Genomic DNA, 57671 nt, shown 5'->3' with positions numbered 1-57671 from the left:
CCCCTTGCCCCCCAGATCGCGCCGGAACTCATTCCCGCAGCTCAGCGTGATCCAGCCTCACGTCACGATGCCCGATCGGCCTGCCCGTGTTCCGGCGCGGGCACAACGTGTGGTCCCGCACTGGTCCCGCGAGTCCGCGCCACCATCCGCTGGGATCCACAGTCCTACAGCTGAACCAGCAATCCCTGAGTCCAGCCGTGCATCGTGCGACCCTTGACGCGCCCTTGATCTGAAAGGAACGACCCCGGACCGTCGAAGTTCGGGATCGGCAGACTTTGATCGGGGGACGTATGGGGTCAGCAGCCTTCGCCAGTCCGTGGGCCAGGGGGGTCTTCGGAAGTCTCGCTGCGCAGGTGACGACGACCGTGCCGGAGTGCATCCTCCGGGCACACGAGCGTGCCCGCGGCGGGCATGAGGGCGTCCACACTCAAACTCACGAGGCTTATGGTCATGGCCTCTACGCGGCGCAGTACGAGGAGCTAGTGACGGGGCTGGCCGGCCTTCCGGGGGCGGAGCCAGTGCGGCTCCAAGCGCGAACGGTCGTGGTCGTAGCCGGTCATGTCGTCTTCCCGATCCGATATGCGAAGAAGGATGTACCGGTGACGGCTGCCAGACTCCGCCGAGCTTCCGGGCTCCGCGCCGACCTCATCCGCCGGCACGGGCCCGAGCCCCGTCAGTTCACACTGGACCTCGGCATCGAACTCCCCGAGGATGACGAGCCGCACATGGATCTCTTGCGGCTGTCACCAGACACCAAGCTCGTCATAGTCGCCTATGCGTGCGCCCTGGCCAGCGGTGTAGTCAGGCTGGAGTGGGGATCAGCCGAACTCCGCCGCGAAGACCGCGCACTTCTCTGGCACTATCACGAGCCCCTGCCGCTTCCCCGTGTGTGACACGGCGACCGCGCGACCAAGTGACCGCTGCTTTGTAAGCTCATTCGACCTTTCGAACGAGCTCAGCGAAGCCGCACACCCCTCCCGACAGCCGGACACGGGCAGCCTCCCTTGCCGTCTCATGTCCGTCGGTGTTGCCGTCAGGATCTGCCGTCAGCGGAGTCCGGAAGCCGCCGAAGCCGCTCAGCCCACAAGGCGATCCGAGAAGCGGCTATGGTACCGATCTTGGTGGACGTGGGTTCCACTTGGCCGCGTCTCCTCAGAGACGGTTGTCCCACCAGGCGGGACGGCTCATCGCTGAATCAACCAAATGAGCCAGCCGATGATCGCCGCCCCCGCTGCCGACGCGGCCCCACCGACGACGTTTCGAAAGGCGAGCCGGAGCAGGGGCCTCAACCGTCGAGACGGCCTCTTCGGCGGCTGGGGGATGGTGCAGTGCTCGACGACAGGCTTAGGGTCGTTGTGGTCGACGCTCATCGTTCTCTCCTTGGATGTGGTGTCGCATGATCAGGGACCTGCCCGTGGCGGTGCCGGCAAGCTCAGGCCACTGGTGGGTCCCTGATTTCCCTTCTGAGCCTACGAGTTGAAGCCGCCAAAAAGTGCAGGTGTTCCGCTCGGATCCGATGTAATTTCCAGAGGTGATCTCCGAACCAGGCACGATCGACGATCTGGTCGCCGATGCTGCGGCGGCCGGTCACCAAGTGACTAAGCGCCTCATCCATGACTGGGTGGCCAGGGGGCTGCTGGCTCAGCCCCAGCGTCGGCGGACGGGGCAACGCGGCTCAGAGAAGGCGCTGCACACCGGTGCTCAACGGGCGCTGTTTCTTGACTTGTTGCACATGAGACAGCCGTCATCGGTTCGGCCGCTGGCCGAGGTCGTGCTTGTATGTTGGCTGTTCATCGGTGACGACAATGTAGTGAGCACGCGACAGGCCCTCCGCGCTCTCCGCACGTACGTCGGTGACCCCCGCGGTAGCCGAGCGTGGGCGAAGACCAGGGCCGCTCAGTTCGTGCAGCCGCTTTGCGACCCGAGGCTCGGAACCCCTCGAAGCCGACGTGAGCTCCTGAAGGCTTTCACCGAGGCCTTCTACATGGGCACCTACAACCGAGAAGATCTCATTGCGAAGTGCGCCCCTCAGTTCGAGGACAAGATCGCATTCCGGGACGTAGTCCAGTCACTCAGGCGCGGACCGGTCCCCGGGCGGCCCGAATCGCTCCTGATGCACCTTGATGTTGTTCTCCAGGCAGGGAAGGCAGTTCAGGACGGGGTCGTCGACCAAGACGCCCTGGAGGAAGTCAGGGTCCAGTACCTGCGGATCCGTGGGGCCGATGCCGAGTGGCCGGACCGGAGCGACCTGGAGGGTGCCATGGCCGAGTTGCTCGTGGGCCTTGGTGTTGTCATCCTCGCCCGATCAAGGGGGCTGTCGCCTGTCTGACCCGCATCGGGATGTCCGCTGCGGCTTGTCCTGTCTCACCGAAGGTTGAGCGATCTCACCCAAGGTGAAGTGGGGTCCAGTACTGGCAGGAGTCCGTGATCGAGTGGTCCGAGCCAACGACTGGCGCCTTGACTATACATTTCAGCACACGTGGCGCCGTATACATATGGCGAACAATGGATCCTTCATGATGATACTGGTCATGCATATGAAAACATGGGGTCGCAGTGGGCAAGGGAGGCTAATGGGACACTTCTTGATACGCGACTTTTGAAGGATTTGGGGATTCTTCCGGGAATGCGCCTTACGGCAGCCCTGAAGGCCCCCTAGTGTGCACGGCTCGGCAGCCGCAGCCGCAGCCGCGAGCCATACGAAGTAGTCCGGGGCATGGCGCCGCTTGCGCCGGCCGTCGTGCCAGTGCAGCCAGAACGGCTGCGACGCGATGCCGCCCACCTCTGGGTCCGCATCGAGGAGGATCAGCCGATCACGTTCGAGCCACGACTCGTAGCCGACGTGGCCCCGGGTCGTCGCGGCCCGGTAATGATCCACCCGAATGCTGGTGGGGTTGCGCGTGTCCGCTGTCGTTGATGTCAGACCTTGATGTCGGAGGCAGAAGGGATCACCCCAGCTCACGCAGGTTTGTGCCGGACACCGCTACGAGGCCGTGCTCAACACCGACCCCGTGCCGCTGCCCGGCTGGCTCCACACCCTGCTCTCCCCGCCGCCCCGAACCGCCGCCCCGGTCGTCCCGCTGAGCAGCCGGGCGGGCCGTCGGCCCGGCTACGCCGACGCCGCCCTGCGCAACGAGGCGGCGAACGTCGCCAACGCCGCCGAGGGCACCCGGAACTGGACGCTCACCCGGGCCGCCCGCGCCCTGGGCCGCTTCGTCGCCGACGGCCGGCTCGGCCGCGCTGAGGTCGAAGACGCTCTTAAGGGGGCGGCGGAGCAGGCCGGCCTGCCCGCGCGCGACGCCGCCGCGACCATCACCAGCGCCCTCGACTGGTCCATCGCCCACAACCCCGCCGGAGACGCCGCATGAGCACGCCCGCCCGCTCCCCCCTTAAGAGCCCTAAGGACCCCGGCGGGAGCGGGCCCGAGGACGGTGCGGCCCTGCTCGACGCCGTCGAGGCCCATCACCGGCGCTTCAACGTCTTCCCCAGCGAGGCCGCCTACGTCGCCGTGGTCCTGTGGGACGCCCACACCCACCTGCTCGACTGCTTCGAGTCCACCCCGCGCATCGCGTTCCTCTCCCCGGAGCCCGGCTCCGGCAAGACCCGGGCGCTGGAGATCATCGAAACCGTCGCCCCGCGGCCGATCCTGACCACCGACGTGAGCCCGGCCGCGCTGTTCCGCTCCGTGTCCGACACCGACGCCCGCCCGACCGTCCTGTTCGATGAGGTCGACGCCACCTTCGGCCCCAAGGCCGCCGGGAACGAGGACCTGCGCGGCCTCATCAACTCCGGCCACCGCCGCAGCGGCGTCGTCCTGCGCTGCGTCGGCGACGGTTCCACCCAGACCGTCCAGCCCTTCCCCGTCTACTCCGCCCTCGCCATGGGCGGGCTCGGCGACCTGCCCGACACCATCATGAGCCGCTCGATCATCATCCGGATGCGCCGCCGCGCCCCCAACGAGAAGGTCGAGCCCTTTCGCGAGCGCATCCACAAGGCCGAAGGGCACGCGCTGCGCGACCGCCTCGCCGCCTGGGCCGACAGCGTCCGCGACCAGCTCCACGAGGCGTGGCCGGAGCTTCCCGACGGCATCAGCGACCGCCCCGCAGACGTGTGGGAACCCCTGCTCGCCGTCGCCGACGCCGCCGGCGGCCACTGGCCCGCGCGCGCCCGCGCCGCCTGCGTCCAGCTCGTCACCGCCGCCAAGGCCAACGACAAGGGCTCCGTCGGCATCCGCCTGCTCGCCGACCTGCGCGACATCTTCAACGGCGCCGAACGGATGCTCAGCGCCGAACTGGTCGACCAGCTCACCGCCATGGACGACGCCCCGTGGGCCGACCTCGACGGCAAGCCGCTCACCACCCGCGCCCTCGCCCGGATGCTCGGCGACTACGTCACCGCCGACAACGACCCCATCAAGCCCCGCAACATCAAGACCGGCCCCCGCACGGTCGCCAAGGGCTACTACGCCACGGACCTTGCCGACGCCTGGCTGCGGTACTGCCCGCTCCGCTCCCAGGAATCCGCTACCAGCGCTACCGCCGCTACCGCGCAGGTCAGGCCCCTGTTCCCGGTAGCCGAACCGGTAGCGGTAGCGGATACCAACCCGCTACCCGCCCCGGAGCACGCCACCGCCGAAGCCGCGCTCCCGTAGCCCGCACCGCCGCTCCCGCTACCCGGCGGGAGCGGCACCAATCCGCTACCGCTACCCAATCCGCTACCAAAAACATGCCCCTGACCAGGGAGGTAGCGGCAGTAGCGCTGGTAGCGGATCCCAGAGAAGGCGGCCGGGCGTACCGGCCCATCCCAAATACCCATGCCTGCCTCCCTGTAAGGAGTGAGGACCCTTGTCCGAGCCGAAGTTGACGATCGAGCAGGTAGCCGAGTTGATCAGCTCGGTGAGCCAGGCCAGCCGGAGCCAGGAAGCCCGCCAGGCAGGTCTCATCAACGGAGGCTGGTACTCCACCGAGGACGTCGCCGCCCTCATCGGCGTCGACCCCTCAACCCTCAGGCGCTGGCGTACCTCGAAGCCCATGCAGGGCCCGCCGTTCGTCCGTCTTACCTCCCGCATCACCGTCTACAGCGTCCCCGACGTCCAGGCCTGGATGGAGTCGCGCCGCATCGTCCCTGGAGAAGCTGCCTGATGCCCCAGCAGAACCCGCCGATCGGCGTGAAGTTGTCGACCGACATCGAGCACCGCCCGGAGTACCCGAAGCCCTACCGGGGCCGGGTGCGCTGGTTCGACCCCGTGTCGGGCAGTCGCCTGTCGCGCTCGGAGATGTCCGAGACGATCGAGGAGGCCGAGGCCTGGATCGCCGGAATGGAGCGGCTGGCCAGCCGCGGCGTGACTCCGGCGACCGCGACCATGCCGCTCGCCGAGTACGGGGAGTCGGTGATGGAACTGGCGCTGCGCGGGCTGGAGTCCAAGACCCTCGACCCGTATCGCGCCGGCTGGCGGCTGCGGATCGTCCCGACGATCGGCCACCTGCCTCTGCGCACCGTCACGAACGGCGTGATCGACCGCGCCGTGTACGGCTGGATCGCCGACGAGGCCGGCCGCTCCACCGTGAAGAACACCCTCGCCGTGCTGGTGCGGGTGATGGAGCAGGCCGTCCGGGACGGTGTCATCGACGCCAACCCGGCCAAGGTGAGCGGCTGGCAGCGGGAGTACCAGCGCGCCGAGGACGAACTCGACGACCCCCGCGCCCTCGCGCTGCCGGACTGGGAGACCCTCGACAAGCTCGCGACCGCCCTGGTCCTGCGCTCGCACGGGGAGTTCCGCGGCTGGGGCGACGTGGTGCGCTTCGCGGCGTGCACGGCGGCCCGGATCGGCGAGGTCTCAGGTGTGCGCCGCAAGGACATCGACCGCAAGCGGTGGACGTGGGACCTGTGCCGGCAGACCACGACCGCACCCGGCGGCCTGACGGACAAGGGGACGAAGGGCAAGCGACGGCGGACGGTGCCGCTGATCCCGGAGATCCGCGAGCTGGTGGCCTGGCGCCTGGACGTGATCGACCAGGACCCGATGGCGCGGCTGTTCACCGGGCCGCGGGGCGGGCGGATCACCACCGCCGTCCTGCGGGACGCGACGCACTGGGACGAGGTGGTGGTGGCGCTCGGCTTCGAGCACCTGCGCCGCCACGACCTCCGGCACACCGGGCTGACGTGGATGGCCGACGCCGGGGTCCCGCTGCACGTCCTGCGGAAGATCGCCGGGCACGGGTCGCTCACGACCACGCAGCGGTACCTGCACCCGGACCGGCGCTCGATCGAGCTGGCCGGCGAGGCGCTGAGCGCGCACCTGAGCGGGCCCCGCGAGGCCCCTGGTCCCGAAGTGGTCCCGCCGGAGACCCCCGGCCGCCACCTTCGGCTCGTGCGCTGACCCGCCCTCGGAAACGGCAAAAGCCCCGCTGGCCTGGACCTTCGTCCAGTCAGCGGGGCTCCGACATCACTGTCGGGACGACAGGATTTGAACCTGCGACCCCTTGACCCCCAGTCAAGTGCGCTACCAAGCTGCGCCACGTCCCGTGGTCTCGGCGCCTTCGGCGGAGCCTGGGGGGCTCTGCTGTGGGGCTTCTCGACCTTGTCCCCGGTGTCCCGGCGACGTGGAAAACAATACAGCACGTCGGGGGGTGCTCGCTGCCAGGTTTTGTCGGGGCGGGGTCAGGGGGTGGGGTGGCGGGCGTCGTAGCGGAGGAAGGCGGGGCGGCGGGCGGCGAGGAGGAGGATGGCGGCGAGGCAGGCGAGGCCGCCGCTGACGACGGAGGTGGCGGGGTTGGTGAGGGAGGCGACGGCGCCGGACTCGAAGTCGCCGAGGCGGGGGCCGCCGGCGACGATCACGATGAAGATGCCCTGGAGGCGGCCGCGCATCTCGTCCGGGGCGGCGACCTGCATCATCGTGTTGCGGAAGATCATGCTGACGGTGTCGGCGCAGCCGGCGACGGCGAGCAGGAGGAGGCCGAGCCAGAGGTTGCGGACCAGGCCGAAGGCGGCGATGGCGAGGCCCCAGGCGGCGACGGAGGCGAGGACGGCCGCGCCGTGGCGGTTGACCCGGGAGACCCAGCCGGAGAAGAGGGCGCCGATCAGGGCGCCGACGGCGGGGGCGGAGACCAGGAGGCCGACGGTGCGGGCGTCACCGGCGTAGAAGGTGGCGGCGATGGCCGGGAAGAGGGCGCGGGGCATGCCGAAGATCATCGCGGCGAGGTCGGCGAGGAAGCTGGTGCGCAGGTTGGGCTGCTCGCGCAGGAAGCGCAGGCCGTCGAGGACGGAGGCGCGGCCCTTGCGTTCGCCGAGCGGGAGCATCGCGGGCAGGCGCCACATCGCGTAGAGGGTGGCGGTGAAGGCGACGGTGTCGAGCAGATAGGCGGCCTGGGCCCCGTAGGCGCCGATCAGGACGCCGCCGAGCATGGGGCCGACGGTGAGGCCGAGGTTCATGCTGACGGTGTTCAGGGCGTTGGCGGCGGGGAGCTGGTGGCTCGGGACGAGGCGCGGGATCATCGCCGAGCGGGCGGGCGAGCTGAGGGCGAAGAAGCCGGCCTGGACGGCCACGGCGGCGTAGAGGACGGCGACCAGGCCGAGCCCGGCGAGCGCTTGGGCGGCCAGGACGGCGGAGACGGCGGCGAGGCCGGCCGAGCCGATCAGTCCGAGGCGGCGGCGGTCCACGGTGTCGGCGATGGCGCCGCCGTAGAGGCCGAAGGCGATCAGCGGGAAGAGGGAGAAGAGCCCGACCAGGCCGGTGGCGAAGCTGGAGCCGGTGAGGTCGTAGACCTGGACGGATACGGCGACGGCCGTCATCTGCTGGCCGATGGACGAGACGGCCTGGCCGAACCAGACCCGCCGGTAGTCGGGGTTGTCGCGCAGCGGGCTGAGGTCGGCGAACGCCCCGCGCGCGGCACGGCGGTACCGCGGGGACGCGGCGGACGGGGGCGACGGGGACGACGAGGGTGAGGTGACGGACGCGGTGGGATCGGCGGAATCGGCGGGCTCACCCGTGGAGGGAGCGGCCCCGGTCGCCGAATTGGCAGGATGATTGGTCGACACAGTCCTCCATCCTCGCCCCGCCCGGCGGCCGGGTCGTCACCGGGTAAGGCTCTCGGCACCCGTCGCCAGCGCCGCCACGCCACGCCAAGCCGCGCCGCCACGGCCGCGCCGCCATCCGCCGCCCCGCCACTGTTACCGGGTCAGCACCTGCTTCTCCCCCGCCTCGACCGCGAAGTCCAAGCGGTTGCCCGGGGGTGGGAAGGGGCAGATGAAGTGGTCCGCGAAGGCGCACGGCGGCAGGTAGGCCCGGTTGAAGTCGAGCACCGTGTGGCCGTCCGCGTCGGGGGCGGGCAGGGTGATGAAGCGGAAGCGGTAGGTGTCCGTCCCGCTGGTCGCGTCGGCGATCACGCCACTCAGGCGGCCGTTGCCCGCGCGGCTGACGGTCAGGGTGCGGTGCTCCCCGGCGACGGTGAAGGAGACCTTGCCGGAGACCGCCAGTGGACGTTCCTTGCCGTCCGCGTTGGGGACGACGACCGCTTCGCCGTCCTCGCTCCCGAACGGGGTGAAGACCGCCGGGACGGCCCACTCCGGCGAGTAGGGGTAGGCGGAGATGCCGGCGAACGCGGCCCGGCGCGGCGCGGCCGGGTCGAAGACCCGCAGGGCCAGCTCGCCCTCGCGCTCGATCGGGACGAGGCGCAGCTCGCCCAGCGAGGCGGTGTCGGCGGCCGGGTCGCTGTCCGGGCGGAGCAGCACCTCGCCGTCGACGGGGGACGGCGCGCCGGTGACGGTGATCCCGTCGGCGGCCGTCGCCCGGACCCGGACGCCCTCCGCGTCGGCCCACCAGCGGCCGGGCAGGCCGGGAACCTCGGTGGGCTCGGGCTCGAGCCAGTGCGTGCCGGTGAGCGCCAGCTGGCCGTGCGCCGTGCTCACCGCCGCCGCCCGGCCGTCGCTCCAGTGCTTCCATTCCTCCGCGGCTGTCGCCGTCATCGGCATGCCCTCCCAATCCGGTCCGAGCCCCGAAGGCTCTCCGTCCGAGGCCCGTAGGCCGTCCGTCGCGGCCCGCGAGGCCGTCTGCGTGCCCGAAGGCCGTGCCCGGATAGCCCGTAGGCCGTCCGTCGCGGCCCGTGGGCCGTCCTGGTCCGTCACCACCTCAACACCGGCGACCGGGGTGGATCATCCCCGCCGGCCGGACCTCCCGTCGGGCCCGGCCGGACGGCGCGGGCCCGATCACCCCTTCAGCGGCCGGAACAGCCCCTCCTGCACCACCGAGACCACCAGCTGGCCGCTGCGGTCGTAGATCTGCCCGCGCGCGAGGCCACGGGCGCCGTGCGCGATCGGGGACTCCTGCTGGTAGAGCAGCCAGTCGTCGGTCCGGAACGGCCGGTGGAACCACATCGCGTGGTCGAGCGAGGCCATGTCGAAGTGCCGGGTCCCCCAGAGCGGCTCGACCGGGGCGCGGACGGCGTCCAGCAGGGTCATGTCGCTCGCGTAGGTCAGGGCGCACACGTGGATCAGGGGGTCGTCGGGAAGCGCGCCGTTGGTGCGCAGCCAGACGCCGCTCCGGGCCTCGACGCCCGCCAGCTCCTCCTTGCTCCAGCGCAGCCGGTCGACGTACCGGATGTCGAAGGGCTGCCGGCGGCTGATGAACGGGGGCAGCTCGCCGAGCCGGGAGCCGACCTCCTCCAGGGCGCTGGGCAGTTCCTCGGGCGAGGCGACCTCGGGCATCGGGTACTGGTGCTCGATGCCGCCCTCCTCGGGGAGGTGGAAATCGGCGGTGAGCGCGAAGATCGACCGGCCGCCCTGGATGGCGAGCACCCGTCTGGTGGTGAAGGACCGGCCGTCGCGGATGCGGTCGACCTGGTAGACGATCGGCACGCCGGGCACCCCCGGGCGCAGGAAGTAGGCGTGAAGCGAGTGGACGGGGCGCTCGCCGTCCACCGTGCGCCCCGCCGCGACCAGCGCCTGGCCGGCGACCTGGCCGCCGAACGTCCGCTGCAGCGCCTCCTCGGGGCTGCGCCCGCGGAAGATGTTCAGTTCGATCTGCTCAAGGTCCAGCAGTGCGACGAGTTCGTCGACGGGGGTACCCATACGTGCGCTTCCTCTCCGGACGGCCGGCCCGGGCGGAGGTCTCCCGCCCAGCAGTCGGCGTCCGTTCTGTCGAATTCTCCCGCCCCATCGAATTCTCCAGCGACCCCTGGCATTCCCCCCACCCGGGGTGACCCTGCCGATTCACTCGAACGAGGTCCCAAGAGATCCCACCGAACCGGCCCCACCCTCGAACCGGCGCGGCACGGCGGCACGGCACCCGAACGGACACGGATGTAGGACAGCGCGTCACGAACCCGGTGGATCCGGCGGAGCGGGCAGACCCGATCGGCGGACCGTGATGTTCAACCGCCCGGTCAGCCCGAGCGCCGGGTCCGCCGTCCCGGGCAACGTGCGCACCACTCCGTGGTAGGCGAACCGGGCCGGACCTCCGAACACCAGCAGGTCGCCGCTGCGCAGCTCCAGGTCCGTCCACGGCCGGGTCCGGGTCTCGGTGTTGCCGAGCCGGAAGACACAGGTGTCGCCGAGCGACAGCGAGACGACCGGCGCGTCGGTCCGCTCGTCGCGGTCCTGATGCAGGCCCATCTTGGCGCCGTGCGGGTAGTGGTTGACGATCGCGATGTCCGGCTCGTACCCGGCCGCGCCCGCGATGGCACCGACCGCCTCGCCGTACGCGTCGGCGACGGCCCGGCGGGCCAGTCGGCCGAGCTCCGGCGGGAACGGCTTGACCGGCGTGCCGTCCTCGGCGGTCCGCCTGTATCCGTACGGGTACCAATGCCACCCGAGGCTCACCATCCGCACGGACATCACACCGCCGGTCGGCATGCGGACGGTGTGCATCCCGGCCGGGGGACGGGCCCACTCCCGGCAGGCGGCGACCAGGCGCAGCTGGGCGGCGGAGTCGAGCCAGCCGGGGACGAGGACCGCGCCGGGTGCGGGCTCCGACCGGCCGCGGAACCCGCCCTCGTCCGTGCCGTCACCGAACAGCTCGCCCTGGATCACGCCACCATCCTCGCGCAGCAGACCGACAGGCGGCACCGGATCAGTCAGACGGCACCGAATCCGACGGACGCCACCGGATCAGGCAGGCGGCACCCACCCGACGGACGCCACCGGATCGGGCCGGCGGCAGCCGACGAACCGCTCGCCCGACGGACCGCTCAGTCGATCATCCCGATCTCCCGCGCACAGGCCGGCCAGGCCTCCCAGCCCTGCATCCGGAGGATCTCCTCGGCAACCACGGTCTGCTGCCGCCGACTCGCGCGGTCGGGCCGGGTGGCGAACCGCAGGCCGCCGGCCTCCTCCCAGGTCGGCGGCCAGATCTGCAGCCCGCCGAAGTAGCCGTTCCCGGTGTCGGCCCGCCAGTCGCCGCCGCTCTCGCACTCGGCGAGGTCGTCCCAGACCCCGTCCGCGACGGTCGTGGCGGCCGCGGCCCGAGCGCCCGGCACCGGCCCGGCGGTCGGCAGCAGCACGCCGAGGACGGCGCCGACGGCAACGAGCACGTCGGTGAGGGCGGCGGCGAATCCCGCCCGACCACCAGTCGGTACGAAGGATTCACGGCTGATCCTATGAGCGGTGAGAAGGCACAGCAGCCGACCCTAGGCGCGCACCTCCGGCACCCGCCCCGACACGCCGGACACGCCGAAGGCCGCTCCCCCACACAGCGGAGAACCCGCGCGGTGGGGAAGCGGCCGGCCGGACGATGCGTCCGGATCGGGCAAGCCCCGGTCGGCCCGAGGGCCGACCGGGAAGCTGACCCGGACCGGAATCAGGCCCGGGACGTGGACCGGAATCAGACGGTCAGGGTCTGGCCCGGGAAGATCAGGTCGGGGTTGCCGCCGATGACCTTGGTGTTGTTGTTGTACAGGGTGTGCCAGTCGAGGCCCTTGGCAGCGGCGATCTTGCTCAGGGTGTCGCCGGCCTTGACGGTGTAGGTGCCACCGGCCACCGACTTGGCGTCGTTCGAGGTCGCGGCGTTGCCGGACTTCCACGACTTGGCGGCGTCGGAGGACTTCGGCGCGACCGCGGCCTTCGGGGCCTCGGTGGCCTTCGGAACGGCGGGCTTCGGGGCCTCGGCGGCCTTCGGGGCCGGCGCGGCCTTCGGCGCGGCGGTGGCGGCCGGGGCGGCCGGCTTGGCGGCGGTGGTCGACGCGGCGGAGGTGTCGACCGCGGCCGGGGCGCCGCCCTTGGTCAGGCCGGCCTTGACGGAGCAGACGGGCCAGGCGCCCGGGCCCTGCGAGGCGAGGACCTTCTCGCCGATGGCGATCTGCTGCGCCTTGGTGGCCAGGTTGGCCTGCGGGGCGTAGGCGGTGCCACCGAAGGCGGCCCAGGTGCTGGAGGTGAACTGCAGACCGCCGTAGAAACCGTTGCCGGTGTTGATGGCCCAGTTGCCGCCGCTCTCGCACTGGGCGACGGCGTCCCAGGTGGAGACGGAGGCGGCGGAGGCCGAGGTGGCCGTGACGAGGCCGGCCACCGGCAGGGCCGCGACAGCGGCGCCCGCCACGACGGCCATCCGAACGCGGTTGCGCTTGGTGGCGGCGGTGGTGGTGGCAGCGGCGGACTCGTTACGGAAGGTCATGGGGTTCCTCTCGACAGCCCCGGGCGGGCATGCGGAACCAAGCCCTGGAAGGGGGTCGATTCGCTCGCCGCGTCCGTCGGGCGGCCGTGCACGTGTCGGACGTGCCGCGCCGCCCCGGCCACCCGCCACGCACCGGGGACCAGTTCGAGCGGTCGCATCGGCGGGCACGGCCGACGCCGGGATGAACCGGCGGGCTGTGCGTCGGGGGTGAACCCGGGTGGTGCTCGTTGCACCGCCAATGAAGCTACGAGTCGGCCGCCGGGGATCCAAACATCGGACGGTCTGCCCAGCTCAGCCCGGCGTTACCTGCGGTAACGACCTTGCAATCATGCCCTAAATGTCCGATTTAACCGTCATTTCCTAGATCAAACATCTGCGGGCCGTGACCCACCTCACGGCTCCATTCCGGCAGCTCCGCCCTCGACATCGACAGATTGCGATCCCGTCACCACGTACAGCGATCGGATCAGGAGCAATTCCCGTCAGCCCAGGTGCTCACCCGTGACCCCTGCCACAGGGGTCCGTTGGAAAAAGCGGCCGGAACCGGCCCGCTCGCCACCGCCAGCACGAAGTCCCGCCCACCCTGCCCGCGACAAACCCCCGAGACCCCGAGGAGTCCCATTGCCGCGCATGCTCGATGTCAGCGACGAGGTCCGATCCGAGATCGGCGACGACGAGGCCGACCGCCTGCTCGGCGGCGCCCACGCACCGGACAACTACGAGTGCACCTCCTGCCGCACCCCCGGCGACTCCCTCCAGGAGCCCACCAGCACCGTGCTGTTCGTCGGCGAGGAGACGGCGGTGCTCGCCTTCGCCCACGCCCGCTGCATCCCCTCCCAGGTGGTGCCGGTTTCGGAGGAGCAGCTGGTCGGCGCGGTGCGCAGCATCAGCCAGGCCCAGACCGACGCGCCCACGCCCACCGTCGCCCGGACCCCGGTCGTGCCGGCCCCGGCCGCCACCCCCGCCGCCTCCTCGTCGGCCACCTCCCCGGTCGCCGACGCCGCCAACACCCCCGCCCTCCCCCAGCCGACCGCGCCCGGCCAGGCCGCGATCCTCGGCATCACCTGCGGCCTGGTGCTGCACGGGGACACCGGCCACGCCTCGCTCGTGGTCGAGCCCACCGGGCCGGTCGGCCGCCCCGGGAACACCTCGGGCACCGACGAGTTCCTGGACCTGCTCCAGGACGCGGGCTTCCAGCCCGTCACCGACCTCAACAAGACGCCGGACCAGCTGCCCGGCTGGTCGGTCCTGGTGGCGATGGGCAAGCTGCACGCGATCCTCCAGCCCGCGGCGGCCGGCGGCAGCACGGGCTGGTGGCAGGCGCACCAGCCGCTCCAGGTCACCGACGCCTGGCGGTTCGCCGCCAACCAGCTGGGGGAGGTGACCATGTACGCCGTCCCGGCGGGCATGGTCGGCCGGCAGCCGCGCGAGGACCTGCTCCGCCAGGCGCTGGAGCGCGCCGTCGCCCTCGGCCAGGTCGTGGCCGCGTCCCTCCCGCTCGCCGGCACCTGAGTCGGCCTGAGCCGGCCTGAGCCGCGCCTGAGCCGCGCCGGGCAGCGCTGAACCGCCCTGAACCGCCCTGAACCGCCCGGCGGCCTCCCTGAGGCCCCGGTCGCGCCCCAACCGCACCCGGCCCCGCCGATCGGCAGCCCGATCAGCGGGGCCGGGCGCGCGCCGGGGCCGCACACCCCGCATCCCCGGCCGGGTTCGCTCGTTGGCCCCTATGTGTACAGCTACGACGTCTCCGCCTCCCACCGCCGGTCCACCACCGCCGCCCGTGCCATCCCGGGCATGCGCCCCTCGTACGACGCGGAGCACCCGCACTCGGCGACGCCGATCTACGACGAGCTGTACTCCGAGTACCGGCGGTTGTTCCGTGCGCTGCCGGGCGACCGCTCGGGCGAGGAGAACCTGAAGTTCGCCGGATTCGCCGTCCGGGACGGCGGCTACCCGATGCTCACCGACCCGCGCCCGTACCCGCCGCAGCACCAGGCGTTCCAGACGTACGGGGGGCAGGGCATCGGCATCCCCCAGTTCATGCCGAGCCAGCAGACCGGCCCGGGCCTCACCCACGGCACCCACGGCACGCACGGGACTCCAACCGCGCACGGCACGCACAGCACGCACGGGACACAGAGCACGCACAGCACGCACAGCGCACACACCACGCCCAGCGCGCACAGCACCCACGGAACGCCCGGCGGCAGCAGCCCGCACCCGCCCGCACACCTGGCCGACCCCAACGCCCCCGCCAACACCACCAGCGACGGCACCGGCCACGCCACCCCGGCCGAGGGCGGTCAACCCGCCCAGCCCGCAGCCCAGTTCACCAACGGTCAGGGCTGGGTGGCGGCCGGCTACCTCGGCCCGGTCCCGCACCCGATGCCCGCCTCCGCCCCCGCACCGGTGATGAGCACCGGTCCGGCCACCGGCGGCCGCCACCGCAACCTGCTCTCGCTCCCCCCGGGCCGCAGCGCCGACCAGCACTGACCGACCACCACTGACCGACCACCACTGACCGGCAGGCACTGACCGGCAGGCACGGGCGGGCAGGCGCCGACCGTCCGCCCCGGCCCTCACCGCGCGCCCCCGCCCGCGCCCCCGGAGACGCCGAGAGGGCCCGGCCACCGAAGTGGACACTGTTGGTAAATAGCTGGGCCTGACTGTGTCCCGCCCTGTCAAGGGGCGGGACACAGTCGTTCGAAGCGGGAGAGACGTGTTCCAGCGCGTGGTGTGCCGGTGATCCAGGCGTCGAGCCGGGTGAGGTTCATCGCGGTGGCGGTGAAGAAGTGCTGGAGGCTTGTCCTTGGCAGGCCGCGGTAGCGGGATCGGCGGAGGCCGAAGGCCCGGACGCCTTGCGAGATGGTTCCCTCGATGCCCTGGCGGTGCTGGTAGACACTCTGCCATTCGGGATCCTGCTGGTCGGCGCGGTTCTTTCGGATGGCGTCGTGCGCGGCCTTCTCCCGCAGCATGATCTCCCGGCCCAGTCCGGTCTTCGAGGGAGCGCAGGTCTGGACGTCGGGGCACGGCCGACAGGCCGAGACGGGAAACCGGACCTGGATCACCGGGATGCCGTGCGAGGAGAGGCGGGAGCGCCAGTTGCCGGCGAACTGGCCGTTGGGGCAGGTCACGCGCTTGGCTTCCCAGTCCACCGCGAACGCCTCCGTGGTGAACCTGCCGGAGGACTGCACCGCCTTGTTCTTCTGGATCGGCCCGACCAGTTTGAAGCCGGCCTGTTCGGCGGCGGCCAGGCACCGGGCGTCCACGTAGTTGGCGTCGACCAGGTGAACGGCGGGCAGCCTGTCGCGCGCTCGCAGGTCGGCGTGGATGACCTCCGTCATCTTCATGTCGCTGACGGAGGCGTCCGTGGTGGCGACATGGGTGATCAGATCAGCCGTTACCCCTCTTGCTGCCGGCACGGGCGTCGGGGTCGTACGGGGAGAAGGGACGCAGCCGTCCCGGGGGAACGTTCTTCGAATCCCTCAACGACACTTGGCCGTCGACGAGTTGGAAGTTGTGAACCCAGGTCTGCCGCAGGAGTTCGACCGCTTCCAGCGAACGCGCCCCGATCGGAGCCTGCGGTGAGAGCGCCGCTTCCAGCAGGCGTATGCCGTCCTGTCCGGTCTGCCGGATCCATTCGCGGCGCCTGACCGCGCCGCGAGGCAGCCTCGACTCCTCCACGCGGTGGCCGTAGCGGTCGAACCACTCCGGGGCGGCCTGGGCGGCCAGCCAGCCGGGGAACGCCGCCGCAAGGGCGTTCAAGGCCGCCCGCAGCGTCTCCCCGAGCATCTCGATGTGGTTGACCGCCCTGATCGCCGCCAGCACCTTGGTGGAGTCGGTCCGAGCCCGCCCCGTCGTCTTCAGCAGGCCGCGCTCCTTGGCGGCCTGGAGTACCCGCTCGAAGATCTCATCGGCCATCCGCCCTTCCACCAGGCGGGCACGGAACTCGCTGAGGACGGAGAAGTCGAAGCCGGCCGCGGTCAGTTCCAGGCCCAGTGCGTACTTCCAGTCGATCCTCACCCGGACCGCCTCGGCGGCCTGCCGGTCCGACATTCCTTCGGCGAACTGCGGCACCGTGACCAGCGCCAACACTCCCGGCGATACCGCGGGCCGGCCCCGGTGGGGAAACAGAGCAGCGAACGTGTCACCGTCGAAGACGTCCGCGAACTCGTCGCGCAACCGCATCGCCAGCGTGCCGCTCGGACAGACCGCCCGAGCCACCCGAACCGTCTCCGCCGGGATCCCGCCCAGCCCGCTTTCGTGCAGCGACACCGATACCCTCCCCAAACGCAACATCGGTCTTCACCACCCACAACCAGGTGGCGAAGACCGACGTCACGGCCAGGGCCCATCTATTTACCAACAGTGTCCACCGAAGTGGCCGGGCCCTCTCCCCATCGCCGGGCGCGTGGGCGCCCGTCCGCACTACTTCTTCTTGCGCTTCTCCCGCACCCGCACCGAGATCGAGATCGGCGTCCCGACGAAGCCGAACTCCTCACGCAGCCGGCGCTCGATGAAGCGGCGGTACCCCGCCTCCAGGAAGCCCGAGGCGAACAGCACGAAGCGCGGCGGCCGGGTGCCCGCCTGAGTGCCGAACAGGATGCGCGGCTGCTTGCCACCGCGGATCGGGTGGGGGTGGGCGGCGACCAGCTCGCCGAGGAAGGCGTTCAGCCGCGCGGTCGGGATGCGGGTCTCCCAGCCCTCCAGCGCGGTCTCGATCGCCGGGACGAGCTTCTCCATGTGCCGGCCGGTCTTGGCCGAGACGTTGACCCGGGGGGCCCACTGCACCTGGACGAGGTCGCGCTCGATCTCCCGCTCCAGGTAGTAGCGGCGCTCCTCGTCCAGCTGGTCCCACTTGTTGTAGGCGACTACGACGGCGCGGCCGGCCTCGACGGCCATCGAGATGATCCGGGTGTCCTGCTCGGCCAGGGTCTCGCTGGCGTCGATCAGGACGACCGCGACCTCGGCCTTCTCCAGCGCGGAGGCGGTGCGCAGCGAGGCGTAGAAGTCGGCGCCGGCGGTCAGGTGGACCCGGCGGCGGATACCGGCGGTGTCCACGAACTTCCAGGTCTTGCCGCCGAGTTCGATCATCTCGTCGACCGGGTCACGGGTGGTGCCGGCCAGCTCGTTGACGACCACCCGCTCCTCGCCGGCGACCTTGTTGAGCAGGCTGGACTTGCCGACGTTCGGCCGGCCGATCAGCGCGACGCGGCGCGGGCCGCCGGGGGCGGCGTCGCCGAAGGTCTGCGGCGGGGCCTCGGGCAGGGCGTCCATGACGGCGTCGAGCAGGTCACCGGAGCCGCGGCCGTGCAGGGCCGAGACGGGGTAGGGCTCGCCGAGGCCGAGCGACCAGAGGTAGGCGGCCTCGGCCTCGGTGGACGGGCCGTCGACCTTGTTGGCACAGAGCACGGTCGGCTTGCCGGCCCGGCGGATGATCTTGATCAGGGCCTCGTCGGTGTCCGTCGCGCCGACCGTGGCGTCGACCACGAACAGCACCGCGTCGGCGGTCTCGATGCCCAGCTCGGCCTGCGCGGCGACCATGGCGTCGATGCCGAGGACGTCGATCTCCCAGCCGCCGGTGTCGACGACCTTGAAGCGGCGGCCGTTCCAGGAGGCCTCGTAGCTGACCCGGTCGCGGGTGACGCCCGGCTTGTCCTCGACGACGGCCTCGCGGCGGCCGATGATGCGGTTCACCAGGGTCGACTTGCCGACGTTCGGGCGGCCGACGACGGCCAGCACCGGCAGCGGCGTGTGGCTGCCGTCGCCGAGGCCGTCGATGTCGTCGGGGTCGAACCCCTCCTCGGCGGCGAGCGCCATGAACTCGGCGTACTCGGCGGCGTCCAGCTCACCGTGTCCGGTGGTGGAGTGCTCTGCGGTCATGTTCGTGTTTTCCGTTTCCCGGCCCGGCCCTTCCCAGGGGCGCGCCGTGCGTACCTGCCCCACCGGGGCAGCGCGAGTGGTTCCGGGACGCCGTCACGGCACCCCGGTCATTCAATGGTCCTGCAGTGATCGGCCCGAGCGACCGAGCCGACCGAGCCGGCCGAGCGGGCCTGATCGGGCCGGCCCGATCGGGTCCGAGCGGGCCGATCGAGCCCGAGCGGGCCGGGGCCCAGGACGGCAGTCCGAGCGGACGGTGGTCGGTCAGACCGCCGAGAGCCCGGCCCGCTCCTCCACCAGCGCGGTGATCGTGTCGATCACCTGCTCCAGGGTGAGGTCGCTGGTGTCCACCAGGACCGCGTCGGCGGCCTGGGTGAGCGGCGCGGTCTTGCGCGAGGAGTCGGCGGCGTCCCGGCGGGCCAGGTCGGCGGCCATCGCGGTGATGGTGGCCTCGTCGACCCCCTTGGCGCGCAGCTCGGCCGCCCGGCGTTCGGCGCGGGCCGCCTCCGAGGCGGTCAGGAAGATCTTGACGGTGGCGTCCGGGAACACCACGCTGCCCATGTCCCGGCCCTCGGTGACGATGCCGCGCTCGGCGACCTCGGCGCAGCCGCGCTGCAGTTCCACCAGCCGGGCGCGCACCGCCGGCACCGCGGAGACGGCGCTGACCTGCGCGGTCACCTCGGGGCCGCGGATCGGGCCGGACACGTCCTGCCCGTCGACGGTGATGGTCGGGCCGTCCGCATCGGTGCCGGAGACGATCACCGGCTTGCCGCAGGCGACCGCCACGGCCTCGGCGTCGTCGACGTCGATGTCGTTGGCCAGCATCCACCACGTCATCGCCCGGTACATCGCGCCGGTGTCCAGGAAGCTGAGCCCCAGCCGGGCGGCGACCGCACGGGAGACGGTCGACTTGCCGGAGCCGGAGGGTCCGTCGATGGCGACGACGACCGGGGCGTGCGCTCGGTCGGCAGTGTCCACGGGGCGAACCTCTCTCTGAGCCTGGGCCCGGGCGCGGCACAGCGCCTGTGCCGCGTGAAACCGGGGAGTGTCTCCCTCAAGGTTAATGGACCGCCACCCAACCCCCACCCGCCCGGTCACGGCCCGCGGTCACCGGCGCCCGCCCGGCCACTGCCCGCGGTCACCGACGCCCGCCCGGCCACGATCCGCAGCCACCGGCGCCCGCCCGGTCCGCCGTCACCGCGGGAGCAGCCGCCAGACCGCTTCACCGAGGTCGGTTCCGAGGCGTCCCTCGAGCATCACGTCACCGCTCCTCGGGTCGAGCATCCCCACGTACCACTCCCCGCCGTCGACCAGCCGGATCAGGCAGAAGAAGTCCCAGACCTTGAGAACGCTGAACGGCGGCCCGAGCGGTTGCTCGCCCCTCTCCCGCACGTCGACGACCTGGCGGTCCGTACCGAGCAGCCGTGGGGTGTCGATCCCGGCCACCTCGCGCACCCGCTCGATCGTCCACCCCGCCGGGAGCTGGACCGCGGCCAGCGCCGCCTGCTCCTCCGCCGGGTCGGGGGCGGCCCGCAGGACCTCCAGCACCGCGTGCCCGAGCCGCGGCCGCACGAAGCCCTCGGCGTCCCGCTCGATGCCGAGCACTCCGGCGACGAAGGCCATGTCCAGCTCTTCGCCCAGTCGCTTCCAGCGGAACGGCACCCGCGACACGTGCGACGGGAAGTCGTTCAGCCCGAGGTGCTCGGCCTCCTCGTCCCGCCAGTCGAAGGAGGTCCGGGGGCGCGGGCCGGACGGACCCTGGCGGTGCGCGAAGAACGCGGTGATCCAGCCGGACACCCGGTCACCGCCGGACCGCGACTCCAGCGTGGACAGCGAACGCCAGAACGCCTCGTCCACCGCCCCGCCGGCAGCGGTGTCGGCAACGGTCCGCAGCACCGGCAGCAGGCCGGCGAACCACGGCCGCAGCCCCTCGCCGAAGGTCTCCGCCAGCTCGCCGACACGCCGCGCCAGCAGCCGCCAGTCCTCGGCCGTCCCCTCCAGCCGGATCCGCGGGATGCCGCACATCGTGATCCAGGTGAACTCGTAGTACGGGCTGACCACGTCCATGAGCGCCACCAGGACCGAGCAGACGTCGTCCGGCGTCGTGGTGCTGAAGACGGGCTGGAACAGCTCCACCAGGTCGGCGCCCAGCGCCTTCTCCAGCGGCTCGCGGACGAGCCGGATCGAGCGGGACCAGTCCGCGTCGGGGCCGACCGTCCGGTCGTCCCGCACCTCGATGGACCGCTTGCCCGCGACGCCTCCGTCCGCGCCGCCCGAACCGCCCCCGCCGCCCCGGCCGCCCGAGCCGCCCCCGCCGCCCCGGCCGCCCGAACCGCCCCCGCCGAACAGGCCGGCGTACCGGTCCGGGTCGAGCCGCACGTGGACGGCCACCTCGTGGACGACGGCGTACCAGAGCACGTCCGGGGAGAGGCTGAGCGGCAGGTGCCCGGCGAACGCCAGGTGCGCCGCCCGCAACAGCAGGCTCCAGGTCGGCTCGGACTCCTCCGGCCGCAGGTGCGGCTCACCTTCCAGCAGCGTCGCCGCACTGCGGTGGTGGATGCGGAACTCGCCGCCCACCACCGCCGCCAGGAAGCCCTCGTTCCCGGCCTCCGCCGGCTCGCCGACGGAACGGTCCCGGGTGGTCTCCGCCAACGGCAACTCGATGATCATGCTGTGCGCTCCCCCCTGGCAGCCGCGCTCGCGGGCCGGGCCGTCAGTCCCGGACGCTCCAGCCGCTCGCCCGCAGCGCCGTCGTCAGCGGCTTCACCGCTGCCGGGGCCACCGAGAGCTGGACGAAGCCGACCTGCTGGCCGGTCGAGTGCTCGATGGCGACGTCCTCGATGTTGACGCCCGCCGCTCCGACCTCGCCGAACAGGCGCCCCAACTCGCCGGGCTGGTCGCCGAGGACGACGGCCACCGTCTCGTAGCGGGTCGGCGGCGCGCCATGCTTGCCGGGGATCCGGGCCTGGCCGGTGTTGCCGCGGCGCATCACGGCCGCGATCCCGGCCGCGCCGGCGGCCCGCTCGCCCTCCTCGGCGGCCTGCAGGGCCCGCAGGGCGGTGACGGTGTCGCCGAGGTCGGCGGCGACCTCCTCCAGGATGTCGGCGACCGCACCGGCGTTGGCGGAGAGGATGTCCACCCACATGCCGGGGTTGGAGGCCGCGATCCGGGTGACGTCCCGGACGCCCTGGCCGGAGAGCCTGATGGCCGTCTCGTCGGCGTTCTCCAGTCGGGCGGCGACCAGCGAGGAGACCAGCTGCGGGGCGTGCGAGACCAGGGCGACGGCCCGGTCGTGCGCGGCGGCGTCCATCACGATCGGCATCGCGCCGCAGAGGGCGACCAGCTCCAGGGCGGCGTTGAGCGTCTCGGTGTCGGTGTCGGGGGTGGGGGTGAGCACCCAGGGCCGGCCCTCGAACAGGTCGGCGCGAGCGGCCAGCGGGCCGGAGCGCTCGCGCCCGGCCATCGGGTGGCTGCCGATGTAGTGGACGGTGTCGCAGCCCAGCGCCGTCACCTCGGCGCGCGGCCCGGCCTTCACGCTGGCGACGTCCGTGTACCACCGGGCCAGGCCCCGCCGCTGGCAGTCGGCGAGCACCTTGCCGACCAGCGCGGGCGGGACGGCGATGATCGCCAGGTCCACCGGGCCATCGGCGGGTTCGGTGGTGCCGGCGCCGAGCGCGGCGGCGGTGCGCGCCGCGTCCGGATCGGCGTCCTCCAGGTGGACGGTCAGCCCGCGTCCGGTCAGGGCGAGCGCGGCGGACGTGCCGATGAGTCCGGTACCGACGACGACGGCAGTGCGCATGGCGGGTTGGCTCTCCTCACGGGGCTGGCCTGGGCGTGCTCGCCCCATCCTCTCGCATCCCCACCACCCCCGCGGCCACGGCCGGAACCACCCGGCCGCCCGTCCCCGTCCCCTCTCACGCGGAGCCACACGCACGGCGGGCCCGCGGACAAGCGGACGCCCGGACACGTGCGCACAACACAAGCACACGGGACCGCAGACCCGCAGGCCCGCAGGCCCGCAGGCATGCGGACACCGCGGACACCGCGGACACCGCGGACACAGGCGCGGGCGCACCGGCGAAATCCGGGGACGCCCACGCCCGGGCGAGGCAGACTGGCCGCGCAGGGGGCGGCAACGCGCACACCGGCGCGAGCGGAGCGAACGAAGGGGCAGGCCGGGTGAACGATCAGCACACAGCGGACGGCAGGGAACGACCCGACGGGCCGGCGGTACCGGCCCACCCCTCGGTGCTCGACTCCGTGGTGGTCTACGCCGCCGGCGCGGTCTGCCGGCGCCGGGCCCGGGTGGCGCTGCCCCCGGGCGGACGGCTCCGGCTGACCGGGCTGCCCCGGGTGCTCGACGGGCGGTCGCTGCGGGCCCGGGTGCTCGCCGGCCCGCCCGGCACCGCCGTCACCGAGGCCCGGCTCGAACCCGTCGCCGAAGTCCGCACGCCCGCCGAACTCCCCGAGTTGCGGCACCGGTTGGACGAGGCCCGGGAGCACGAGGCCGCCGTCCGCGAACGGCACCGGCTGGTCCTCGCCGCGATCACCGAGACGGCCCAGCTGCGGGCCGTACCGCCGCCGCGCCGACGCGACGAGCCACTGCGCCGCACACCCGCCGACGCCTGGCTGGAGCTGGCCGAGTTCGTCGACGAGCGGCTCGCCCGGCTCCACGCCCGGGCCGAGGAGCTGACCCGGGAGATCGAACTCGCCGCGCACGAGACCGAGGTGCTCATCGACCGGCTGGCGCGCTCCTCCACCGCCGAACCGGCGCAGCCCGTGGAGACCTCCGCGACCGTCCTGCTCACCCTCACCACGCCCGGCCCCGGCCCCGATCCCGACGCCGCCCGCGCAGACCTTGCCCCCGACCCCGTCCCCGCCCCCGCCCCCGAACTCGAACTCGAACTCGAACTCGAGTACGGCGTCCCGGCCGCCCGCTGGGTGCCCGCCTACCGCCTGTCGTACCGCCAAGGCTCGGACACCGGGCAGCTGGTCCTGCGCGCGTCCGTCGCCCAGCAGACCGGCGAGGACTGGACCGGCGTCCACCTCGCCCTCTCCACCGCCGACCTGGAGCGCCGCACCGACCTGCCCCGGCTGCGCTCGCTGCGGATCGGCCGCAGCCAGCCCGCCCCGCCTCCGTCCGGCTGGCGCGAGCCCCCGGTCGGCCTCGCGGACCTCTTCACGGGCTACGACGCGGTGGGCCCGCGCCCCGTCCCCCGCCCGGCCGCGGTCCCGTTCGCGGTGGCCTCCGCCGCGCCCCGCCCGGCCCCGCCGGTCGCCCCGGCCCCGCCCGGCCGGCTGCTCGGCGGTGCCGCCCGCCCCGCCGACGACACCCTGACCCCGGACTTCCTCGGCTACGGCGCGCCGCCCCCGCAGCCCGGCGGGCCCCTGCCGCCGCCCGCGGCCGCTCCGGCCCCCCAAGCCCCAGCCCCCCAAGCCGCGGCCGCCCCGGCCCCCGCCCGGCGGGCCCGCCGCCAGGGTGCCCCCGGCGGGTTCGGCGGAGGACGCCCCGGCGGCGCCCGTGCCTTCGCCGACACCGGAGCAGGGCCCGAGGGCGGGCCCGAGGCCCTCGCGGAGGCCTCGTTCGCTCCCCCGGCCCCCGACGCCGCGCTCCTCGACTACCCGGCCCTCGTCCTGGCCGGCCCCGACGCGCCCGCCGACCGCCGCGGCACCCTCCGTCCCACGTCCGACGGCGGGCCCTGGCGGGGCGACCGGAGCGGCCAGATCGCCGCCCGAACCCTGGCCGCCCTGCCGCTCCCCCGCCACGCCGTGCCGCCGCGCGACTCGGCCGGCTCCTTCGACCACCGCTTCGACGCCGCCGCCCCCGCCGACATCCCGTCCGACGGCACCTGGCACACCGTCACCGTCGGCGAGATCCCGCTCTCCGTCCGCTCCGAGTACGTCACCGTCCCGGCCGTCGAGGAGAAGGTGTACGGCACCCTGGTGCTCGCCAACCGGACCGCGCAGGCCGTCCTGGCCGGCCCGGTCGAGGTCACCGTCGACGGCGAGTTCCTGCTCACCGCCGCCCTGCCCACCCTCGCCCCCGGCGGGATGCGCCGGCTCGGCATCGGCGTCACCGAGAGCATCGAGGTCGCGCGCCGCACCGAGCTGCACGAGTCCACGGCGGGCATGCTGAACAACAGCACCGTGCTCGACCACCGGGTGCACGTGGAGCTGGCCAACCGGCTCGGCCACGCCGTCACCGTCGAGGTCCGCGAACGCGTACCGGTCACCACGGACGCCGACATCCGGATCGAGGAGCGGGCCGACTGGCACGCGCCCACCGTGCCGTCCCCGGAGTGCCCGCCGAGCAGCCGGCTCTGGCGGGTCGAACTGCCACCGGGCGGCCGGGCCGGACTCACCGGCGGCTACCAGATCAGAATCCCGGCCGGAAAGGCCATCGTCGGCGGAAACCGGAGGAACTGAACGATGAGCAGCGACACCATCCCCCTCCCGGTCACCGCCGTCACCTGCCTGGAGGACCGCAGCCAGGTCGAACGCACCGTCACCGTCGACCTCGTCGCCGGCGTCCAACGGCTGCGCCTCGGCCCGATCACCGCCCTCGCGGTCGACCGCACCCTGCGCGCCGAGACCTCCGACCCCGGCACCCGCGTCCTGGACGCCCGGATCGTGCGCGCCTGGACCCCGCGCGCCCCGCTGCCGCCCGGCCCGGACGACTCCGCGCTGCGCCACCGCGTCCACGAGCTGGACGAGCGCGCCCGGCGCGAGGACCAGCTGCACGACCGCCTGCAGGCGCGACTGGCGCTGCTCGCCCAGCTCTCCGCCGACCTGCTGCGCGAGGTCGGCGAGGGCGCCGGCGCCGGCGAGGTCGAACGGGTCCGCTGGGCCCGCGAACTGGACCGGGTGGACGCCGAGCGCGAGCGCTACGGCGAGGAGCTGCGGGCCGTCCGCTCCCGGCTGCGCGAACTGGACGAACAGCGCTCGCAGGCCCGGAACGCGCTCGACCAGGCCGAGGAGGAGCCGGCCGAGCTGGTCGCCCACCTCGACCTCACCGTCGAGGCGGCCGCTGCGGGCCCGGTCCGGCTGACCGTCGGCCACCTGGTGCCCTGCGCGCTCTGGCGGCCGTCCTACCGGGCCACCCTGGCCGGCGGCACGCTGCACCTGGAGTCCGAGGCGGTGGTCTGGCAGCGCACCGGCGAGGACTGGACCGGTGCCCGGCTCACCCTCTCCACCGCCCGCTCTGCCCTGGCCACCGCCCCGCCGGCGCTCACCGAGGACGTGCTGGTGCTGCGCGAGCGAAGCGCGGAGGAACGGCGCACGGTCGAGGTCGAACTGCGCGAGGAGGCGATCAGCGCGCTCGGCCCGTCCGAGGCCGTGCCGGGGGTGGACGACGGCGGCGAGGTCCGGGTGCTGCGCGCCCCCGCCCCGGCCACCGTGCCCTCGGACGGCCGGGCGCACCGGGTGCCGCTGGGCGCCTTCACGACACCGGCGAGCAGCGAGTACGCGTGCGCGCCGGAGCTGTCACCGCTGGTCACCCAGGTGGTCCGGTTCCGCAACGCGGCCGGGCACGCGCTGCTCGCCGGTCCGGTCGAGCTGATCCGCGGCAGCGGCTTCACCGGCCGCGGCGAGCTGTCCTTCACCGCGGCGGGCGCCGACGCCGAGCTCGCGTTCGGCAGCTCGGACGGGTACCGGGTGGTCCGCGAGACCGAGGAACGCCAGTCGACCGCCGGCCTCACCCAGCGCTCGGTCACCACTCGGACGGTCCGGCTGCACCTCTCCCGGTTCTCCGGCCCGGAGGAGCGGGACGAGCAGCTGGTCACCGTCCGCGAACGGGTGCCGGTCTCCGAGGTGTCGGCGGTGGAGGTGCGGCTGCGCAAGGAGGACTGCTCCCCGGCTCCGGACGCCTTCGACGCCGAGGGCATCGTCCGCTGGGACCTGCCGCTCGGCCCGGGCGCCCACCGGACGGTCACCCTCGTCTACGAGGTCTCCGCCTCCGCCAAGGTGGCCGGCCTGTGATCGCGGCCCCGTGACCCCGGGCCGGGGCGCCCGCCGAACCCCGCCGCCCCGCCGCCCTGCCGCCCGCCGTCGTGACGTCCGCTCAAGTCCAAGCCCGAGTTCGACCGGAAGCTCAGGTACAAAAAGAACATGATCCTGCACCTCGCCCCCCTCGACGACTGGCTGGCCGACCCCGGCCGGCCCTACGCCACCGCCTCGCTGCTCACCGACGGGTTCATCCACTGCTCGGCGGACGAACAGACGGCGCTCGCGGTGGCCAACGCCTTCTTCGCCGACGCCCCCGAGCCGCTGATGGTGCTGCTGATCGAGGAGTCGCTGGTGGAACCGATGGTCAAGTGGGAGGCCCCGCACGGCGCACCGCCGCCCGGAGCCACGCCCGGCGTGCTGTTCCCGCACATCTACGGCCGGCTGAACCGGTCCGCCGTGGTCGGCCTGGAGAAGGTCGAGCGCGGACCGGACGGCCGCTGGGCGAGCCTCACCCCCTGGAGCTGAGGCCGGCCCCTCCGGCCCGGAGTGCGCGCGGGCCCGAAGCGCACCGGCCCGGACCACAGGCCCGGAGCGCGCAGGCCCGGGCGCACGGGCCCGGACCACAGGCCCGGACCACAGGCCCGGAACTCAGGCCAGGAACTCAGGCCGGACGCCCGGGCTCACCGCACACGGGCCCGGAGCGCACCGGCTCAGAGCCAGCCCCGCTCCCGCGCCGCCATGCCCGCCTGGAACCGCGTGGTGGCGCCCAGCTCGCGCATCAGGCTCTGCAGCCGGCGCTGGGTCGTCCGGGCGCTCCAGCCGAGCGAGCGGGCGATCGACTCGTCGGTGAGGCCGGCCGCCAGCAGGCCCAGCAGCTTGCGGTGGTCGGCCTCCGGCTCCAGCACCCCCTCGGTCGCACCGATCGCCGCCTGGAGCTGGACGGCACGCTCCCACTCGGCCTCGAACAGCGTGTCCAGCGCCTGGAGCAGCGCGGACGGGTGGATCACGTAGGCGGCGTCGAGCACGCTGTCGCCGACGCTGATCGGGATGATCGCCATCCGGTCGTCCGACATGATCATCTTCATCGGCAGGACCGGCCGGACCCGCGCCTCCTCGCCGTCCGCGACGCCGACCAGGATGTTCTTCTCCAACCGGCCCGGCCAGGCCACCGCCTCCCGGTCGTAGATGGTCCGGAACCGCAGGCCCTCCTTCATCCGCCGGCTCTGCAACGGGATGTTGGCGACCGGGTCCTGGATGTAGGGCGGGCAGTCGAAGCCGCGGACCTGGTACTGGCTGGTCTCGGTGATGTGCTCCAGCCGCTGGGCGATCGCCTCGCCACCGGTCAGCACCTCGACCGAGTGCGCCGGGTCGGTGTAGCGCGAGGCCTCCCGGAACGCGTCCATCAGGCGGTGCATCTCGGCACGGGCGTGCCGCAGTTCGGACTCGCGGTGCCCGATCAGGGTGCCTATCGCGACATCGGGCGCGACCGGCAGGAACCGGTGCCGGTCCACCGGCGCCCGCGTCGCCATGCCGTGCTGCGCCAGCCGGTCCAGCGCGCGCATGCTCTGCTGGAGGGTCAGCCCGCAACAGGCCGCCAAGTCCTCCGCCGTGGACTGCGGATTGGCCACCAGCGCCGCGTAGACCTGTCCGTCCGGTACGGCCAGCCCCAGTGCGCTGAGTGGTGCATCGGACACGACGCCGCTCCCCGTCTCGCCTCTCGCCCACGCCGCGATGGCGCAGTCCCGCCACTCGGCGGGCCGTGGTCAGGTGGCAATCTTCGGCCACGGATCATGACGCTGACAAGGCGGTGACCAGGCGATGCGTCCCGGCTCACAGCAGAACCCGCCGAAAGGCGTGAGGGCCTCCCCGCCACTCGGCGGGGAGGCCCTCAGGGCACAACGGCGAACGCTCGAATATGCAGACCGGTCTACAGACGGCCGGCCAGCCGCTCGACAGAAACTATGCCGACCGGTCTACAGAGCGAGCCGAGCGAAATATGTCGACCGGTCTACAGACCCGACGAATATCCCAACCGGTCTACCGACCGACCGCGGCCATCTCGCGCCCGGAATATGCCGACCGGTCTACAGACCGACCTCGCGCATCAGCTGGCCGACCTCGGGGTTGGTGAGGCGGCGCAGCCAACCGGACTTCTGGTCACCCAGCGCGATCGGACCGAAGTGGGTGCGCACCAGCTTCTCGACCGGGAAGCCGGCCTCGGCCAGCATCCGGCGGACGATGTGCTTGCGGCCCTCGTGCAGGGTCACCTCGACCAGGTAGTTCTTGCCGACGTTGGAGACCACCTTGAAGCTGTCGGCGCGGGCGAAGCCGTCCTCCAGCTCGATGCCCTGCGCCAGCTGCTTGCCCAGGTCACGCGGGATCGGGCCCTGGATGGCGGCCAGGTAGGTCTTGGTCACGCCGTACCGCGGGTGGGTGAGGCGGTGGGCCAGCTCGCCGTGGTTGGTGAGCAGGATGATGCCCTCGGTCTCGGTGTCCAGGCGGCCGACGTGGAACAGCCGGGTCTCCCGGTTGGTCACGTAGTCGCCGAGGCACTGGCGCCCGTCCGGGTCCTCCATGGTGGAGACCACACCGGCCGGCTTGTTCAGCGCGAAGAACAGGTAGGACTGGGTGGCGACGGTCAGGCCGTCCACCTTGATCTCGTCCTTCTGCGGGTCGACCCGCTTGCCCTGCTCGGTCACCCGCTTGCCGTTGACCTCGACCCGGCCCTGGTCGATCAGCTCCTCGCAGGCCCGACGGCTGCCGATGCCGGCCCGCGCCAGCACCTTCTGCAGCCGCTCGCCCTCGGGCTCGCCGAAGGTCTTGGGCAGCTTGACGGCCGGCTTGTCGTGCCGGGCCAGCACCGCGTCCTCGATCCGGGCCTGCAGCTCGCGCGAGCGCTGCGGCTGGCGGCGCGGGTCGCCCGGGGCGCCCTGGCCCTCCCGGCGCGGGCGCGGGGCCGGGCCGGGCCGGCGCCCGGCGTAGCCGCCGCGCGCGGGGGTGGCGTTGGGGCCGCCGCCGTACTCGGGGCGGTCGTAGCGCCGCTCCTCGGGCCGCAGCGGGCGGTCCGGGTACCGGCGGTCGTCGCGCCGGTCGTCCCGGCGGTCGTACGAGCCCGAGCCGCCGCGCGAGCCCTGGCCGCCCCGCGAGGAGCCCGAGCCGCCGCCGTAGGACCCGCCGCGCGAGCCCTGGCCACCGCGCGACGAGCCGGAGCCGCCGCCGTACGAGCCACCACCGCGCGAGCCGCCGCGGCCCGAGCCGCCCCCGTAGGAGCCGCCGCCCCGGCCCCCGCCCTGTCCGCCGCGACCGCTGCCGCCGCCGCTGCTGTTCCTGCCGTTGCCACTGCTACGCATCAAAGTGTCCGTACGTCGTTTTCCGTCTGGGCTGTGCGGTCGTTTCGGCCGACCTCACCGCCCCCTACCGATCAGGCGCAGCCCGATCGGCCTCGCCACTGCCGTCCGCGGCCTGCGCGGCAGCGGCGGCGACCGCCTCCGCGATCATCGTGCCCTCCAGGGACTCCGCTTCCACGTCGTCGACCTCGGGCAGGAAGGGAGCGAGCTCCGGCAGCTCATCCAGGCCGCGGAGCCCCATCCGTTCCAGGAAGTAGTTCGTCGTCCGATACAGGATCGCACCTGTTTCGGGCTCGGATCCGGCCTCTTCCACCAGTCCTCGCTGTACCAGGGTACGCATCACGCCGTCACAGTTCACACCACGGACGGCCGAGACCCGGGATCTGGACACCGGCTGCCGGTAGGCGACGACCGCCAGGGTCTCCAACGCGGCCTGGGTCAGCCGGGCCTGCTGGCCGTCCAGGACGAACCGTTCGACGGCCGGCGCGCACTCCGCCCGGCTGTAGAACCGCCACCCGCCGGCCACCAGCCGCAGGTCGAAACCCCGGCCCTCGGCGGTGTAGGCCGCGGAGAGCTCGCGCAGCGCGGCGGCCACCTCGGCCCGGGGCCGCTCCAGCACGGCCGCCAGGTGGGCCTCGCCGGCCGGTTCGTCGACGACCATCAGGATCGCCTCCAGCTCGGCCTTCAGCCCGGGCGCGGCCTCAACCCCGGCCCCGGTCCCGGCGTCGGCCTCAGCCCCGCCCCCGGCGTCGGCCCCGGCGTCGGCCCCGGCGTCGGCCTCAACCCCGCGTCCAGCCTCAGCGTCGCCCCCGCGCGCGTCCTCCCGGGCCGGCGGCTCGACCGCGTCCGCGCCGGAGAGGGCCACCGCACCGGAAGTCGACGGAGCCGACTTCTGGTGCACGACCCCCACCGGCTCGCCCCCCACCGCCTCGGCCACCGCCGGCCCACCCACCACCGGCTCCACCGGCAACGACACGGGCGACGCCACCGACGCCCCCGACGGCACCGACACCACCGACGGCGCCTCGGGCAGCGACACGGGCGACGCCACCGACGGCCCACCCACCACCGCTTCCACCGGCTCCACCGGCAACGACACGGGCGACGCCACCGCCGGCACCCCGGGCAACGACACAGGCGACGCCACCGACGGAGCCCCCGCCTCCACCACCACCCCGGGCGCCGGCTCCAGCCACTCCTCGGCCCGCGGTTGCCCCGGCACGCCGAGCGGGCGCCGCACCGGCCGTCCTCCGGCCTCCGCACCAGACGTCATGCCCCTGCCTCCCTCTGCGCCCCGTCGCGCCGCTCGCCCGCCGCCCGGTCGAACTCGTCCGTCACCTCGACCGCGCCCCGGTCCGCCTCGGCGACCCACCGCACCAGCAGCTCGCCCAGTGCCTCCGGCTGCTCGAAGGCGAGCACCCGCTCCCGGTACAGCTCCAGCAGTGCCAGGAACCGCGCGACCACCACCAGCGTGTCCGGCGCGTCCGCGACCAGCCGCTGGAACGACGCCTCGCCCAGCTCGGTGAGCAGCCCGACCACCAGCCCGGCCTGCTCGCGGACGCTGACCGGCGGGGTGTGGATGTGGTCGACGTAGACCACCGGCTTCGGCTTGGGCGTCATCGCCTTCGCCGCCAGCTGCGCGAACCGTTCCGCGCCGACGCTGATCACGACCTCGGGCAGCAGCTGCGCGTGCTGCGGCTCCAGTCCGACCGTTCGCGGCCGCTGCAGCAGCTCGGCCGCCCAGCGCTCGCCGAACAGGGCGGCCGCCCGCTTGTACGCCCGGTACTGCAGCAGCCGGGCGAAGAGCAGGTCGCGGGCCTCCAGCAGGGCGAGGTCCTCCTCGTCCTCGACCTCGGCGGTGGGCAGCAGCCGGGCGGCCTTGAGGTCGAGGAGGGTCGCGGCGACGACCAGGAACTCGGTGGCGGCGTCGAGGTCCCAGTCCGGGCCCATCGCCCTGATGTAGGCCATGAACTCGTCGGTGACGGTGGCCAGCGCCACCTCCGTGACGTCCAGCCGGTGCTTGGCGATCAGGCTCAGCAGCAGGTCGAAGGGGCCTTCGAAGTTCTCCAGCCGCACCCGGAAGCCGCCCCGCGACCCGTCGGCGAGCTCAGGGGTCTCGGTGGTCCCGACGGTCCCGGCGGCGGCGACGGAGGGGTCGGGGCTGCTCGGCATGACGGTCCATCTTCACCCGGCCCCGTCGCGCGCCCCACCCCGGGGCCACCGACACGCCGCACGCGCACCACGCCCGGGCCGCAGGGGGCCACCCCGGGCCACCAGGGCCGACCGGCTGGCCCCGGCCCGGGGAATCCCTCGCCCGCCAACGCCCACCAACGCCCGCCAGCCCCCACCAATGCCGCCAGCCCCGCCAGCCCCCGCCAACGCGTGTCAACGCCCCTCAACGCCCGCCACGCCCCGGACGCCGCCCTGCGGCCGTCAACAGGGCCGGGAAGGCCGCACAAGACGGGACGCTGCTGCCACGAAAGAGCGGGAAAGCCCGCGGCGGACGGCCGCGAAAGCCCGCTGACGGCCGCGAAAGACCACTGACGGCCCCGAAAGCCCGCGGAAAGCCCTCAGCGGCCGCGCAGCCGCCGGACCAGGATGCTCGCCTCACCGCGCTGCTCCAGGTCGGCCAGCACCACCGCGATGGCCTCGCGGACGATCCGGCCGCGGTCCACGGCGAGCCCGTGCTCGCCGCGCAGCACCAGCCGGGTGTGTTCGAGGTCCATCAGTTCCTCGGCCGACACGTACACGGTGATCTTCTCGTCGTGCCGCTCCCGCCCGCTCGGGCGGCGCGGGGCCCGGCCGCGCGGACGGGGGCGTCCCGCGACGCCCGCCTGCTCCTCGGCGGCACCCGCGTGCTGGCGCGGCCCCGGTGCGGCGGCCCGGCCGCCCTGCACCGTCTTCCCGGCCTGCGCGGCACCCGCCGCGGCGGCCTGCCCGACGCCGACGCCAGGCCCCTGCCCGGCACCCGCTCCGGCACCCTGGCCACCGCCCGGCTGCGCCGGTCCCGGCACGGACGCGCCGCCCGGAGCTCCGCCCGGCAGACCGCCCGGCGTCCCGGCAGCCGCACCGCCGGAGGCAGTCGGCCCGGCGCCCAGCGACAACCGGCGCTCCCCGGCCGCACCCGTCCCGCCGGCCGCACCGGTCGCGCCGTCACCACCCTCGGCGCCCTCGGCACCCTCGGCGCCGGCTCCGTTGACGGTCCGCGCGGTCTCCGGTCTGGATGCCTCGGCGGCCGGACGCGGCGCGAGGGACGGCGACAGCGCCATCCCCCCGGTGGTCCGGAACAGCTCGTCGGCACCCGGGAGACTCACTCGGCGGGGCGGCACCGGTCGAGCACCTCCCTGGCGAGCTGGCGGTAGGCGGCCGCACCGACCGAGTTGGTCGCGTACGTGGTGATCGGCTCGCCGGCGACGGTGGTCTCCGGGAAGCGCACGGTCCGGCCGATGACGGTGTGGAAGACGTGGTCGCCGAACGCCTCGACGACACGGGCCAGCACCTCGCGGCTGTGCACGGTGCGCGAGTCGTACATGGTGGCCAGGATGCCGTCCAGGCGCAGCTCGGGGTTGAGCCGCTCGCAGACCTTCTCGATGGTCTCGGTGAGCAGCGCGACGCCGCGCAGCGCGAAGAACTCGCACTCCAGCGGGACGATGACGCTGTGAGCGGCCGTCAGGGCATTGACCGTCAGGAGGCCCAGCGAGGGCTGGCAGTCGATGATGACGTAGTCGTAGTCCGGCAGCAGCGGCTTCAGGGCGCGCGCCAGCGCGGACTCCCGGGCCACCTCGCTGACGAGCTGCACCTCGGCGGCGGAGAGGTCGATGTTGGACGGCAGCAGGTCCATGCCCGGCACGGCCGTCTTCAGCAGCACCTCATCGGCCGTCAGGCCCCGCTCCATGAGCAGGTTGTAGACGGTGACGTCGAGTTCCATCGGGTTGACGCCGAGGCCCACCGAGAGCGCGCCCTGCGGGTCGAAGTCGACGAGCAGCACGCGGCGGCCGTACTCGGCCAGCGCCGCGCCCAGGTTGATGGTCGACGTGGTCTTGCCGACGCCGCCCTTCTGGTTGCACATCGCGATGATCTGCGCGGGGCCGTGCTCGGCCACCGGCGCGGGGATCGGGAAGTACGGCAGCGGACGGCCGGTCGGGCCGACCCGCTCGCGGCGCTGACGCGCGGCGTCGGGGGCCAGCGTGGCGGCGTACTCCGGGTCCGGCTCGTACTCGGCGTCCGGGTCGTCATAGGCGCCGTAGGCGAACTCGCCGTAGGCCAGGCCGTGGGCCGGCAGATCGGCGTCGTAGTCGGTCACCGTGGTCACCTGTGCTGTGTTCTGGCGTGCTTCGAAAGTACGGAGTGCGACCGAGCCGACCTCGGCCGAGCCCACGGTGGCCTGCCGGGCCCCGGACTCCTCACTCGGCTGGCCGGCGGTGTGCTCCGCCAGTCCTGGCTGACCACCCCCGGGAGCAAATGTCGACTCATTCACAAGTCGTCTTACCTCCTTGGGCATCCAGGACTCTATGTCGATTCGTCAGCGTGGCAGCATGCCGACGGTTTGCGACTCTAGGCCGTTCAAGGCGTTCGCAGCAACACAATCCACGGTAGTGGGCCGGATGTGTCGACTATCGGGCAACCCTCTGTCAAGGGATGCGCGGGCCCTTGACCCTAACGTTTCTGCGGTCGGGTGACGCTACCCACAGAAATTGACGACAGAGCGACCCACCCACGCAACCGTCCGTTCACGGGCACGGCGAAGCCCCCGACCGAGGATCGGCCCCTCCCGCCCGCGGGCGGGTGAGGAGGGGGGGTCGGGGGCTTCGGGCCGTCCCACGACGGGGACGGCCCGGGACGCGGCGGGCCCGCGCCTGCGGAGGCGCGGGACCGCTGCGGCCGGTGAGTACCGGTGAGGACCGGGGTCAGGCGAGGACGCTCTCCAGGGAGACGGACTCCAGGCCGAAGGCCTCGGCGACGGCGCCGTAGGTGATCTGGCCCTCGTGCACGTTCAGGCCCTTGGCCAGCGCGGCGTCGCGGCGCAGCGCCTCCTTCCAACCACGGTTGGCCAGCTCGACGACGTACGGCAGCGTCGCGTTGGTCAGCGCGTAGGTGGAGGTGTTCGGGACGGCGCCCGGCATGTTGGCCACGCAGTAGAAGACCGAGTTGTGGACCTGGAAGGTCGGCTCGGCGTGCGTGGTCGGGTGCGAGTCCTCGAAGCAGCCGCCCTGGTCGATGGCGATGTCGACGAGCACGGAGCCCGGCTTCATGCGGGAGACCAGCTCGTTGGTGACGAGCTTCGGGGCCTTGGCGCCCGGGATCAGCACGGCGCCGATCACCAGGTCGGCCTCCAGGACGGCCTTCTCCAGCTCCAGGGAGTTGGAGGCGATGGCCTTGATCTTGGTGCCGAAGATCTTGTCGGCCTCGCGCAGCTTGTTGATGTCGCGGTCCAGCAGGGTCACGTCGTAGCCCATGCCGATGGCGATGGTGGCCGCGTGCCAGCCGGAGACGCCACCGCCGATGACGACGGCCTTGGCCGGGTGGGTGCCGGGCACGCCACCGGGCAGCACGCCGCGGCCGCCGGCCGGGCGCATCAGGTGGTACGAGCCGACCTGCGGGGCCAGCCGGCCCGCGACCTCGGACATCGGGGCGAGCAGCGGCAGGGCGCCGTTGGCGAGCTGCACGGTCTCGTACGCGATGGCGGTGGTGCCGGACGCGACCAGCGCGTCGGTGCCGGCGCGGTCGGCCGCCAGGTGCAGGTACGTGAAGAGGGTCTGGCCCTTGCGCAGACGGTGGTACTCCTCGGCGATGGGCTCCTTGACCTTCAGCAGCAGGTCGGCGGTGGCCCACACCTCGTCGGCGGTGGGGAGGATGGTGGCGCCGGCGGCCACGTACTCCTCGTTGGGGATCGAGGAGCCGAGACCGGCGTTGTCCTCGATGTAGACCTCGTGTCCGTTGCGGACCAGCTCATGCACGCCGGCGGGCGTGATGGCCACGCGGTACTCGTGGTTCTTGACCTCGCGGGGGATGCCGACCTTCACGGCTAAACACGTCCTCTTGCCATGGGGGTCCCTACCGGAGAAGACCGGCGGGCGACGCGCACGTGGGGAGACCTCCGGAGACACCGGGGCACGGATCGCTGCGCGACTGAGTTCGAGTGTAATGAAGCCCAGGCGGCGTGTCAGCCTTCCAAAGTGAATAAATCTGCCGGACACATTGGCAGGTTCGTAGGCTTCCCCACTGATCTTCCCGCCAAAGTCGTCTCAACCGGGCATCTCCGACAATACCTCTGAAGTGCCCGCTACCACCCGCCGTCGAGGCGTTCCCGCAGCTCCGCCAGGGCGGCCCCGACGGCCTGCTGCCCGCGCTCGTCCCCCAGCCGGCGCAGCACCGACAGGGAGGCCCGGTACTCCCGCTCGGCCTCCTCGAAGCGGCGCTGCGCGGTGTGCGCCTCCGCCACCCGGGCGAGCAGCCTGGCCTCGGCGGCCTGGTCGCCCATCGACTGCCGGACGCCGAGTGCCCGCCCGTACCAGTCGGCGGCGCGCACGGCGTCGCCGAGCGCCCGGTGACAGCCGGCCGCGCCCTCCAGCGCGCGGGCACAGAGCGCCTCGTCGTCGGCGGAGCGGGCGTGTTCGAGGGCCGCCCGGTAATGCCCGCCGGCCTGCTCCCAACGGCCGGCCGCGGCCTGCAGGTCACCCAGGTTGAGCAGCGCGGCGGCGGCCCGGCGGGGCTTGCCGTGCCGCTCGGCCACGGTCAGCACCAGTTCGTGCAGCTGGTAGAGGTCGGCCGGGGCGGCCGCGCCGGTCAGCGGCAGCGCGCGCAGCAGCGCGGTGACCAGGCGGCCCGCCGAACCGTCCAGGTCGCCCTGGCCGATCGCGTCGGCGACGGCGCCGAGCAGCACGTCCCGCTCGCCGAGCAGCCACTGCCGGGCCTGGGTCGCGGAGCGCAACCGCAGCGGGCCGGGCAGCGGGTCGGGACCGGGCCCGTCGGCCGGGTCCAGCAGGGCCCGGGCCGACTCGGTGAGCCGGACCAGCCGCTCCAGCAGCCGGGCCCGGGCCAGTTCGATCTCGGCGGGCCGGTCCTCGCGCTCGCGCAGCCGGACCAGCCTGGGGTAGAGCCGCCCGGGCACCCGGTAGCGCGGGGTGCCGTCGGCGGCGGGCGGCTCCTCGCCGAGCAGCTCCCGCTCGGCGAGCGCGGCCAGCGTCGCGGCGGCCTCCGGTGCCGGGCAGCCGACCAGCGCGGAGGCGGTGCGCAGGTCCGCCGTCTGGGCGGGGGCGAGGGTGAGCGCCCGCAGCATCCGGGCCTGAGCGGCCGGCAGCGTGTCGTAGAGAAGGGTGAAGGCGCCGATCAGCGGGTCGTTGTCCGGGACGGGGACGGGTTCGGCGGGCTCCGGCCCGGGCTTCACCCAGGCGGCCGGGTCGGTCGGCGGCACGTCCGGGGCCGACACGGGCGCGGGGGCCTGCTCGGCGGGCTTACCACCGTCGACCGCCGGCCGCCGGCCGTCCTTCCCGGCCTTCCCGGCCTTCCCGGCCACGCCGGCCACGCCGCGCTGCCCGTTCCGCCCGCCCGTCCCGTTCGTCCCGCTGTGCCCGCTCGTCCCGCTCGCTCCCCTCGTTCCGTTCTTCCCGTCCTTCCCGGCGGCCGCTGCCGGCTGCCCGGCGCCGGCCCCGCCCGGTGCCCCCGCCCCCTCCGGCCGCCCGTCCCCGCGCCCGTCCCCTCTATCCGGCTGCTTCCCGCCCGGCTGCTTCCCGCCCGGCTTCTTCGCCGCGGAGTCCCCGGCGGACCGGCCGTCCGCCTCGCGCACCGCCCTGGCCAGCTCCCGGGCCGCGTCCGTGACGGCCAGCTCCGGGTTGCTCCGCAGCCACCCGGCCATCAGCCGCAGCGCGGCCGGCCGGGAGGCGCAGGCCTCCGCGAGGTCGGCCCCGCCGACCGGGTCGCAGCCGATCCTGGTGCCGCCGACCAGGTCGCCGAGCAGTTCGCCCGCGGCCTGCCGGTCGAGCCCGCCGAGGATCACCGGGTCGATGTCCTCGATCCCGGTCAGCGGCCCGGCGGTGGTGGCCAGCACCAGGCAGCCGGGCTCGTCCGCGAGCAGCGGCCAGACCTGCCCGGCGTCGCGGACGTCGTCCAGCACCAGCAGGACGCGCCGCCCGGCGAGCGCCTCGCGCAACGCTACGCAGGCCGGCTCGTCCCGGCCGTCCTCGACGGCGCCGGGCAGCGGGACGCCGGCGCCGTCCGCACCGAGCTGCTCCAGCAGCCGGCGGGCGGCCCGGGCGGGCGGCACCCGGCCGCCGTCGGGGGCGGAGAGCCGGGCGAAGAGCACGCCGTCGGGGTAGTCGGCGGCGACGGTGACGGCGAACCGGGCCGCCAGCGTGGTCCGGCCGGAGCCCGGCCGGCCGGCCAGGACCAGCACCGGGCAGCGGCCCTCGGCCGGGCGTGCGGCGGCGGCGCGCAGCGCGGCCAGCTCGGCACGGCGGCCGACGAGCAGCGCGGGCCCGGCGGGCAGCCGGTCCAGTCCGGGAACGCCCTCGGCGGGTGCGCCGGAGCCCGCTTCCATCGTCGCCGTCTTCCTCGCCACCCGTGCCACTCCCGACGTCACCCAGCGCTCAGCGGAGGCGGCCCGCGGACGGGCGCCCTGTCTGCGAAGCGTAGTTCGACCGTCCGGCCCGCCCGACGTGACATCCGGTCGTACGAACCGGTAAATCACCCCCGCGGATCAACCCGCGCGGCACGACGCGGACGGTCAGGCCCCGAACGGCCTCGCGGGCCAGGGGGACTCGGCCGGGCGCAGCGCGTCCAGGCCGCCGGGGCAGGTGAGCGCCGCGTGCAGGGCGAGGGTGCCGGTGATCAGGGTGGGGTTGTGCAGCTCGCCGGCGTGGATCAGCCGGACCAGCTCGGCGACGGGCACCCGGGCGGTCTCGAGTTCCAGCTCCTCGCCGTGCGCCTCGTAGCGCTCGCCCTCGGCCTCGGCCAGGTCGGTGGCGAGGAAGAGCCGCAGCGCCTCGTCGGTGCCGCCGGGCGAGGTGTAGAAGTCGACCAGCACCCGCCAGGTCCCGGCCTTGCAGTGGGCTTCCTCGTACAGTTCCCGCTGCGCGGCGTGCAGCGGGTTCTCGCCGGGGACGTCGAGCAGCCCGGCCGGCAGCTCCCAGAGCCGCTGGCGCACGGGGTGGCGGTACTGGCGCAGGATCAACACCCGCTGCTGGTCGTCCAGGGCGAGGACGGAGACCGAGCCGGGGTGGGTCTGGTAGTCGCGGCGGGCCCAGCTGCCGTCGGGCATCCGGACCTCCTCGGAGCGCACCCCGGTGACCTTGCCCCGGAACGGCGTCTCGCTCCCGCGGACCTCCCACTCCTCGGCCACGTCGAAGATCCTGCGGTCGTCCATCGCTCTCCCCTTTTCGTCAGTACGACACAATCTAACGCCGAACGGCGGCCCCGCGGGAATCGCGGGGCCGCCGTCCGGTGACGGGTCGTCGACCACTTGCGCCGAGGCGGTCGCCTCGCTCCGAGTGCTCGGAGGCGGTCACCGTGCCGCTAGGCGGTCGCCCTACTGCTAGGCGGTCGCCGTCTTGATCTCGATGGCAGCCTTCACCAGGCCCGCGAACAGCGGGTGCGGGCGGGTCGGGCGGGACTTCAGCTCCGGGTGGGCCTGGGTGGCCACCAGGTAGGGGTGCACCTCGCGCGGGTACTCGACGTACTCGACCAGGTCGCCCTTCGGGGAGAGGCCGGAGAACTGCAGGCCGGTCTTCTCCAGGTCCGCGCGGTACGCGTTGTTGACCTCGTAGCGGTGGCGGTGGCGCTCCTCGACGTACTGCTCGCCGCCGTACACCTCGCGGACGATCGAGCCCTCGGCGAGCTTGGCGGGGTAGAGGCCCAGGCGCATGGTGCCGCCCAGGTCGCCCTTGCCGTCGACGATCGCCAGCTGCTCGGCCATGGTGGAGACGACCGGGTGCTTGGCGGCGGCGTCGAACTCGGTGGAGTTGGCCTCGGGCAGGCCGGCCAGGTTGCGGGCCGCCTCGATGACCACGCACTGCAGGCCCAGGCACAGGCCGAGCAGCGGGACCTTGTTCTCGCGGGCGTAGGTGATCGCGCCGACCTTGCCGTTGACGCCGCGGTCGCCGAAGCCGCCGGGGACGCAGATCGCGTCGACGTCGCCGAGCTGCTCCTGCGCGCCCTCGGGGGTCTCGCAGTCGTCCGAGGTGACCCACTTGATCTCGACCCGGGCGTTGTTGGCGAAGCCGCCGGCGCGCAGCGCCTCGGTCACCGACAGGTAGGCGTCCGGCAGGTCGATGTACTTGCCGACCAGCGCGACCTTGACGATGTGCTGCGGCTCGTGGACGCGGCGCAGCAGGTCGTCCCAGGTGGTCCAGTCGACGTCGCGGAACGGCAGGTCCAGCCGGCGCACGACGTACGCGTCCAGGCCCTCGCCGTGCAGCACCTTGGGGATGTCGTAGATCGACTTGGCGTCGATGGCCGCGACCACGGCCTCCTCGTCCACGTCGCACATCAGCGAGATCTTGCGCTTGATGGCCTGCGGGACCTCGCGGTCGGCGCGCAGCACGACGGCGTCCGGCTGGATGCCGATGTTGCGCAGCGCGGCCACGGAGTGCTGGGTGGGCTTGGTCTTCAGCTCGCCCGAGGGGCCGATGTACGGGAGCAGGGAGACGTGCACGAAGAAGACGTTGTCCCGGCCGACCTCGTGGCGGACCTGGCGGACGGCCTCCAGGAAGGGCAGCGACTCGATGTCGCCGACGGTGCCGCCGACCTCGGTGATCACCACGTCGACGTCCTCGGTCGCCATCCGGCGGATCCGGGACTTGATCTCGTTGGTGATGTGCGGGATGACCTGGACGGTGTCGCCCAGGTACTCGCCGCGGCGCTCCTTGGCGATGACGGTCGAGTACACCTGGCCGGTGGTGACGTTCGCCGAGCCGTGCAGGTTGGTGTCGAGGAACCGCTCGTAGTGGCCGATGTCCAGGTCGGTCTCGGCGCCGTCGTCCGTGACGAAGACCTCACCGTGCTGGAACGGGTTCATCGTGCCCGGGTCCACGTTGAGGTACGGGTCGAGCTTCTGCATCGTCACGCGCAGGCCGCGGGCCTTGAGCAGCGCACCGAGGCTGGAGGCGGTGAGGCCCTTGCCGAGCGAAGAGGCGACACCCCCGGTGACGAAGAGGTGCTTGGTCGTCACGGCGCGGCCGTTCGATGCCTTGCCGGAATGGGGCTGTGCCAAGAGGGGGCTCCCGTGGGTCGCGTGTCGAAGGTGACGTGGGCGGGAGGCTCGCGGCTCGCCTGCCGACGGGAGCGCCGTGCGGGGCACGCGCTCGGAGGGTCGTCGGTTCGGCTGGTCCGGGGCGTTTGATCCCACCGGTCCACGGGATACCAGGGTATCAGTGACCCGGCCGGGGCGCTTTCCGGGCCGCTCGCGGGGGCGCGGCACCACACACCCGGCGCACTCCCCGGCGCGACACAGGCGCACCATCCGGCGCACGCGTCACACCGGTCGTACCACCGGCCCGGTCGGGCCACTCGGCGGCCACTCGTCCGGGCCATGACCAGCCCTCCGCTCGGACCACCCGGAACTGATCCTTCCGGGCCATCCTGCCCGGTACTCCCGCGATGCACGGCATTTCCCCCGAATTGTGGCGCCACGCAGGGCGGCGCCCGCGTGCTTCGCCCCTTTCGTCCGTCGTAAGCTGCACGGACGCATCGCCGACAGCACGAGCACGCGGAGGGCGTGGGAGGGTCAGGACACTCCCTGTCCCCGATGCGCGACCGGACCTCCCCGTAATCCCGCTCCTCCCCACCCCTCCAGGGGCTCCACCGAGCCTCGCGCGGACACTCCGGCAAGGCCCGCCACCACCCCCGGCAGGCCGGACGTCCCGGGGGTGGCCCCGGCCCCGCAGACCCCGCTGGCTCTCCCCGGATCGCCGATGCGTCGTGACCACATTGCGAACTGGAGATCCACGTGGCCGGCCGTATCGAGGACTACGCACTCATCGGGGACATGCAGACCGCCGCCCTGGTCAGCAGGGACGGGGCGGTCGATTGGCTGTGCCTGCCCCGCTTCGACTCGCCGGCCGTCTTCGCCGGGCTGCTCGGCACCGATGAACACGGCTTCTGGCGGATCGGCCCGGCCGAAGTGGTCGCCACCGACCTTCCGGCCCCCGCCACCGCCCCGGCCCCGGCCGCCGTCCGCGCGCGCATCGCCGACACCGGCGACCTCCGCATCCCGCCGCCCACCGCCGCCGCGCCGGCCGTTCCCGCCGACCGGCGCCGCTACCGGGGCGACTCGCTGATCCTGGAGCAGGAGTGGGACGCCCGGGGCGGCAGCGTCCGGGTGATCGACTTCATGCCCCCGCGCCCGCTGGCCGGCCGGGACGCCGTCCCCCAGATGATCCGGATCGTCGAGGGCCTCACGGGCACCGTCCGGATGCGCTCCGCGGTGCGGATGCGGTTCAGCTACGGCCGGGTGGTGCCCTGGGTGCACCGGGTCGAGCAGGCCGACGGCGGCCACCGCACCGTCGCCGTGGCCGGCCCCGACTCCGTCTGGCTGGACGGCGAGGCCGAGACCTACGGACGCAACCTCACCACCTACGCCGACTTCACCGTCGCCGCCGGCGAGCGGATCGCCTTCGCCCTCACCTGGCAGGCCTCCCACCTGGAGGCACCGGCCGTCCCCGACGCCGAGGAGATGCTCGCCGCCACCGCCGACTTCTGGCACGAGTGGGCCGGTCAGTGCACCTACCAGGGCCCGTACCGGGAGGCGGTGATCCGCTCCCTGATCACGCTCAAGGGCCTCACCTACGCCCCCACCGGCGGCATCGTCGCCGCCCCGACCACCTCCCTGCCCGAGGACATCGGCGGCGAACGCAACTGGGACTACCGCTACACGTGGCTGCGCGACGCCGCGATCACCCTCTCCTCGCTACTGCGCACCGGCTACCGCGACGAGGCCCGCGCCTGGCGCGAGTGGCTGCTGCGCGCGGTCGCCGGCGACCCGGAGAACCTGCAGATCATGTACGGCATCGCCGGCGAGCGCGAACTCACCGAGTCCTCGCTGGACTGGCTGCCCGGCTACGAGGGCTCCCTGCCCGTCCGGGTCGGCAACGGCGCCGCCGGCCAGCTCCAGCTGGACGTCTACGGCGAGGTCGTCGAGGCGCTGCACCTGGCCCACATGACCGGCCTGGTCCGCAACGACCACGCCCACCACCTCCAGCTGCGCCTGATCGAGTACCTGGAGGACCACTGGCAGGAGCCGGACGAGGGCATCTGGGAGGTCCGCGGCCCGCGCCGGCACTTCGTCCACTCCAAGGTGATGGCCTGGGTCGCCGTCGACCGCACCATCAAGCTGCTGGAGCAGACCCCCGAGGACGCCCCCTCCGACGGCCACCTGGACCGCTGGCGCGAGCTGCGCGAGACGATCCACCGGGACGTCTGCGAGAAGGGCTACGACCCGGAGCGCAACACGTTCACCCAGTACTACGGCGGCCGGGAGCTGGACGCCTCGCTGCTGCTGATCCCCCAGGTCGGCTTCCTGCCGCCGGACGACAAGCGCGTCATCGGCACCATCGAGGCGATCCAGCGCGAACTGTCCACCGAGGACGGCTTCGTGCTGCGCTACCCGACCCACGACGAGAGCGGCAACAACGTCGACGGGCTCTCCGGCCACGAGGGCGCCTTCCTGGCCTGCTCGTTCTGGCTGGCCGACGACCTGGCCATGATCGGCCGGGTCCAGGAGGCCCGCGAGCTGTTCGACAGGCTGCTGTCGCTGCGCAACGACCTGGGGCTGCTCGCCGAGGAGTGGGACCCGCGGGCCAAGCGCCAGGTCGGCAACTTCCCGCAGGCCTTCAGCCACGTCCCGCTGATCGACACCGCGCTGCGGTTGACCGCCTGCGGCGGCGCCTACCTCTCCGCCCAGCCGGACGGCCCGGCCGCCGACCGGGCCGAGCAGGCCACCGTCTGAGGCCTCACGGCGTGCGCTGCACCAGCTCGTCGTAGGTGCTGAGCACCTGGGCGACGGTGGCGGCCTCGTCCGGCCAGGTCTCGGCCTGCTGCCGGCCGGCCGCCACCAGGCGCTCCCGGCGGTCCGGGTCGGCCAGCAGCTCGCGGACCGCCCGGCCGATCGCCGCCGCGTCGCCGGGCGGGACCAGTACGGCCGCGTCGCCGACCAGCTCGGGGATCCCGCCGACGGCGGTGGCGACCACCGGCACGCCGGCCCGCATCGCCTCCTGGACCACCAGCGAACGGGCCTCCCAGCGGCTGGACAGCACCACCACGTCGGCGGCGGCCAGCAGGTCCGGGACGTCGGTGCGGTAGCCGAGCAGGCGCACCGGCAGCTTCTCGGCGGCCACCCGCTCGCGCAGCGCGGCCGCCTCGGGGCCGTCGCCGGCCAGCAGCAGCAGCGGCTCCGGGTCCAGCGCGGCCAGCTCGCGGGAGGCGTCCAGCAGCAGCCCGAAGGCCTTCTGCGGGACGAGCCGGCCGACCGCCAGCACCAGCGGGCGGTCCGGGCCGTCGCCGAGCAGCGCGGCCCGGGCCTCGGCCCGGTCCAGCCGGCCCTCCGGCATCGGCGGGGCGGCGACCGGCCCGAGCCGGGCATCGGTGGCGCCCAGCTCGCGGGCCCGGGCCACCAGGTCGGAGGAGGCCCCGAGCACCAGGTCGGCGGCCCGCGCCACCCGGCGCTCCATCAGCCGCTGGAGGCGGCGTTCCATGCCGGTGGCCAGCAGCGCGTGGTGCGAGGTGACCACCAGCGGGGTCTCCGGGCGCAGGCCCGGGAAGCGGCCGGCGGTGCGCAGCGCCAGGTCGGAGAGCAGGCCGGCGCGCAGGCCGTGGGCGTGCACCACGTCCGCGCCGGTGAAGGCGCGGCGCAGCTCGCCGATCGCGGTGGCATCGCTGCGGGCGCCCGCGGTGGGGGTGATGTCGACCAGGTGGAACCTGGCGCCGCTACGGGAGAAGCCGAACAGGGCGTCCGTACCGGCGGGCGCACAGACCGTCACGGTGACCCCGTGCGCGACCAGGCCCTGCGCCAGGGAGCGCACGTGCGCACCGATGCCGCCGGTACTGGCGGCCAGGACGAGCACCACGTGCAGCTGACCCGGTTCAGGGGCGGCCGCGGTGGCCCGGGCGGCGGAATGGTCCACGTCGTCTCGCATCCGACTCGATCAGGTTCGCGCGCCGCGGTGCGAGGGTTGCCCGCCAGCGACGCTCGGGACTGGAAAGCCAGTGTCCAGCCGCCACCATGCCAGGTCGGCGGCCCTCTTGGACAGTCGGCGCCACCCGGGGCGCGTCGCCGTCCGGCGCGGCGGCCCGCCGCGCCGGACGTGCGGCGGCCCGCCGGCGGCTACCGGTGGCGCGGGGCGCGGGCGGCGGCGAGCAGCTCCTCGGCGTGCGCGCGGCCCAGCTCGGAGTCCTCCAGGCCGGCCAGCATCCGGGAGAGTTCGCGCACCCGTTCCTCGTCGCTCAGCACCTTGACGCCGCTGCGGGTCACGGTGCCGTCGTTGGTCTTCTCCACCACCAGGTGCCGGTCGGCGAAGGCGGCCACCTGCGGGAGGTGGGTGACGACCACGACCTGGGCGGTCTCGGCCAGTTTGGCGAGGCGGCGGCCGATCTCGACCGCGGCCTTGCCGCCGACGCCGGCGTCCACCTCGTCGAACAGGTAGGTGGGGACGGGATCGGCGCCGGCGAAGACCACCTCGACGGCGAGCATGACCCGGGACAGCTCACCGCCGGAGGCGCCCTTGGCGATCGGCCGGGGCTGGGCGCCCGGGTGCGGGGCGAGCAGCACCTCGACCTCGTCCACGCCGTGCGGGCCGTAGGCGACGGTGCGGCCCTCGATCTCGATGCCGGACAGGTCGTCGACCTGGCTGATCGAGAAGGTGACCCGGGCGTGCGGCATGGCGAGTTCGGCCAGCTCGGCGGAGACGGCCTCGGCGAAGCGGCCGGCGGCGGCCTGCCGGGCGGCCGAGACCTCGGCCGCGAGCTCGGCCAGCTCGGCGCGCAGCGCGGTCTCCTGGGCGCCCAGTTCGTCGATCCGGTCGTCGTCGCCGTCGAGTTCGGCGAGCCGGGCGGAGCCGCTCTCGGCCCAGGCCAGCACCTCGGCCAGCGAGTTCTCCGGGCCGCCGTACTTGCGCAGCAGCTGGGCCAGGACGGCCCGGCGGTCCTCGACGGCGGCCAGCCGTACGGGGTCGGCGTCCAGGTCGTCGGCGTAGCCGGCCAGGTCGCCGGCCACGTCGGCGAGCAGGTAGCCGACCTCGTTCAGCCGGTCGGCGAGGGCGGCGAGCCGCTCGTCGTGGTGGCGGACGGCGTCCAGCGCGCGGCGGGCCTGGGCGAGCAGGGTGCCCGCGTCCAGGGCCTCCGGGTCGGCCGGGTCGCCGGCCAGCGCGGCGTGGGCGAGGGTGGCGGCGGAGGAGAGCGCGTCGGCGTGGCCGAGCCGCTCGGCCTCGGCGCCCAGCTCGACGTCCTCACCGGCCACCGGCTCGGCGGCGGCGACCTCGTCCAGCCCGAAGCGGAGCAGGTCGGCCTCCTGGGCGCGCTCGCGGGCCCGGGTGGTGAGCTCCTCCAGGGTGGCGGAGACCTCGCGCAGCCGGCGGTAGACCTCGCGGTAGCGGGCCAGCGGCTCGGCCACCGCCTCGCCCGCGTAGCGGTCCAGGGCGCCGCGCTGGCGGGCCGGGCGGAGCAACCGCTGCTGGTCGGTCTGGCCGTGCACGGCGATCAGGTCCTCGCCGAGCTCGGCGAGCAGCCCGACCGGCACGGCCCGGCCGCCGACGTGGGCCCGGGAGCGGCCTTCGGCGGAGACCGTCCGGCTGATCAGCAACGCGCCGTCGTCCAGTTCGGCGCCGGCCTCGACGGCGCGGGCGGCCACCGGGGAGCCGGCGGGCAGTTCGAGGCGGCCCTCGACGACCGCGCGCCCGGTGCCGTTGCGCACCAGGCCCGGGTCGGCGCGGCCGCCGAGCAGCAGCCCGAGGCTGGTCACCACCATGGTCTTGCCTGCGCCGGTCTCACCGGTCACGGCGGTGAAGCCGGGGGCCAGTTCGACCACCGCGTCGTCGATGACCCCAAGATCCCGTATCCGCATCTCGTCCAACACGGAGACGACCTTACGAGGTTCCACCCCCGGCGCGCGACGAGTGACAACCTCACGCCCGCAAGTTCATCCCTTCCGGGAGGTTCGCGCCGCGGCGGGCACGGTGCACCAGCGCAGGAAGAACTGCGCGAGCGGGCCGATGGCCAGCGCGTACGCGACGGTGCCGACGCCGACGGTGCCGCCGAGCAGGAATCCGACGGCCAGCACCGTCAATTCGATGCCGGTGCGGATCAGCCGCAGCGAGCGGCCGGTACGCCGGTGCAGGCCGGTCATCAGACCGTCGCGCGGGCCCGGGCCGAACCGGGCGCCGATGTAGAGGCCGGTGGCCAGGCCGTTCAGCACGACGGCGGCGGCCATCAGCGCGATCCGGGCCGCCAGCGCGCCGGGGGCGCCGACCACCCGCAGGGTGAGGTCCATCGCCGCGCCGATCATCAGCACGTTGGCGACGGTGCCGAGGCCGGGGCGCTGGCGCAGCGGGATCCAGAGCAGCAGGACGAGGGCGCCGCAGATGGTGACCCAGGCGCCGACGGAGAGGCCGGCGGTGCGCTGGAGGCCCTGGTGGAACACGTCCCACGGGTCGAGGCCGAGCCCGGAGCGCAGCATCAGCCCCATGCTCGCCCCGTACAGGGCGAGGCCGACGGCGAGCTGCGGGATCCTGCGGCCCAGCCGGTCGCTGTCGCCGAGCAGCCGGGCGGCGAGCGGGCGGCGCCCCGCCGCGCCGCCCGCCGCGAGGACCGGCGTCGGGGCGGCGTCGGGCGCGGGCGTCGGTGCGGGCGCGGGTGTGGGGGCGGGCGTGGGGGCGGGCGTGGTCGTAGTGGCCATCGGGTCTCCGTAAGGCGTTGCTGCATCCCGGAGTGGTACTCCGGCGGTGGCGGACTCGACGGCCGCCCTGCCATGATGTCCAGGCCAATAGGGCCCCCGACAGGGCCAATCACGAGCAAGTGGACTGATCAGCCATGGCCGACTGGCACAGCACCGTCACCGCCGCCGCGCTCGCCCGACTCCTCAGCAGCGCCCGGCTGCCCGAACCGGCCGGCACCCGCCGGCCCGCCTACCGGACCCTGGCCGGACAGATCCGCCTGCTGGTCACCGAAGGCCGCCTGCCGGTCGGCGCCCGCCTGCCCGCCGAACGCGAACTGGCCCTCGCCCTCCGGCTCAGCCGCACCACCGTGGCCACCGCGTACGAGGCCCTGCGCGGCGACGGCTACCTGCACAGCCGGCGCGGCTCCGGCAGCTGGACCGCCCTGCCCGAGGGCGCCCCGCCGCCCGGCGACGCGCTCCATCCACTGCCCCCGGACGAACAGGGCCGCACCCTGGACCTCGGCGTCGCCGCCCTGCCCGCCCCGCAGCCGTTCCTCGGCGCGGCCGCCGCCCGCGCCGTCGAGCAGCTGCCCGCGTACGCCGCCGGGCACGGCCACTACCCCACCGGCGTCCCCGTGCTGCGCGAGGCGGTGGCCCGCCGCTACACCCGGCGCGGTCTGCCGACCACACCCGACCAGATCCTCGTCACCATCGGCGCGATGGGCGGCCTGCACCTGGTGCAGCGGGCGCTGATCGGCCGCGGCGACCGGGTCGCGGTCGAGGCGCCCAGCTACGCCCACACCCTCCAGGCGCTGCGCCGCGGCGACGCACGGCTGGTCCCCGTCCCGTACGCCTGGCCGGGCGGCCCGGACCGGCGGCCGGAGTGGGACCTCGCCGAGTGGCGCCGCGTCCTGCACGGCGCCGCGCCCCGCGCCGCCTACGTGATCCCGGACTTCCACAACCCGACCGGCGCCCTGGTCGACGAGGAGCAGCGCCGCCAGCTGCTGGCCGCCGCCCGCGCCGCCGGCACCGTGGTCCTGGTCGACGAGACCACCGCCGAACTCGGCTGGGGCCTCCCGGACGACACCGCGCTGCCCCGGCCGATGGCCGCCCTGGACCGCGCCGCCCAGGTCGTCACGGTCGGCTCGGCCGGCAAGCTGCTCTGGGGCGGCCTGCGGATCGGCTGGGTCCGGGCCGCACCGGCCCTCGTCCGCCGGCTGGCCGGCGAGCGGGTGTACAGCGACGTCGGCGCCCCGGTGCTGGACCAGCTGATCGCCGCCGAACTGCTCGGCGAGCCGCTGGAGGCCGTCCGCGCCCACCAACTGGACCGGCTGCGGACCACCGCCGACGCCTACACCGACGCGCTGCGCACCCGCCTGCCGCACTGGCGGTACGCCGCCCCGCCGGGCGGGCTCGCGCTCTGGGCCTCCACCGGCGACGTCTCCGGCACGGCGATCGCGCTGGCCGGCGAGCAGGACGGCGTGCGGATCGCGGCGGGCAACCGCTTCGGCTCGGACGGCGCCTTCGAGCACCACGTCCGGCTGCCGCTCACCCTGCCCGCCGCGGCCGTCCCCGCCGCCGTCGAACGCCTCGCGGCCCTCGCCACCCGCGCGGCCGCCGGCGGCCGCTGGAACGACACCGGCGACGAGAGCCAGCCACTGGCCGTCTGACGCTCCGTCAACCCTCCGTGGCGGCAGGGCGGATCAGTGCGCCCCCGCCCGGCCGCGCCAACCCGTCACCGGCAGCGCGAACTTGGCCACCAGCCGGTCGGTGAACGGCGCCCGGTGCAGCCGCGCCAGCCGTACCGGCGTCTGCCCCCGCCGCACCTCCACCCGTGCCCCGGCGGGCAGTTCGACCGAACGGCGGCCGTCGCACCAGAGCACCCCGTGCGGGGTCTTCGGCTGCACCTCCACCGCCAGCACCGAGTTCGGCGAGGTCACCAGCGGCCGGGCGAACAGCGCGTGCGCGCTGATCGGCACCATCAGCAGCGCCTCCACCTCGGGCCAGACCACCGGCCCGCCACCGGAGAACGCGTACGCCGTCGAACCGGTCGGCGTCGCGCAGACCACCCCGTCGCAGCCGAAGTTGGAGACCGGGCGGCCGTCCACCTCGGTCACCACCTCCAGCATCCGCTCCCGGGACGCCTTCTCGATCGACGCCTCGTTCAACGCCCAGTCGTGGTGGAGCACATCGCCGTTGGTCCGGACGATCACGTCGAGGGTCATCCGCTCCTCGACCTCGTAGTCGGCGTCCACCACCCGCTCGACCACGACGGCGAGGTCGTCCCGCTCGGCCTCGGCCAGGAAGCCGACCCGGCCCAGGTTGATGCCGAGCATCGGCAGCCCGTGCTCGCGCGCCAGCTCCGCACCGCGCAGCAGCGTGCCGTCCCCGCCGGCGACCAGGATCAGCTCGCAGCCGTCGGCCGCCCCCGGGCCCCCGGCCACCCGCTCGACCCCGTCCGGCAGATCCAGGTCCACCGCCTCGGCAGCCAGCAGCCGGATCCTGATCCCCGCCTTCAGCAGGCCGTGCACCAGTCCCTCGACACTGCGCAGCGCCGCCTCCCGGCCGGTGTGCGCGATCAGGAAGACCGTACGTTCATCATTCATGCCCGCTGCCCTCTCCCTACGCCTGCCGGGTCGCCCTCGGCCCGGTGCGGCCGCGTCACTCAGCATGACGGACCGGACGCCCGCAGAGCACCCTATCGGGGGCCCTCCGCGACGGCCCGGTCCGCCTCCGCCGGGTTCAACTGCGGGGCGTCCCGGCGCAGCCAGAGGAAGTACTCGACGTTCCCCGACGGCCCCGGCAGCGGACTCGCGGTGACCGCGCGCACGCCCAGCCCGAGCTCCCACGCCTGACCGGCCACCTGGCGCACCATCTCGGCACGCAGCTGCGGGCTGCGCACCACCCCTCCGCTGCCCAGCCGTTCCTTGCCGATCTCGAACTGCGGCTTCACCATCAGCACCAGGTCGGCGTCCTCGGCCGCGCAGCCGGCCAGCGCGGGCAGCACCAGGCCGAGCGAGATGAACGAGAGGTCGCCGACCACCAGGTCGACCGGCGTCCCGCCGATCAGGTCGAGGGTCAGCTCGCGCACGTTGGTGCGGTCCATCACCGTCACCCGCTCGTCGCTCTGCAGCGACCAGGCCAGCTGCCCGTAGCCGACGTCCACCGCCAGCACGTGCGCGGCCCCGGCGCGCAGCAGCACGTCGGTGAAGCCGCCGGTCGACGCGCCCGCGTCCAGCGCCCGGCGGCCCTCGACCACCAGGCCCTGCGGCACGAACGCGGCGAAGGCGCCGGCCAGCTTGTGGCCGCCGCGCGAGACGTAGTCGGGGTCGTTCTCGTCCTTGGCCACCACGACCGCCGCCGAGGTCTCCACCTGGGTGGCCGGCTTGGTCGCGGTGGTGCCGCCGACCGTCACCCGGCCGGCCGCGATCAGCTCGGACGCGTGCTCCCGCGACCGGGCCAGCTTGCGGCGGACCAGCTCCGCGTCGAGACGGCGTCGTGCCACTGCCACTGGTGTTTCAGCTCCTACAGGTGGTTCCGCGGGTCATTCCCGGTCGAGCGCGGCCAGGGTGTCCGTGAGCCGCTGGTGAACATCTTCGTACACGGCGACGTGCGCCTCGGTCGGCACCCCGTCCAGCGCCTCCAGCCGGGCCAGCCCGGCGTCGACGGCGGGGTGGCCGGTCGGGGCCAGTTCGACGCCCAGCGGCAGCGGCTCGGCGCCGTCCGGACCGGCGGCGACGGGGCGGGGGGTGGCGGCCGCGTCCGGGCCGGCCGTCGGGTCAGGCATCGGGCTGTGCCGGCTTCCTCGCGCTGCTGTTCTTCCGGGTGGCGGTCTTCTTCGCCGGGCTCTTGCTGGCGGCGGCCGTCCCGCCGGCGGCCTCGTCGGCGGCGGCCGTCCCGGTCCCCGTGTCCTTCGCCGCGGTCGTCTTCGCCGTCTTCTTCGCGGCCGTCTTCTTCGCGGCCGTCGTCTTCGCGGCCGTCGTCTTCTTCTCGGTCGCCTTCTTGGCCGCCGTCGTCTTCTTCGCGGCCGTCGCCTTCTTCGCCGCCGTCGTCTTCTTCTCGGCCGCCTTCTTGGCCGGCGTCGCCTTCTTGGCCGCCGTCTTCGCCGTGGCGGCTCCGGGAGCGGCGGTCCGCTCCGCCGGCGCCTTGTCCGCCGAGTTCACCGACGGCACCGGCGGCACCGACTTCACCGGCGGCACCGGCGGGTCGACCTCCACCGGCTCGTCGACCTCCACCCGCTCGGCCACTATCGGCTCGTCGGCCGCCCGGCCCGCCGTCGCCGCCGGCCCGTCCTCGCGCTCCCAGCCCTGCCCGAACAGCGCGTCCGCCCGCGGCGCCGGCCCGGGTTCGCCGGCCCCCGGCTCCGCCGCCGGAACGACGCCCTCCTCCTCGACCTCGCGCAGCTTGCTCTCCAGGTAGGCGAGTACCACGCCCACCTTGGTCACCTGGTCGCCGATCTTCTCGAAGGCCTTCTCCACCTCGCCGCGCGCCACCCCGACCGCCAGGTCCACCCCGGCCCGCCCGGCCGTCACCGCCTCCTCGGCCAGCGTCTGCAGCGACTCGGCCGACGGAGGGAACTGTCCGCCCAGGCGGCGCTCGACCTCGGCGACGTCGACCCCGGTCTTCTCCAGCAGCCCGGCAGCGGTGCCGACCACCCGCTTGCCGACCTCCTCCACGAGCTCGGCGGCGACCTTTACCACTCCCCGCACCGTCTTCGGCAGCATCCGGGTGCCTCCTTAGCGCCTGCGCGCATCGCTCCGTCGCCATCGGTGCCCGGACCGTTCCGGGCACCCCACTGACGACGCTACCGCCAAAACCGTCCTGGGGTACCGTGGCCCCGCAGTCACCGCCGTCACCCAGTCACGGCACGTCGTCGCACAGGGAGTGGACCAGCCGCCATGGCCAACGCCGAGGAGTGCCGCACGGCACTGGAACAGCTCAGCCGGAACCTGGCGAAGTCCACCGGCAAGGTCCGCAAGGCGGCCGCCCTCGACCGCTCGCTCACCTGCCGGATCACCGACCTCGACCTGACCTTCTCCGGCCGGCTCCGCGACGGCCGGATCGAGGACGTCACCGAGGTCCCCGGGGCCCCCGCCGAGAAGGCCGAGATCCGGCTCACCATGACCAGCGACGACCTGGTCGCCCTGGTCGACGGCCGGCTCAACTTCGCCGTCGCCTGGGCCGGCGGCCGGGTCAAGCTGGAGGCGGGCTTCCGCGACCTGCTGCGGCTGCGCACCCTGCTCTGACCCGGCCCCGCGGTCTGCCCGCGGTCCGCCCGGCGCTGCGGTCTGCCCCGGTCCTGCGGTCCCGGGGTCCTGCACCCACGGGCCACCCCGGCCCGCCGCGGCCCTCCCGCCCCGGCCCTCCCGGCGCGGTGGCTCAGTAGCCCAGTTCGGCCAGCGCCTTCCGCCCGTCCACGGGCACCCCGTCGGCGTCCAGCGCCGTCCACGCCGCCGCGCACAGCGCACGCAGCCCGTCCCAGCGGTCCCCACCGGCGGCCGTGAACCGAAGCTCGCCGTCCTGCACCACCGCGGTCCAGCCACCGCAGCCGAACCCGCCGTCCGGCTCCGCGGTCACCGCGGCGTGCGGCACGAGCAGCCCGCGCAGGTCCTCCGCCAGGTACGTCGGCCGGTGCTCCACCGGCGCCGCCAGCAGCTGCGCCGCCGTGGTCACCCCGGTGAAGACCAGCAGGCTGTCCACCTCGCCGTTGAACGCGCCCTCGATGTCGGTGTCCAGCCGGTCCCCGACCACCAGCGGCCGCCGCGCACCCGTCCTCAGCACCGTCTCCCGGTGCATCGGCGGCAGCGGCTTGCCCGCCACCTCGGGCTCCACCCCGGTCGCCGCCCGCACCGCCGCGACCAGCGTGCCGTTGCCCGGCGCGATCCCGCGCGCCTGCGGCACCGTCAGGTCCAGGTTCGACGCCACCCACGGCAGCCCGCTCTGGACCGCGAACGAGGCCTCCGCCAGGTGCTGCCAGCCCACCGAGGCGTCGAAGCCCTGGACCACCGCGGCCGGCCCCTCCGCCAGCGTGCGGACGGCCACCAGACCGCGCTCGGCCAGCGCCTCCTCCAGGCCCGGACCGCCCACGACCAGCACCTTGGAGCCCGCCGGCACCTTCTCGGAGACGACCCGGGCGGCCGCCTGCGCCGAATTGATCACGTCCGCCGGCTCGGCCGGCACGCCCAGCTCGGTCAGGTGCGCGGCCACCACCCGGGGCGGCCGCGAGGCGTTGTTGGTCACGTACGCCAGCCGCATCCCGGCCGACCGGGCGGACGCCAGCGACTCCACCGCGTGCCCGATCGCGTTCGGTCCGGCGTACACCACGCCGTCGAGGTCCAGCAGCGCCGTGTCGTACGCCTCGGTCAGCGGGCGCGCGCTCCCGCCGGGGGCGGTCCGTCGCACGGTGGTGGCCGTCTCGGTCATGCCTGCTCTACCCCATTCACTGTGCCGACGCCCACGGCGCCGGCATCCACTCCGTCGATCCCCGTCATCCGTCTCCCCCGTCTCCCCCGCTGTCCGCGCCGGTCGGGCCGGTCGGGCCGGGCCCGGCCTGCGCGCCACCGTCCGCGGCCCGCGGCGGCTCCAGGTACCCCGGCGCCCCCGGCAGCAGCGGGCCGAACGCCCCGGCGCGGGCCGCCAGGGTCGCCCGGGTCTGCCGCAGCGCGGCCCGGTAGTGGTCGGTGTCCGGCCGCATCGCCACGGCCAGCGCCAGGTGCTCGGCGGACGTCTCGAAGTCGCCCAGCCGGGCCGCCGCGACGCCCCACCCGAACTGAGCGTAGTCGTCCGACGGATCGGCCAGGGCGACGGCCCGGAAGTTCTCCAGCGCGGCCGCGTACGAACCCGCGTCGAACTGCGCCCGCGCCAGCGTCTCCCGGATGCTGCGCGAGTGCGGCTCCGCCGCGGCCGCCCGCGCGAGCAGCTGCTCGGCCGCCGCCGGGTTGCCCTGCGCCAGCAGTCGCCCGCCCCGGCGGAACCACTCGTACACGTCCCCCGCGGGCTCCCCCGCTCTCCCCTGCTCCGGCACGCCACCCCCGCCGGGGCCGTCGCCCGCCACGACACCGTCCGCGCCCCCGGTGCCGCCGTCCAGCCGTTCCTGCCCGCCGTCGCGCTCGCTCACGCCGTACCTCGCCCTCGGTCACGACACCCGCCCCACGGACCAGCACGGGTGTTCCGATCTCTGAACAACGCGTACGGGGTTACGATGCCCAGAATGAGCACCCCCAGTGCAGGAAGCGGAGTGGAGTCTCCGCAGGGCGGCCCCGGCGATCCCGGCCACGTCGCCACCGCAGGGCTGTCCCTGTCCCCCTTCCGTGGCCTCCGCTACGACCCCGACCGGGTCGGCGCCCTGGCAGCGGTGACCTCGCCGCCGTACGACGTCGTCGACCCGGGCCGCCGGCTCGACCTGGAGACCGCCGACCCGCACAACGTGGTCCGGCTGATCCTGCCGCGCCCCGAGCCGGACGACGCCGGAGACCGCCCCGACCGCGACACCCGCTACCGGCACGCCGCCCGGCTGCTGCGCGACTGGCAGCGCGAGGGCGTCCTGGTCGCCGACCCCGAGCCCGCGCTCTACGTCTACGAGCAGCGCGTGCCCGCCACCGGCGACACCCCGGAGCTGCTCCAACGCGGCCTGATCGGCGCCCTCGCCGTCAGCGGCAGCGAGGCCGGCGTCGTCCTCCCGCACGAGGACGTGATGCCCCGGCCGGTCGCCGACCGGGTCGGCCTGATGCGCACCACCCGCGCCAACCTCGAACCGCTGCTGCTCACCTACCGCGGCAACGGCGGCGCGGCCGGCGTGGTCGAACGCGCCGCCGAGGGCGAACCGCTGCTCACCACGACCACCACCGACGGCACCCACCACCGCCTCTGGGCGGTCACCGATCCGGCCGAGATCGCCGAGGTGTCCCGGGACCTCTCGACCTGCCGGGCGCTGATCGCCGACGGGCACCACCGCTGGGAGATGTACCTGCGGCTCCAGCGCGAGCACCGCCACCTGCCGCGCAGCCCCTGGGACCGCGGCCTGGTGCTGCTGGTCGACACCGCCCGCTACCCGCTGAAGGTCAGGGCGATCCACCGGGTGCTCTACCGGCTGCCGGTCGCCGAGGCCCTGGAGGCGCTGGGCGACCACTGGCAGGTCAAGGAGGTGCCCGGCCCGTTGGAGACCGCCCTGCAGGCCCTCACCGAGCAGAAGCGCCACGGCGGTAGCAGCTTCCTGCTCACCGGCGGCGACGGCGTCTTCTGGCTGGTCGGCGAGCCCGACGAGCAATTGCTCGACGCGACCGTGCCGCCGGACCGGCCGGAGGAGTGGCGCCACCTGGACGCGACCGTCCTGCACGCCACCCTGCTCGACCACACCTGGCGCGTCCCCGACGGCCCCGACGACATCGGCTACCTGCACACCGCGGCGGCCGCCGAGCGCGAGGCCGCCCGGACCGGCGGCACCGCCGTCCTGCTGCACCCGGTCCGCGAGAGCGTGGTGCGCCGGCTCGCCGAGCAGGGCGTCACCATGCCGCGCAAGTCCACCTCGTTCGGTCCGAAGCCGGCCACCGGGCTGGTCCTGCGCAGCCTCGAACTGGGCTGACGCCGGCCCGGGCCGGTTGCCGCCCGGGCGTCTCCACCACCGGGCATCCGGCCATTCGGACAGCAGTGAGGCCCTGCCCCGCTCCGGGGGGTTCCCGGAGCGGGGCAGGGCCTCACTCGTCACTGCTCAGGCCTTGGCGGCCCAGGCCTTGAGCCGCTTCTCCGCTCAGGCCTTCGCGTCGGTGGAGCGCTCGGGCACCACGCCGTCGAAGTCCTCGTCGATCTCGAGGTCGTCCTCGTCGTAGTACTCCTCGACGTCCTCTTCGTCCTCGAAGATCTCCCGCTCGTCCGGCACGCCGCCGCTCCGCGGCTTCGCCGCCGGGGCCTCGGCCTGCTCGGCCTCCTCCGCCAGCTCCGGGTCGAGCGCGTCCACGAACTCCAGGCCGTCGATCTCGGCGAGCCGCTCCGAGGCGTTCGTCGCACCGTCGCTGTCGGCCTCGGCCGCCTTCGCGAACCACTCACGGGCCTCGTCGCCACGGCCGGCCGCGATCAGCGCCTCGGCGTAGGCGTACCGGAGACGCGCGGTCCACGGCTGCACCGAGTTGGAGGCCAGCTCCGGGCTCTGCAGGGTGACCACGGCCGCGTCGAACTGCTCCATGTCGGTGCGGGCACCGGCCGCGACCAGGCGCATCTCGACCTGGCCGGCCTTGTCCAGCTGCTTCACCTCGGGCTCGCCGGCCATCGCCAGCGCCCGCTCCGGGCGGCCCAGACCGCGCTCGCAGTCCGCCATCACCGGCCACAGGTCCGCCCGGCCGGTCATCCGACGGGCGGCGCGGAACTCGGTCAGCGCCTCGGAGTAGCGCTGCGTCATGTACGAGGCGAAGCCGGCGGCCTCACGGACGGCGGCCACGCGGGAGGCCAGCCGCAGCGCGACGCGCGAGTACTGGTACGCCTCCTCCGGCTCGCTGTCCAGCAGGCGGGCGACCATCACCAGGTTGCGGGCGACGTCGTCGGCGAGCGTCTTGGGCAGGCTCTTGAGCTCCTGGCGGACGTCCGCGTCCAGCTCGAAGCCGGTGACGTCCTCCGGGATCGGCAGCCGCTTGACCGGCTCGTAGTTGCCCCGGCGGTCGTCGTAGTCCCGGCCGCCGCGGTCGTCGCGGTCACGGCCGTAGCCACCCGAGGGCCGGTCGTCACGACGCGGGCGGTCGTCGCGGCGGAAGCCGCCACGGTCGTCCCGGCGGCCCTCGAAGCGCCCACCGCCACGGCTGTCCCGGCCGCCGCGGTCGTCACGGTCACGGCCGTAGCCACCCGAGGGGCGGTCGTCCCGACGGAAGCCACCACCGGCCGGACGGTCGTCACGGCGGAAGCCACCGCGGTCGTCACGGTCACGGCCGTAACCACCCGAGGGGCGGTCGTCACGACGCGGACGATCGTCACGGTCATCCCGACGGAACCCACCCGAGGGGCGGTCGTCCCGACGGAAACCGCCACCGGCCGGACGGTCGTCACGGCGGAAGCCACCGCG

Annotated in this window: 45 protein-coding genes, 1 tRNA gene and 2 pseudogenes; 15 read left to right on the top strand and 33 right to left on the bottom strand. The window is 73.9% G+C overall.

Translation table 11 applies throughout. The features are described 5' to 3' along the window. Positions 1-353: 353 nt before the first annotated feature. Both ACFVHB_RS23785 and ACFVHB_RS23780 read left to right on the top strand, forming a co-directional pair. On the top strand, positions 354-893 hold the full coding sequence (locus ACFVHB_RS23785; protein ID WP_380325698.1) for a hypothetical protein: 540 nt from the start codon (positions 354-356) through the stop codon (positions 891-893). Between the two features lie 638 nt (positions 894-1531). Next, positions 1532-2329: a hypothetical protein gene (locus tag ACFVHB_RS23780; protein WP_380325695.1), complete on the top strand. Its 798-nt coding sequence runs from the start codon at positions 1532-1534 to the stop codon at positions 2327-2329. A gap of 348 nt (positions 2330-2677) precedes the next feature. Here the strand turns inward: ACFVHB_RS23780 and ACFVHB_RS23775 are convergent. Further along, positions 2678-2869: pseudogene (locus tag ACFVHB_RS23775) on the bottom strand (hypothetical protein); the annotation flags it as partial. A 124-nt stretch (positions 2870-2993) separates the two neighbouring features. Here ACFVHB_RS23775 and ACFVHB_RS23770 point away from each other — a divergent pair. From ACFVHB_RS23770 to ACFVHB_RS23755, 4 genes are all read left to right on the top strand, one after another. Then, positions 2994-3368 carry a hypothetical protein gene (locus tag ACFVHB_RS23770; protein ID WP_380325692.1) on the top strand — a complete coding sequence of 125 codons (375 nt, stop codon included), beginning with the start codon at positions 2994-2996 and terminating at the stop codon, positions 3366-3368. Further along, positions 3365-4651, top strand: coding sequence for a DUF3631 domain-containing protein (locus ACFVHB_RS23765; RefSeq protein ID WP_380325689.1), 1287 nt, complete (start codon positions 3365-3367; stop codon positions 4649-4651). The genes ACFVHB_RS23770 and ACFVHB_RS23765 overlap by 4 nt, the downstream gene beginning before the upstream one ends. Positions 4652-4844: 193 nt before the next feature. Then, the gene (locus tag ACFVHB_RS23760) at positions 4845-5141 is read left to right on the top strand and encodes a helix-turn-helix domain-containing protein (RefSeq protein WP_380325686.1); all 297 of its coding nucleotides are present in this window, start codon (positions 4845-4847) and stop codon (positions 5139-5141) included. Continuing rightward, positions 5141-6379, top strand: coding sequence for a tyrosine-type recombinase/integrase (locus ACFVHB_RS23755; RefSeq protein ID WP_380325683.1), 1239 nt, complete (start codon positions 5141-5143; stop codon positions 6377-6379). Before ACFVHB_RS23760 ends, ACFVHB_RS23755 begins: the two co-directional genes overlap by 1 nt. Positions 6380-6451: 72 nt before the next feature. Here ACFVHB_RS23755 and ACFVHB_RS23750 read toward each other — a convergent pair. The 7 genes from ACFVHB_RS23750 to ACFVHB_RS23720 form a co-directional block, all read right to left on the bottom strand. Next, positions 6452-6525 (bottom strand) — tRNA-Pro (locus ACFVHB_RS23750). Positions 6526-6660: 135 nt separating this feature from the next. Next, entirely contained in the window at positions 6661-8037 is a 1377-nt protein-coding gene (locus tag ACFVHB_RS23745; protein WP_380325680.1) for an MFS transporter, read from the bottom strand. A 132-nt stretch (positions 8038-8169) separates the two neighbouring features. Then, positions 8170-8964 (bottom strand): DUF1684 domain-containing protein, encoded by a 795-nt coding sequence (locus ACFVHB_RS23740; protein ID WP_380325677.1) that lies wholly within the window; start codon positions 8962-8964, stop codon positions 8170-8172. Between the two features lie 240 nt (positions 8965-9204). Then, positions 9205-10065, bottom strand: a complete 861-nt coding sequence (locus ACFVHB_RS23735) for an acyl-CoA thioesterase (protein ID WP_380325674.1) — start codon at positions 10063-10065, stop codon at positions 9205-9207. A gap of 246 nt (positions 10066-10311) precedes the next feature. Continuing rightward, the gene (locus ACFVHB_RS23730; protein ID WP_380325770.1) at positions 10312-11022 is read right to left on the bottom strand and encodes an alpha-ketoglutarate-dependent dioxygenase AlkB family protein; all 711 of its coding nucleotides are present in this window, start codon (positions 11020-11022) and stop codon (positions 10312-10314) included. A gap of 161 nt (positions 11023-11183) precedes the next feature. Then, positions 11184-11525 carry a transglycosylase family protein gene (locus ACFVHB_RS23725; protein ID WP_380325671.1) on the bottom strand — a complete coding sequence of 114 codons (342 nt, stop codon included), beginning with the start codon at positions 11523-11525 and terminating at the stop codon, positions 11184-11186. A gap of 290 nt (positions 11526-11815) precedes the next feature. Then, positions 11816-12601 (bottom strand): transglycosylase family protein, encoded by a 786-nt coding sequence (locus ACFVHB_RS23720; RefSeq protein WP_380325668.1) that lies wholly within the window; start codon positions 12599-12601, stop codon positions 11816-11818. 621 nt (positions 12602-13222) lie between these two features. Here ACFVHB_RS23720 and ACFVHB_RS23715 point away from each other — a divergent pair. Both ACFVHB_RS23715 and ACFVHB_RS23710 read left to right on the top strand, forming a co-directional pair. Continuing rightward, entirely contained in the window at positions 13223-14113 is an 891-nt protein-coding gene (locus ACFVHB_RS23715) for a hypothetical protein (protein WP_380325665.1), read from the top strand. A 213-nt stretch (positions 14114-14326) separates the two neighbouring features. Next, entirely contained in the window at positions 14327-15091 is a 765-nt protein-coding gene (locus ACFVHB_RS23710; protein WP_380325662.1) for a hypothetical protein, read from the top strand. A 188-nt stretch (positions 15092-15279) separates the two neighbouring features. Here the strand turns inward: ACFVHB_RS23710 and ACFVHB_RS23705 are convergent. The 5 genes and pseudogenes from ACFVHB_RS23705 to ACFVHB_RS23685 form a co-directional block, all read right to left on the bottom strand. Further along, positions 15280-16873, bottom strand: a pseudogene (locus tag ACFVHB_RS23705) (IS1182 family transposase). Positions 16874-17026: 153 nt separating this feature from the next. Then, entirely contained in the window at positions 17027-18481 is a 1455-nt protein-coding gene (der, locus tag ACFVHB_RS23700; protein ID WP_380325659.1) for a ribosome biogenesis GTPase Der, read from the bottom strand. A gap of 261 nt (positions 18482-18742) precedes the next feature. Further along, positions 18743-19456 carry a (d)CMP kinase gene (gene cmk, locus ACFVHB_RS23695; RefSeq protein WP_380325656.1) on the bottom strand — a complete coding sequence of 238 codons (714 nt, stop codon included), beginning with the start codon at positions 19454-19456 and terminating at the stop codon, positions 18743-18745. A 216-nt stretch (positions 19457-19672) separates the two neighbouring features. Beyond that, the gene (locus tag ACFVHB_RS23690; protein ID WP_380325653.1) at positions 19673-21148 is read right to left on the bottom strand and encodes a DUF4419 domain-containing protein; all 1476 of its coding nucleotides are present in this window, start codon (positions 21146-21148) and stop codon (positions 19673-19675) included. 43 nt (positions 21149-21191) lie between these two features. After that, positions 21192-22277 carry a prephenate dehydrogenase gene (locus ACFVHB_RS23685; RefSeq protein WP_380325650.1) on the bottom strand — a complete coding sequence of 362 codons (1086 nt, stop codon included), beginning with the start codon at positions 22275-22277 and terminating at the stop codon, positions 21192-21194. 380 nt (positions 22278-22657) lie between these two features. Between ACFVHB_RS23685 and ACFVHB_RS23680 the strand changes: the two genes are divergently transcribed. The 3 genes from ACFVHB_RS23680 (at position 22658) to ACFVHB_RS23670 (ending at position 26947) form a co-directional block, all read left to right on the top strand. Then, a complete protein-coding gene (locus ACFVHB_RS23680; RefSeq protein WP_380325647.1) occupies positions 22658-24904 on the top strand; it encodes a DUF4139 domain-containing protein in 2247 nt (748 codons plus the stop codon). 3 nt (positions 24905-24907) lie between these two features. After that, positions 24908-26455 (top strand): mucoidy inhibitor MuiA family protein, encoded by a 1548-nt coding sequence (locus tag ACFVHB_RS23675; protein ID WP_380325644.1) that lies wholly within the window; start codon positions 24908-24910, stop codon positions 26453-26455. A 129-nt stretch (positions 26456-26584) separates the two neighbouring features. Next, complete coding sequence (locus tag ACFVHB_RS23670; protein ID WP_380325641.1) at positions 26585-26947, top strand: DUF952 domain-containing protein; 363 nt, start codon at positions 26585-26587, stop codon at positions 26945-26947. A gap of 185 nt (positions 26948-27132) precedes the next feature. Here ACFVHB_RS23670 and ACFVHB_RS23665 read toward each other — a convergent pair whose 3' ends face one another. The 10 genes from ACFVHB_RS23665 to ACFVHB_RS23620 form a co-directional block, all read right to left on the bottom strand. Beyond that, positions 27133-28116, bottom strand: a complete 984-nt coding sequence (locus ACFVHB_RS23665; protein ID WP_380325638.1) for a helix-turn-helix domain-containing protein — start codon at positions 28114-28116, stop codon at positions 27133-27135. A 390-nt stretch (positions 28117-28506) separates the two neighbouring features. After that, positions 28507-29772 carry a pseudouridine synthase gene (locus ACFVHB_RS23660; protein WP_380325635.1) on the bottom strand — a complete coding sequence of 422 codons (1266 nt, stop codon included), beginning with the start codon at positions 29770-29772 and terminating at the stop codon, positions 28507-28509. Between the two features lie 64 nt (positions 29773-29836). Continuing rightward, on the bottom strand, positions 29837-30430 hold the full coding sequence (locus ACFVHB_RS23655; RefSeq protein ID WP_380325767.1) for an SMC-Scp complex subunit ScpB: 594 nt from the start codon (positions 30428-30430) through the stop codon (positions 29837-29839). Between the two features lie 608 nt (positions 30431-31038). Beyond that, on the bottom strand, positions 31039-31941 hold the full coding sequence (locus ACFVHB_RS23650) for a segregation and condensation protein A (RefSeq protein WP_380325632.1): 903 nt from the start codon (positions 31939-31941) through the stop codon (positions 31039-31041). 398 nt (positions 31942-32339) lie between these two features. Further along, complete coding sequence (locus ACFVHB_RS23645; RefSeq protein ID WP_380325629.1) at positions 32340-33083, bottom strand: hypothetical protein; 744 nt, start codon at positions 33081-33083, stop codon at positions 32340-32342. Beyond that, the gene (locus tag ACFVHB_RS23640) at positions 33080-34147 is read right to left on the bottom strand and encodes a ParA family protein (RefSeq protein ID WP_374106126.1); all 1068 of its coding nucleotides are present in this window, start codon (positions 34145-34147) and stop codon (positions 33080-33082) included. Before ACFVHB_RS23640 ends, ACFVHB_RS23645 begins: the two co-directional genes overlap by 4 nt. 529 nt (positions 34148-34676) lie before the next feature. After that, the gene (gene ald, locus ACFVHB_RS23635) at positions 34677-35792 is read right to left on the bottom strand and encodes an alanine dehydrogenase (protein WP_380325626.1); all 1116 of its coding nucleotides are present in this window, start codon (positions 35790-35792) and stop codon (positions 34677-34679) included. Between the two features lie 260 nt (positions 35793-36052). Continuing rightward, a complete protein-coding gene (locus ACFVHB_RS23630) occupies positions 36053-38305 on the bottom strand; it encodes an AAA family ATPase (protein ID WP_380325623.1) in 2253 nt (750 codons plus the stop codon). Positions 38306-38491: 186 nt separating this feature from the next. Next, complete coding sequence (locus tag ACFVHB_RS23625; protein ID WP_380325620.1) at positions 38492-39130, bottom strand: NUDIX domain-containing protein; 639 nt, start codon at positions 39128-39130, stop codon at positions 38492-38494. A gap of 168 nt (positions 39131-39298) precedes the next feature. Further along, positions 39299-40933 (bottom strand): CTP synthase, encoded by a 1635-nt coding sequence (locus tag ACFVHB_RS23620; RefSeq protein ID WP_380325617.1) that lies wholly within the window; start codon positions 40931-40933, stop codon positions 39299-39301. A gap of 777 nt (positions 40934-41710) precedes the next feature. On the opposite strand from ACFVHB_RS23620, the gene ACFVHB_RS23615 reads away from it, so the two are divergent. Beyond that, positions 41711-43708: a glycoside hydrolase family 15 protein gene (locus tag ACFVHB_RS23615; protein ID WP_380325614.1), complete on the top strand. Its 1998-nt coding sequence runs from the start codon at positions 41711-41713 to the stop codon at positions 43706-43708. 4 nt (positions 43709-43712) lie between these two features. Here the strand turns inward: ACFVHB_RS23615 and ACFVHB_RS23610 are convergent, their stop codons facing one another. The 3 genes from ACFVHB_RS23610 to ACFVHB_RS23600 all read right to left on the bottom strand — a co-directional run bounded on the left by ACFVHB_RS23610 (position 43713) and on the right by ACFVHB_RS23600 (position 47647). Next, positions 43713-44894, bottom strand: coding sequence for a glycosyltransferase family 4 protein (locus ACFVHB_RS23610; RefSeq protein WP_380325611.1), 1182 nt, complete (start codon positions 44892-44894; stop codon positions 43713-43715). A gap of 188 nt (positions 44895-45082) precedes the next feature. After that, the gene (gene recN, locus ACFVHB_RS23605; protein WP_380325764.1) at positions 45083-46816 is read right to left on the bottom strand and encodes a DNA repair protein RecN; all 1734 of its coding nucleotides are present in this window, start codon (positions 46814-46816) and stop codon (positions 45083-45085) included. A gap of 75 nt (positions 46817-46891) precedes the next feature. After that, positions 46892-47647, bottom strand: coding sequence for a YitT family protein (locus ACFVHB_RS23600; protein WP_380325608.1), 756 nt, complete (start codon positions 47645-47647; stop codon positions 46892-46894). A 134-nt stretch (positions 47648-47781) separates the two neighbouring features. Between ACFVHB_RS23600 and ACFVHB_RS23595 the strand changes: the two genes are divergently transcribed. Next, entirely contained in the window at positions 47782-49296 is a 1515-nt protein-coding gene (locus ACFVHB_RS23595; protein WP_380325606.1) for a PLP-dependent aminotransferase family protein, read from the top strand. Between the two features lie 33 nt (positions 49297-49329). Here ACFVHB_RS23595 and ACFVHB_RS23590 read toward each other — a convergent pair whose 3' ends face one another. The 4 genes from ACFVHB_RS23590 to ACFVHB_RS23575 form a co-directional block, all read right to left on the bottom strand. Then, positions 49330-50232: an NAD kinase gene (locus ACFVHB_RS23590; RefSeq protein WP_380325603.1), complete on the bottom strand. Its 903-nt coding sequence runs from the start codon at positions 50230-50232 to the stop codon at positions 49330-49332. 92 nt (positions 50233-50324) lie between these two features. Next, positions 50325-51131, bottom strand: a complete 807-nt coding sequence (locus tag ACFVHB_RS23585; protein ID WP_380325761.1) for a TlyA family RNA methyltransferase — start codon at positions 51129-51131, stop codon at positions 50325-50327. Between the two features lie 39 nt (positions 51132-51170). Further along, on the bottom strand, positions 51171-51413 hold the full coding sequence (locus tag ACFVHB_RS23580; protein ID WP_380325600.1) for a hypothetical protein: 243 nt from the start codon (positions 51411-51413) through the stop codon (positions 51171-51173). Then, entirely contained in the window at positions 51406-52350 is a 945-nt protein-coding gene (locus tag ACFVHB_RS23575) for a hypothetical protein (protein WP_380325598.1), read from the bottom strand. Before ACFVHB_RS23575 ends, ACFVHB_RS23580 begins: the two co-directional genes overlap by 8 nt. Positions 52351-52524: 174 nt before the next feature. Here ACFVHB_RS23575 and ACFVHB_RS23570 point away from each other — a divergent pair, with 174 nt between their 5' ends. Continuing rightward, a complete protein-coding gene (locus tag ACFVHB_RS23570) occupies positions 52525-52872 on the top strand; it encodes an SCP2 sterol-binding domain-containing protein (protein WP_380325595.1) in 348 nt (115 codons plus the stop codon). A gap of 133 nt (positions 52873-53005) precedes the next feature. Here ACFVHB_RS23570 and ACFVHB_RS23565 read toward each other — a convergent pair whose 3' ends face one another. After that, complete coding sequence (locus tag ACFVHB_RS23565; RefSeq protein ID WP_380325592.1) at positions 53006-54049, bottom strand: HAD-IIA family hydrolase; 1044 nt, start codon at positions 54047-54049, stop codon at positions 53006-53008. Between the two features lie 64 nt (positions 54050-54113). Then, positions 54114-54743 (bottom strand): tetratricopeptide repeat protein, encoded by a 630-nt coding sequence (locus ACFVHB_RS23560; protein WP_380325589.1) that lies wholly within the window; start codon positions 54741-54743, stop codon positions 54114-54116. A 93-nt stretch (positions 54744-54836) separates the two neighbouring features. Between ACFVHB_RS23560 and ACFVHB_RS23555 the strand changes: the two genes are divergently transcribed. Further along, positions 54837-56207, top strand: coding sequence for a DUF1015 family protein (locus tag ACFVHB_RS23555; RefSeq protein ID WP_380325586.1), 1371 nt, complete (start codon positions 54837-54839; stop codon positions 56205-56207). A 165-nt stretch (positions 56208-56372) separates the two neighbouring features. Here ACFVHB_RS23555 and ACFVHB_RS23550 read toward each other — a convergent pair whose 3' ends face one another. After that, positions 56373-57242, bottom strand: a complete 870-nt coding sequence (locus ACFVHB_RS23550) for a tetratricopeptide repeat protein (protein ID WP_380325758.1) — start codon at positions 57240-57242, stop codon at positions 56373-56375. Positions 57243-57671: the final 429 nt, after the last annotated feature.

It is taken from the genome of Kitasatospora sp. NPDC127111, assembly GCF_042677465.1.
Lineage (GTDB): Bacteria > Actinomycetota > Actinomycetes > Streptomycetales > Streptomycetaceae > Kitasatospora.
This window is presented reverse-complemented; position numbering and strand designations above follow the sequence as displayed.

Bases quoted from the DNA above. Each gene is read 5' to 3' on its own strand.
- ACFVHB_RS23690 (WP_380325653.1), bottom strand. From the start codon at position 21,148: ATGATCATCGAGTTGCCGTTGGCGGAGACCACCCGGGACCGTTCCGTC.
- ACFVHB_RS23590 (WP_380325603.1), bottom strand. From the start codon at position 50,232: ATGAATGATGAACGTACGGTCTTCCTGATCGCGCACACCGGCCGGGAG.
- ACFVHB_RS23685 (WP_380325650.1), bottom strand. From the start codon at position 22,277: ATGCGCACTGCCGTCGTCGTCGGTACCGGACTCATCGGCACGTCCGCC.
- ACFVHB_RS23625 (WP_380325620.1), bottom strand. From the start codon at position 39,130: ATGGACGACCGCAGGATCTTCGACGTGGCCGAGGAGTGGGAGGTCCGC.
- ACFVHB_RS23670 (WP_380325641.1), top strand. From the start codon at position 26,585: ATGATCCTGCACCTCGCCCCCCTCGACGACTGGCTGGCCGACCCCGGC.
- ACFVHB_RS23655 (WP_380325767.1), bottom strand. From the start codon at position 30,430: ATGGTCGTCGACGAACCGGCCGGCGAGGCCCACCTGGCGGCCGTGCTG.
- ACFVHB_RS23630 (WP_380325623.1), bottom strand. From the start codon at position 38,305: ATGGAAGCGGGCTCCGGCGCACCCGCCGAGGGCGTTCCCGGACTGGAC.
- der (WP_380325659.1), bottom strand. From the start codon at position 18,481: ATGACCGCAGAGCACTCCACCACCGGACACGGTGAGCTGGACGCCGCC.
- ACFVHB_RS23740 (WP_380325677.1), bottom strand. From the start codon at position 8,964: ATGACGGCGACAGCCGCGGAGGAATGGAAGCACTGGAGCGACGGCCGG.
- ACFVHB_RS23555 (WP_380325586.1), top strand. From the start codon at position 54,837: ATGAGCACCCCCAGTGCAGGAAGCGGAGTGGAGTCTCCGCAGGGCGGC.
- ACFVHB_RS23765 (WP_380325689.1), top strand. From the start codon at position 3,365: ATGAGCACGCCCGCCCGCTCCCCCCTTAAGAGCCCTAAGGACCCCGGC.
- recN (WP_380325764.1), bottom strand. From the start codon at position 46,816: ATGCGGATACGGGATCTTGGGGTCATCGACGACGCGGTGGTCGAACTG.
- ACFVHB_RS23660 (WP_380325635.1), bottom strand. From the start codon at position 29,772: ATGCGTAGCAGTGGCAACGGCAGGAACAGCAGCGGCGGCGGCAGCGGT.
- ACFVHB_RS23650 (WP_380325632.1), bottom strand. From the start codon at position 31,941: ATGCCGAGCAGCCCCGACCCCTCCGTCGCCGCCGCCGGGACCGTCGGG.
- ACFVHB_RS23735 (WP_380325674.1), bottom strand. From the start codon at position 10,065: ATGGGTACCCCCGTCGACGAACTCGTCGCACTGCTGGACCTTGAGCAG.
- ACFVHB_RS23675 (WP_380325644.1), top strand. From the start codon at position 24,908: ATGAGCAGCGACACCATCCCCCTCCCGGTCACCGCCGTCACCTGCCTG.
- ACFVHB_RS23600 (WP_380325608.1), bottom strand. From the start codon at position 47,647: ATGGCCACTACGACCACGCCCGCCCCCACGCCCGCCCCCACACCCGCG.
- ACFVHB_RS23755 (WP_380325683.1), top strand. From the start codon at position 5,141: ATGCCCCAGCAGAACCCGCCGATCGGCGTGAAGTTGTCGACCGACATC.
- ACFVHB_RS23565 (WP_380325592.1), bottom strand. From the start codon at position 54,049: ATGACCGAGACGGCCACCACCGTGCGACGGACCGCCCCCGGCGGGAGC.
- ACFVHB_RS23580 (WP_380325600.1), bottom strand. From the start codon at position 51,413: ATGCCTGACCCGACGGCCGGCCCGGACGCGGCCGCCACCCCCCGCCCC.
- ACFVHB_RS23575 (WP_380325598.1), bottom strand. From the start codon at position 52,350: ATGCTGCCGAAGACGGTGCGGGGAGTGGTAAAGGTCGCCGCCGAGCTC.
- ACFVHB_RS23595 (WP_380325606.1), top strand. From the start codon at position 47,782: ATGGCCGACTGGCACAGCACCGTCACCGCCGCCGCGCTCGCCCGACTC.
- ACFVHB_RS23570 (WP_380325595.1), top strand. From the start codon at position 52,525: ATGGCCAACGCCGAGGAGTGCCGCACGGCACTGGAACAGCTCAGCCGG.
- ACFVHB_RS23610 (WP_380325611.1), bottom strand. From the start codon at position 44,894: ATGCGAGACGACGTGGACCATTCCGCCGCCCGGGCCACCGCGGCCGCC.
- ACFVHB_RS23720 (WP_380325668.1), bottom strand. From the start codon at position 12,601: ATGACCTTCCGTAACGAGTCCGCCGCTGCCACCACCACCGCCGCCACC.